Genomic DNA, 57,671 nt, shown 5'->3' with positions numbered 1-57,671 from the left:
TAGCTGCAACCGAATCAATTGGAATATTTAATAAAATAGTAAAAAACGATCCAACAATTGTTAATGGTAAAGTAGCAATTATCCCTTTTCTAATAGCTACCATGTGTCTTTGAGAACCGATTCTTCCAGCTACTGGAGAAACTTTCTCTTCTAAAAAACTAACTAATTTATTCATTTTTTATAAACCCCTTTCTCACTCAAGATTATAACGTTATAATCTTTAAAAGTAAAGAAGAATTTTCACTCTTCTTTAAACTTCGTAATCAATGATATAAGGTTGTTTATCTGAATCATAAAAGGCAACTGTATACTCAACTAACTGGTTATCTTTATCGAAAGATTGTCTAACTCGTTTTAAAACAAATTCTTTTGATAACTCTAATCTGTTTTTGACTTCCTCTGTAGCCTCTACTGCAGAAAATTGATCATCGATATAAGAAATTTGTGTCCCTATAGAAGCCATAAATGCGTAAAGAGAAAAATTTTCTGTTTGGATACTGTTTAAATCACTATTTTTAGGAACGGAAATATAATGTTTAAAGAAAATTGCAGGCTCTTCTTTAATTTCAAAAAGCCTTGTTATTTCTATAACACGATCATGTTTAAACGTCATATCTGTTACTAAGTCAGTTTCTTCAACTGATAGAATTGATTTTGTCACAACATTTCCTTGTTTTTCTAAAACCGTTGTAAATGAGCTGGCTTTAGATAAAATGTTAAAGGGTCTATTGCTAATAACTTCAGTTCCTTTTCCACTTTGTTTAACTAAATAGCCCTCATTACAAAGAATCTGAATAGCTTTTCTGACAGTAATTTTACTAACATCAAACATTTTTTCTAATTCTATTTCAGTTGGTACATAGGTATTTAAAGGGTATTTCCCTTCAATAATATCTTTTTTTATGGAATCAGAAACTTCCTGATATAAAATCTTTTTATTTTTCATAAAAGAGGTTCACCTTTTCTTTTTTATTTTGTAAACCTAACTTATGAAAATCAGATTTACCTGTTACTTGATCGAGGCATCAAAAATCGCTTGAATACTTTCTTTTAAAATCATGTCAAATTCGAAATCAGTTTCTTGATACATTAATCCTTCTTCTAACGCTCTAGAAAAACTTGCAATCATCCCATGATTTTGACTTAATTTTTTATCTGCTTCTGTTTTTTTATAACCACTTGAAGCTGCTAAAACACGAACCACATTTGGATGCTCTACCACTTCTTTATAAAAATCTGGAACATTTGGCAATGAAAATTCTAGAATAACTTTTGCATTAGGGTCTAATTTATTTAATTCTTCTAATAACTCTCTTTTTAATATTTCTTCAGATTTAGCTTTTTCCATACTATGGATATCAACTTCCATTTCAAGTATTGGGACTAAACCATGCTCTAAAATAATTTTTGCAATATCAAACTGTTGTCGAATGACATCCTTAATTCCCTCTTCATTAGGACTTAAAATAAGAGAGCGCATCTTTGTTCCAAATAAATGATGTGCTTTGGCTTCAGCTATTTTTTCTTCAAAATCTGCGATTGGTTTTAATAGTTGGACACCACTACCTAATACATCTAGACCGTCATCAATTTTTAAGAATGATAGTATCCCTTTTTCATTCCACAAATACTCTCCAATAAACTGTCCACTTATTTTTCTTTCAATTGTATCAACAAATAAAATTGTTCCAATAATATGTTCTGAAGAAAAATCTCCGCTAATAATAATTCTACTGCGCATGTCATGAATTAAATCAAGCATTTCTTCTTTTGTATGATACGTATCATCTGGAATACCATATGCTCTAAGGGCAGCTGGTGTACTACTTAGACTTTGATCCAGTGCTGCGACAAATCCAGGTTTTTCCGACATTAATTTTAACTGTTCTTCATTAATCATACAAATCTCTCCTTCATTCCATCTATCTATATTATAATATATATTCTCCGATTTTTTAAGCTTTTACTTTATCCTACGTAAACATTCTCAGAGGCATAATTAAATTTATGTTGTTTAGCATTATTACGTCTAAGTAATGCAAAAACAACTGTATAGAGTCCTACGCGCCCGATAAACATCAAACTCATAATTAAGAGTTTTCCAAAGACTGTTAAATCTGGTGTTAAGCCCATTGTTAGTCCTACTGTAGCAAAGGCTGATACGACTTCAAATAAGACATACTCTATTCCAGATTGTAGAGGAATTGTTTCAGTCATTGCTAAAATAACTGAGCTAACTAAACAAATTAACATAGCAAAAAAAGCAAACATAAATGCTTTCATCACTGTTTTTAACGGAATTTGGCGACCGAATCCTTCTGCTGCTTCTCTTCCTTTGAGTAAACTAAAAAGCTGAATCATAAGAACCCCTAGTGTGGTTGTTTTAATCCCACCAGCAGTTGAACCAGAAGTTCCCCCAATAAACATTAATACAATCGTTAAAATAATGCCTGCATAACTCATTGTGCCGTAGTCTAATGAAGCAAAACCAGCAGTTCTAGGCGTGATACTTAAAAAGAAGCTATTGGCTAGTTGATTTAGAATTGGACTTGATTGATTATTATCAGTTAAGAAAAAGATAACTGTTCCTAAAACTACAAGCGATAAGGACACTGTTAGAGCTATTTTTGTATGCAGAGATAATTTTCTGTGCTTACTGTAATGAATTAAGTCATACCACACAATAAAACCAAATCCCCCTGAAAGAATTAATAACGCAATCACAACTAAAATAAAGCCATTATCTGTATAGCTCATTAAACTATTGCCAAACAAATCAAAACCAGCATTACAAAAAGCTGAAATCGAATGGAAAACACTAAAGAAAATTCCTTTCTTTAAGCCATATGACGGAATGAATTCTGTAGCAAGTAAAAGCGCTCCTATTAATTGAATCGTTAAAGAAAATTTAACTACAAATTTGAGTAACTTAACTGAGCCACCTAAATTATCTAGATTCAACGTGTCTTTAATTAATAATCTTGATTGGATAGACACACGCTTTTTAAACATTAAAGCTAATATGAGTAAGACAGACATGAAGCCTAGTCCTCCGACTTCAATTAAAAGCATCATAATGGTGTGGCCAATTGGATTTAGAACTTCTGAAATATTGATTGGTGTTAGACCTGTTACACAAACCGCTGATGTTGCTACAAATAAAGCGTCTATGTAAGGTAGACTTTGTCCTTTTTGATGACTAAAGGGTAACCATAATAAAATGGATCCTAAAAAAATGATGCCAAGAAAAATAATGACAATTAATTGGACATTACTTATTCTAAAGTTTTTACTAGTTATTTTTTTCATTTATTATTCCTCTTGTTTTTTATATGTACTTGGTTCATTTTACCGTTGATTCACAAGGACTTCAACTATTCTTTGTGACAAATAAATAGAAGCTAACCTTTTTCAGATTAGCTTCTATTTTAAATTATGCGATTTTATAAACTTTATAATATAAATCTTTCATGTAATCAATTAAATATTGAGGATTTAAGTTTTCACCTGTTGCGTCCATAATCAATTGATTTGGTTTTCTTGAGCTACCATATTGATGAATATGTTTTGTAGACCAATTTAATATTGGTGAGTAATCATCCGATGCTAAAATTTCTTCGACATCCATCTCTTTATTCATGGCATGATAAAGTTGTGCCGCATACATATAACCTAATGCGTAAGATGGGAAGTAACCAAAGCTTCCTCCCGACCAATGAACATCTTGTAGAATACCTTCTAAATCATTTTCTGGTCTAACACCTAAATACTCTTCGTATTTGTCATTCCAAATAGTTGATAAGTCTTCTAAATTAATATCCTCATTAAAAATCATTTTTTCAATTTCATAACGGATAATGATATGTAATGGATACGTTAGTGAGTCTGACTCAATACGAACTAGACTTGGTTTTGTTTCTTTTAATCCGTTATAGAAGGTTTCATTATCAATCCCTTTAAATGTATCTCCTGTTAATGATTGTAATAATGGGTATTGTTTACTCCAGAAAGCTTTACTACCACCAACAATAATTTCATTAAATAAAGATTGAGATTCATGGATTCCCATTGATGTCCCACCAGCAAGTGGCGTGTAATCAAATTTAGCATCTACGTTTTGTTCATACATACCGTGTCCGGCTTCATGAATAACACCAAATGTTGCCATGGCAAAGTCTGTTTCATCCCAACGAGTTGTAATACGAGCATCATTTCTATTTAAGTTAAGCATAAATGGATGCACTGTATCATCTAAACGACCTTTATTAAAGTCATAACCTAGTTGTTCAATCACTTGAGTCACAAATTCTTTTTGAATTTCTTTTGACACTGGTAATTTAAGGAAATCTGTTTGAGGGGCAGTTCCTTTTTCTTCGATTTCTTTTCTGATTTCCATGATTCCATCTTTAACTTGAGCAAAAACACTATCTAAAATTTCAGTTGTCATACCTGGCTCATATTGATTTAAAAGAACATCATAAGGTGTTTTTTCTTCTTTTTTCCATAAAGGAATAAATTCTTTTGTCATTGAAATAATTTCTTCTAAAGTCTCTTTAAAAATCCCGTAATCTTTTGCTTCACGAGATTTTACCCAAATACTATGAGCATTTGATGTTAATTTCATAAATGCTTGGAAACGATCCACTGGAATATTATTATTTAAATCATAGTTTTCTTTAGCTTTAGCATAAACTTCTTTGCCAAAATCAGATAATTCTTCTGGATTTTCTTCAAAATAAGTCATAAATCCACTCATTTTTTCATTAGTAGATTTATCAAAGGCCATTCCTGATAAATAACTAGACATCTCAGCGCGGTAGCTTGCTCCTTCGTCTGGCATTCCTGTTTGAGAATCCCACTCAGCTAAGCCTACTGCTTCTTGTAACATCGCAATTTCTTTTAAATAAGCTAAAAACTCTTGCTCTTTTGACATATTTATTCCTCCACTCTTGGTTTTCTAGGTGGGCGTTTGCCCCAATATTGGAACAAGTCAGTTCTGATTGCCCCATTATATAGTTTACGTTTTTTCGTAGCTTTGCTGCCATAATGAGATTCAAAGCTTAAATCACTCGTTAAAATATATTTACTCCAAGTATCTAGAGGTTTATATACTTTCCCCATTACTTTATAAAGGGCTTGAACTTGCGCTTCATCACCTAATCTATCTCCGTAAGGCGGATTGGCTACAATCACACCATACTCTTTTTCAGTTGTAAAGTCACTTAAATTCATTTGTTTGAAAGTAATATCTTCACCTAAACCAATTTCTTCTGCGTTTCTTTTAGCAATTTCAATCATACGAGGATCAATATCAGTTCCTAAAATATCTAATTCTGTTTCATAATCAACCTGAGCTTCAGCTTCATCACGTACTTTATCTAAAACTGATTTATCCACCCATGGCCATGCTTCGAACATAAACTCACGGTTAAACCCAGGCGCCATATTACGACCAATTAATGCTGCTTCAATACAAAAAGTTCCTGAACCACATGTTGGATCATAAAATGGACGGTCTTTTCTCCAATTGGTTAAGGTAATAATAGCAGCTGCCATGTTTTCTTTTAAAGGAGCACCACCCTTTTCTAAACGATAACCACGTTTAAATAAACTTGGACCAGTTGTGTCCATTGTAATCGTCACTTTATCTTTTAAAAGAGCGACTTCAATTGGAAACTTAGCACCTGATTCAGGTAAACGACCATATCTTGAGTAGTATTCACTTAATCGGTTTACAATAGCTTTTTTAGTAATCGCTTGACAGTCTGACACACTAAATAATGTAGACTTAATTGATTTACCTGATACTGGAAACTCAGCATCCATTGGTAATAATTCCTCCCAGCAAATCGCTTTGGTTTGTTCAAATAAATCTTCGAAAGTTTTGGCTTCAAATTCAGCTACAATAATTTTTACTCTGTCAGCTGTTCGTAACCAAAGATTTGTTTTAGCAATTGTTTCAATCGTTCCATTAAAAATTGCTTTACCATTTTCAACTTGGCACTCAATCCCTAAGTCACGTAGTTCTTTTCCTACAAGGGCTTCAATCCCACTAGCAGCAGTAGCTACTAATTTAAATTCTTTCATATTTTTATCATCCTTTTATGATGTATTTAATCCGTTTTTTATAAAAAAAAGCCTTCCAAATAAAGGAAGGCATCCTGATAACTGTAGTTTTCTATAAGCCATGTTCTGTATTAGTAATTGTCAGGACAACTACTAACGATAATCATCTGTCTACAGAATACTCTGTCCCTTTTCTAAGTTCAATTCCCTGAAAAAGGTGCCCCTACCATAAGTTTGGGTTGCTCGCTCGAGGGGTTTACCCGTTCCACTAATTTTATTTCTAAAATTACTTCGTCACTGTGGCACTTTCAAGAATACTCCAGCATAGTTTACACCTTAGCTGTTTTTTCTGCCGTTACTCTTCCTAAGAAGAATACCTTAACTTATTGTTTCATTAAGCACGAACACTACAAACATCTCAGTTTGTGCGAGCATGGACTTTCCTCAACTAACTATAAAAGTTAACTGCGATTATCCGAAAACTACAGATTCTCTTCTTCAATTAATTAGAAGCGTTTTGTCGCATCTAAATCATCATTATCCTCAAATACTTTTTGAGCAGCATTGTTTAAAGTTGCTTTAGCATGCTCAGAAATTTTACTGTTTTGAGCGTCATCATCTAATTTACTTCCAAAAACTTCTTTTTCTAAGTTTGATAATCTTTTTAGAATGTCAAAATTAGTCACTGCAGTTGTTTTGGGAGCTTCTTGTTTCATTCTTGATAATGTTGCTTGGTTTTGAGTTAATTGATCAACTTTATTTACCAAACGATGATTTTCTTCTTTTAAAGCTAATAATTCTTGATTATATGCTTCATAATCTTTAATAACGTTGTCTAAAAACTCGTCAACCTCTATTGAATCATAGCCTCTTACTTTTGTTTTGAATTCTTTTTGTAAAATATCTCTAGCTGAATATGTTAGTTTAGCCAATCCATACACCTCATCTTTAATTACTGTCTAGGTCAATACGTCATTTCATAATGTTTTAATTGTATCTAACTGTTCTTAATAAATCAAATTGAAAGTCATCCTATCCTTATATACTATAATAATTTTTAGCACAGAACACAACTACTTTATTAACTTTTTTCAAAATTTATACAATTATTTAAGAGATATATGAACTTTTCGTTTATTTCCTTTTCATTGTAATTAAACTTTTGCTATAATACGGACTAGGAGTGTGATATTTCTGAGGATAAAATACCCGAATGGGACTTCCTTTAATCAGGGTCCTAATAAAAAAAAGAAACCGATTGATTTTGCTAACAGAGGCATGTCTTTTGAAGCAGAAATTAATCAAACTAACCAATATTACCTAGATAGAAATATTGCTGTGATTCATAAAAAGCCAACGCCTGTTCAAATAGTTAAAGTGGATTATCCTAAAAGAAGTGCTGCAGTAATAAAAGAAGCCTACTTTAAAGAAGCCTCCACTACTGACTACAATGGTATCTACAATGGACGCTATATTGATTTTGAAGCAAAAGAAACTAAAAACAAAACCTCATTTCCTTTAAGTAACTTTCATGAACATCAAATCATCCATATGGAGAACTGTTTGAATCAAAAAGGAATTGTTTTTGTTTTATTATTTTTTTCATCTAACAAGGAATACTTTCTTGTTCCTTCTCAGCTTGTTATTAGCTACTGGAAAAATCAAAGTCAAAATGGTAGAAAATCAATTCCACTAAAAGATATTAAAGAGCATGGCTATGAGATAATACCTGGATATGCACCTAGAATTCCGTATTTACAGATATTAGATCAACATTTTTTTAAAGGAGATTACTCACATGATAAATGAACCAACTGGACGCAGTCCCAGAAGAAAGAAACGAAGTAAAGGAAAAGTAGTTTTAATTACTTTAATTGTGTTACTTTCTTTAATTTGTATTCCTTTAGTTATTGGGGGAGCAACTTTCTTCTATTACGTAAAAGATGCACCAAAACTAGAATTTGCTAAATTAGAGGATACTTTATCTTCTACTCTCTATGATGCAAAGGGAAATCCTTTTTTAACTCTTGGTGAGAAAAAGAGAGAAACAATTGCTCCAAATGAAATACCACCTACTTTAAAAGACGCTATTATCTCTATTGAAGATAAACGTTTTGAAAAACATATGGGTGTTGACCCAATTCGTATTGCTGGAGCTGCACTTTCTAACTTAAAGGGTAACAGCAGACAAGGTGGAAGTACTTTAACTCAGCAATTGATTAAACTGTCTTACTTCTCTCACAAACAAGAAGACCAAACCATTAAAAGAAAAGCACAAGAGGCTTGGCTTTCAGTTGAATTAGAAAAGAAAAAATCTAAAGACGAGATTTTAACTTACTATATTAACCGTGTATTTATGTCGAATGGTGTGTATGGTATGAAAACAGCAGCAGAAACATTCTATGGTAAAGACTTTAATGATTTAACATTAGCACAATATGCACTACTTGCAGGGATGCCGCAATCACCAATGGACTATGATCCATATGTTCATCCTGACTATGCAAAAACTCGCCGTGATATGGTTTTAAAAGAAATGTTAAAAGATAAAAAAATATCTGAAGCTGACTACAACGCAGCAGTAGCAGAACCAATTGATAACGGACTAGTTGCTCTTAAAGAAGATTCAACAATTCAAAGAGTCACAGATAACTATTACAAAGAAGTTATTGCAGAAGTCCAAAAGAAAACAAATAAAAACATTTATACTGATGGTTTAGATGTTTATACAAATATTGACTTAGAATCTCAAACTTATTTATATAACTTAGTTAACAATGACAGCTCTTCAATTGATTTTCCAGATGACAAATTTCAAGTAGCTGGAACGTTAATTGACGTTAAAACAGGACATGTTAAAGCCCAAATTGGTGGACGAAATATTGCTGAAGATACTCAACTTTCCTTTAATAAAGCTGTAGAAAATAAACGAGATTTTGGCTCTACTACTAAACCTTTAGTGGCATATGCGCCTGTTATTGAAAATTTAAACTATGGTTCTGGCGAAATTTATATTGATGAACCTTACAATTATAAATCTAATGGTAAACCTGTTTATAACTATGATCATCAGTATCGTGGTCGATTAACAATGAGAGAGTCATTAATTGATTCTCGTAATATTCCAGCTCTTAAAGCCTTAGATGAAGTTGGAACTGATAAATCACAAGAATTTATTAAAAAACTTGGCTTTGATAATGAAGTTTATGAAGGGACTGCGATTTCAATGCAAGGTTCTCCTAACCAGTTAGCTGCAGCTTATGCAGCATTTGCTAATGGTGGTATTTATTATGAACCTTCATATGTTAGTAAAATTGTTTATTCAGACGGCACAGAAGAAACCTTTGAACCAAATGGTGATCGTGCAATGAAAGAGTCTACTGCTTATATCATTACTGATATGCTAAAAGATGTTATCAACGAAGGGACTGCTACACCAGTCCAAATCCCTACTGTTATTCAAGCAGGGAAAACTGGTACCTCTAACTATGCTGATGATGCTTGGGACAAAGTTAAAGGAGACGGTGTTCCTGACATAACTTTTGCTGGGTATACACCTAAATACTCATTTGCTGTTTGGACAGGTTATGATGATTACTTCACACCTATTCCACTTTATTCTCAGCAACTTGCTATGGATATTTATCGAAATTACATGACTTTCTTGTATCAAAACCTTGAAGCTACAGATTGGAAGCAACCTGATGATGTTGTCAGATCTGGTCGAGAAGTTTACCTGAAAGACTTTGTTGGTAGTCAAAATACAAAAACGTCTAAATCTGTTTCAAGTAGTTCAACAGAGACAAGTTCAACTACTTCTAAAAGTAGCACATCAGAGGCACCTAAGGAATCGGAGTCAACACCAGTTACTCCGCCTCCTACCTCTGAGACTGTTCCACCAAGTACTAGTTCAGATGTGACACCACCAACAGAAACAACTCCATCAGAAACAACTCCATCAACAGGAACTAATCCACCTACTTCCAGTTCTGGACCACCTGAAGGTAGTGAAAAACCTGCTGGATAACTAAAAAGAGAAGTAAGTTCTTTATTTGAACTTACTTCTCTTTTTTCTTCATATTTCTTTGGCCTTCAAGACATAAATCAAGTAACGGACATGCATCACACTTAGGTGATCTTGCTGTACAATGATATCTACCAAAAAGAATAATAGTATGATGAGCTTGAACCCATCTTTCTCTTGGTATCTTTTTCATTAATACTTCCTCTACTTCATTTACACTAGCTGATTGTTTGCTAATTCTTAACCGTTTAGCCACTCTTTCAACGTGAGTATCAACTGCTATTGCTGGAACACCAAACATATCTCCTGCAACCACATTAGCTGTTTTAATTCCTACTCCTGGTAGCTTAACCAACTCTTTAATTGTTTCTGGTATTTCACCGTCATAAAGCTCTACCAACATTTGAGAGGTTTTGATGATGTTTTTAGCTTTATTTTTGTAAAGTCCAATCGTTCTAATTTTTGACATCACATCTTCTAATGAGGCTTTTGCTAAATCTTTTGCTGTTGGATAACTCGCAAAAAGTCCTGGGGTTACTTTATTAACAGAAACGTCTGTTGCTTGTGCACTTAGAATAACGGCAATTAAATATTGAAAAGGTGTTTCATGATTTAATTCTCCTTTAGCATCTGGGTACATTAGCTCCATCCTATTAAGAGCCTCTACTGTTCTTTTTCCTGATAACATTTTTCCACCTACTTATTTTTGACTAGGATTTAACCAGTTAAACATTGGAATATGAGGCAACTCCTCTTCATCAGATTCCACTTCTTGCTTACTTTCAATTTTAGCAGTTCTTTTTCTTTGATCTTCTTGAATTTGTTGTTTAGACGTTAAGTTCTTTCTCTCCCATGCCAGTAAAATCCGGTCAATGTATTTCAAACTATAAGCTTGATTTAAAACTGCTTCTCTTAAAGCTAATTGAATTAATTCCACTGAGTAATGATCAATTGTTAACCAACTTTGAATGGTTTCAAATTCAATGGGTGATAAAGGTCTACCAAATTCAGTTTCAAAGGTTTGATATAACTGACTTATTTCATTTTCTTTAGATACTTCTTTTTCTTGTTTCTCTTGCTGTTCTAGGAAATTAGCTATTCTATCATAAATTAAAGTTAAATCATAGCGGTCTTCTTGTTGTCCTTGTTTATTGGTACTTGTCTCAATTACTAAGAAACCTTTATCTATTAATTCTTGTAAGGTTTGGAATAACTCATCCACTGGAGTGCTCATAGTATTTGAAATCACACTTAAATCAGGAAATGGGTTTCCTTTTTGATTATAACTTAATAATTGCAAATAAAATAAGAAGCCTCGATCACTCATGCCGATTTTTTTATAGTATGTCATTAGTAAATTAGACACTTCTGTCGATCCTACTTTTAAATAATCTTTAATCGATATCATCGTTATACACACTCTCTTTCTCAATTAGTATATCAAATTCTGCTACAAAAAGAAGTGTTAAGATTCTTACAAAATAGTTTCCTGTAGTTTTTTTAGAATAGTCTCTTGAGCAGTCTTATCTAAGGTGTTTAAAATAGTTTCTATCTCTCTTAGACTTTCATTAACTTCTGTTTCTTTTTGCAGCCTATTTTCAGATAAAAATCCAGTTAATCCTTCTCGCATAAAGGGATGAATTTGATTTAAAAACTCCTCTTCTAAACCGTATGCGTTAACCATATTTAATAAGTGTTCATAGACTTCTTTTTGAATCCATTTTCCCATTCCTCTATTAGCAAAAAGATTAAGTTCTTTTTCACGTTTTTCTCTATCTAACTGTAAAATCGAAAACAGTTCTTCAAAATATTTTTTAGGTAATTGAGGTTTTTCTGGATGAGTTTTTAATCTCTTTTGAATAGCACTGGACCAAATACTAGCTTGGTTAAAAAGAGTCTCTTGATTAATTATCGAAGGTAAACTGCTTTGAAACTTCTGAAAATTATCTTGATTAAACAATTCATGATTAATTTTTTCTTGTCCTTTTTTAAGTCTTTCAATTTCTTTTAAAACAGCTTGATAATCAGAAATATAGATTGGCATATCAACTTCTTTAAAATCAGAAACCCGTCTTGCTAAGTTCAAGTTTAAACTTAATTGTGAATTAGAGAATTGATTTGCATAAATAAAAAAGGCATAATTCTCCCACAACTCTTTTGGAAACTCTATTCCTAATCGCTTTAACCATAGTAATTCATCTAGAGCAAAATCCACATTGTTTAATCTTTGAGTAATTTCAGTTGCCACTTGTTGCGGTATATTTAAATGATCTTTAAAATGCTGAATACCTAAAGTCATTAGAGTTTGTTTTTCTTTTGATTTGACAATGTATTGATATTTCAAACGTCTACCACATTCACAATATAGCATATGTTCTTTTTTATGAATATCTGGGTATTTTTCATCAATTTTTAAATCCACAAATTCCCAATCAGATGCTTTCAAGTAACTATCTTTTAAAAATTCAGACCGAATTAAAAACTTTCTATGATCATCTATTAAATTTCTTTGTTGTTTATTGAGCCTTGAATAGATTTCAAGTCTTTCCTTAATCGTTAACGGTCTAAAATTTTCTATTTTATATTCTTCTTTAATTTCTGGAATATCCCATTTATTTTCTTTAGTCTTCATTTTCTACACTCTCCTTTAAAGACAAGAGAAACTCCGATTATAGATTAACTGCTCTCTATAATCGGAGTTATTTTTATTCAAAAGTTATGTTTATTTAGTTCCAAATAAACGGTCGCCAGCGTCTCCAAGACCTGGTACAATATAACCTTGTTCATTTAATTTTTCGTCTAATCCAGCAGTGTAGATATCTACATCTGGATGAGCTTCTTGAAGTGCTTTGATTCCTTCTGGTGCTGCTACTAAACAAACAAATTTGATGTTAGTTGCCCCACGTTTTTTAAGTAAATCAATAGCCATAATTGCAGAACCACCTGTAGCTAACATTGGATCTACTACAAACAATTGACGTTCAGCGATATCTGCTGGTAATTTAACAAAATACTCTACTGGTTCAAATGTTTCTTCATCACGATACAAACCAACGTGTCCTACTTTAGCAGCTGGAATTAACTCTAACATGCCGTCTACCATACCAATTCCTGCACGAAGTATTGGGACAATCGCAACTTTTTTCCCTGTTAATGTTTTTTGGATAGTTTTACCCATTGGTGTTTCAATTTCGATGTCTTCAAGAGGCATATCTCTTGAAACTTCGTATGCCATTAACATAGCAATTTCATCAACTACTTCACGAAATACTTTCGTTCCACAACTTTTCTCTCTAATGATTGTTAATTTGTGTTGAATAAGTGGATGATCAATAACCTGAAATTTTCCCATATCATGATTCTCCTTTAAATTTTGTTCCAATCTATTGTAACGGAAAAAAAGGTAATTGACTAGCCAATTACCTTAATTTTTTTATTTATATAATGGATGTTTCTCAATTAAATTAGCAACCTCACCGCGAATTGCTTCTAAAGCTTCTTCACTTTCAAAATTAACTAAAGATTCAATAATTAATTCAGCAATTTTTTGACAGTCTTCTTCTTTGAAACCACGTGATGTAACAGCTGGTGTTCCAATTCTAATACCACTTGTTTCAAAAGGACTACGACTTTCAAAGGGAATCGTATTTTTGTTAACAGTAATATGAACACTATCTAAAATAGCTTCTGCTTGTTTACCTGTTAATCCTAAATCAGTGACATCAATTAATAATAAATGATTATCAGTGTCACCACTAATTAAACGTGGACCTACTGTTTGATTAATAACACGTGCCATTGCTTTTGCATTAGCTACTACTTGTTCACTATATTCTTTAAACTCTGGTAATAAAGCTTCTCTAAAGGCAACTGCTTTTGCAGCAATAACATGCTCTAGTGGGCCACCTTGAATGCCAGGGAAAATATTACTATTAATTTTTTTAGCTAAATCAGCATCATTTGTTAAAATAACACCACCACGAGGACCTCTTAATGTTTTGTGAGTAGTTGATGTCACAATATCTGCATAGTCCATTGGATTTTGGTGCAGTCCTGTTGCTACAAGACCTGCAATATGAGCCATATCCACCATTAACTTAGCTCCAACACTATCAGCAATTTCTCTGAATTTTTTAAAGTCAATCTCGCGAGAATAAGCACTAGCACCCGCAACAATTAATTTTGGTTGATGTTTTCTAGCCAAAATTTTAACAACTTCATAATCGATTACTTCTGTAACTGGATCTACTCCGTAAGAAACAAAATTATATGTTTTACCACTAAAGTTAACTGGTGAACCATGTGTTAAATGTCCACCAGCGGTTAAGTCCATTCCCATAATTGTATCGCCTGGGTTGACTAAAGCCATATAAGCAGCAGTATTTGCTTGAGAGCCTGAGTGAGGCTGAACATTAGCAAATTTAGCATCAAATAAATCACAGACACGTTCAATTGCTAAATTCTCAACGATATCTACAAATTCACATCCACCATAGTAACGTTTTCCTGGGTAACCTTCTGCATATTTATTTGTTAATACACTTCCTTGAGCTGCCATAACAGCTTCTGAAACAAAGTTTTCTGAGGCAATTAATTCAATATTATTCTCTTGACGATTTTTTTCATTTTCTATTGCATCCCAAAGGACAGCATCTGCCTGTTTATAATCCATTGACAATCCCACTCTTTCTCCTAAATTACATACATTGTATCATAACTTTTCTTAATTTAAATATTTTTTTCCACTAGATGCTTTCTTTAATCGATTCATGTAAGCTAAACCTTCGTCTTTTTCAGGATATGTTTCTGAAAAAATGATATCCACGTTTTCATTATCTAACGCTCTTAAACCAGCAAAAAGATTTGCCATAGCCTCTTTTACTTCTCTTGTTTCAGATAAAGAATAGACTTCATCATAATGTTTCAACTTACTTAATAGTTCTTTATTAACTAGTAAACCAACTTTTTTATTCTCATTTTTATAAGCATTAATGGCCTCTTGCCAATTATTAGTTTTATAATCAATCATTATGACAGGAGTTTTCGGTGAATAGTGCTTGTATTTCATCCCTGGTGCTTTTGGTTTTTCTGACTCACTAACTAAATGACTGTCAATAACTACCTCACCAATAACAGCTTCTAATTGACTCTGAGTCACAGCTCCTGGTCTTAAGATAGTTGGCAGCGTAGAGTCTGTTGACATGTCAAGAACAGTTGATTCTAAACCAACCTCACAAGCACCACCATCTAAGATGCCAAATATTTTCCCAGCTAAATCATGATAAACATGTTCTGCTGTTGTTGGACTTGGTAAGCCGGATGTATTAGCACTTGGCCCAACTAAGACTTTCTCTGATTCTGTTATTAATTTTAAAGTTAACTCATTATTTGGCATTCTAAATGCTGCTGTTTTTAAACCACCAGTTACAGTGCTTGAAAGACCTGATTCTTCTTTTAAATTAAAAATTAAAGTTAAAGGACCTGGCCAAAAATGCTCTATTAACTTCACTGCTTTCTCAGGAATCTGTTCCACAAACTGAGCTACTTGATTTTTATTTGCCACATGAACAATTAACGGATTATCACTTGGTCTGCCTTTAGCCGCATAAACAGATTTAACTGCTGACTCATTCGTTGCATCTGCCCCAAGTCCGTAAACTGTTTCAGTAGGAAATGCTACTAATTGTCCCTCTTTTATTCCTTCAATGGCTTTTTCTATCTCTGCTTGTTGAATTATGATTGTTTCCATCAAAACACTTCCTTTATTTCACTTCAATTATTCTATCTTGGCCGTTTAAATCCGTTATCACACGAACATTTTTTGTTGGATATGCTTCTTTAAAAATTTGACTAACAGATTCACCCTGTAAGTAACCAATTTCCAAATAAATTCTACCAGTTTCTGATAAAACAGTAGTACTCTCCTTAGCAATTTTTTCATAAATAGCTAATCCGTTATTTTCCGCAAAAAGAGCTTGTTTTGGTTCATACTCTCTAACAGACTCATCCATCTCTTCCCACTCGTCATAACTAATGTACGGAGGGTTTGAAACTAATATATCAATTTTTTTATTCTTTGGAAATTTTGATAATACATCACTTTCTAAAAAATCAACCTGTCCTTCAAGTGCTTGATTATTCTTTGTAGCAATTTTTAACGCTTCTTTTGAAATATCCAGTCCAGTAACTTTCCAAGTTGGATTTTCTAGACTTAAAGATAAAGCGATAATTCCAGTACCAGTTCCAATATCTACAACTTCTAAATTTTCTTGGTAATTATCTTTTAAAATTAATTCAACTAACTCTTCTGTTTCAGGTCTTGGAATCAAGGTATGTTCGTTAACCTTAAAACGTCTACCATAAAACTCAGTTGAGCCAATTAGGTACTGTACAGGAATATGTAGAGTAACTTTTTCTAAGTCAGCTTTATAAGCATTATACTCAGCTAAAGGCATTTGCTTTTTAAAATTCATTAATAAATCAGTTTTAGTCCATCTATTTTTTTCCAGTAATAAATACTCAGCAATATAGGCTTCCTGATGATTATTTTCTAAAAAAGAAGAAGCCCATTTTAGGACTTCAAAATATGTTTTAGTATTAGTCATTTAATTTCGCCAACTGTTCAGTTTGATCATAAATAATTAGCGCATCAATAATTTCATCTACTTTACCAGATAAAATTTGATCTAATTTTTGAATCGTCAAACCAATACGGTGATCTGTGACACGGTTTTGAGGGAAGTTATAAGTTCTAATACGCTCAGAACGATCCCCAGTACCAACTGCTGATTTTCTTGTTGCATCATATTCACTTTGGCTCTCTTGTAACATTTGGTCATAAACACGAGCACGTAAAACTTTCATAGCTTTCTCTCTGTTTTTAAGCTGAGAACGCTCGTCTTGCATAGCTACAGCAATTCCAGTTGGAATATGTGTTAAACGTACAGCTGAGGCTGTCTTATTAACGTGCTGTCCACCAGCTCCACTTGCGTGATAAATATCAATACGAATATCTTTATCTTCTAAGTCTAATTCAACTTCTTCAGCTTCTGGTAAAACAACTACAGTAGCAGTTGACGTATGAACACGGCCTTGTGACTCTGTTGAAGGAACACGTTGGACACGGTGCGCTCCACTTTCGTATTTTAATTTAGAGAAGACACTTTGTCCTGAAATCATGATTGTTACCTCTTTGTAACCACCAATTCCAGTGATATTAGCATCCATTACTTCAAATTTCCAACCTTGAGCAGATGCGTAACTTTGATACATTTCAAATAAATCACCAGCAAATAAAGCTGCTTCATCTCCACCGGCTGCTCCTCTAATTTCCATAATAATATTTTTATCATCATTAGGATCTTTAGGTAGTAAAAGAATTTTAATTTTTTCTTCTAACTCTTCTTTTTCAGCTTTGTATTCAGATAATTCTTCTTTAGCTAATTCTTGTAATTCGTCATCTAATTTTTCACTTAATAATTCTTCTGAATCAGCAATTCCTTGGATAACATCTTTATAACGACGATATACCTCAACTGTTTCTCTTGTACTTGCCTCTTCTTTTGATAACTCCATAAATCGTTTCGTGTCACTTACTACTTCTGGGTCACTTAACAATTCACCTAATTCTTCGTAACGATCTTCAAGAGATTGTAATTGATCAAACATTTATCTCTTCCTTTCTATTTCACTCATTTATTATACATAGTTTATACTTAATTTTCTATTGTGGTGGATTTAAATAATGCTTTCTACAAACTGGGAAATAAGATTCATTGCCACCTATTTGTATTTGCTCTCCTGTGTATACAGGTTTATTGTCATTCATTCTTAAATTCATCGTCGCTTTTTTATGGCAGAACCAACAAATTGTTTTTAACTCTTCAATTTTGTCTGCATATAATAATAAATATTTAGAGCCTTCAAACAATTCGTTTCTGAAATCATTTTTTAATCCAAACGCCATGACTGGTATATCAAGCTCATCAACGACTTTAGCAAATTGAATAACATGTTCTTTTTCCAAAAATTGAGATTCATCAACTAAGACACAATAAGGTTTATAGGATAGTTCTTTGATTTTTTCATAAACATTTGTTTCATGAAAAATAGGTATTGCTTCTCTTTTTAAGCCAATTCGACTAGATACAACACCAACAGCTTCTCTTGTATCGAGTCCACTAGTCATTAAAACAACTGGCTTTTGTTGTTCTTCATAATTATGAGCAACTTTTAAAATCTCAATTGTTTTACCACTATTCATTGCCCCATGTTTAAAAAATAATTGTGCCACAAGTTCAACCCCCTAGTTTATCCTATGATAGTATACTTTAATTTAGCAAAAAAAGCATTATCTTACCTAAAAAATTGTAAAAAAATCACTGTAAACCTATAATTTACAAATCTGTTCTTTACTTTTTATAAAACTATCGTTATAGTAATGAAGAAAATAACTAACAATTAATAAGTAGGGGGAACCACATTGACAAATCTTTTAGTCGTTCAAGCACATCCATTATCTGCAGAAAAATCACGTTCTGTAGCAACTCAAGAGGCGTTTATTGCTTCTTATAAAAAAAATAATCCAACAGATACAGTTACTGTACTTGATATTTATAAAGAAGACGTACCAGAAATTGATGCTCATTTATTCGAAACTTGGGCTACTGCTGCTGGTCAAAATGAATTATCAGCTGAACAATTAGCAACATTAACTCGTTTTAACGAATTAACTGAACAATTTTTAGCTCATGATAAAATTGTTGTAACAAATCCACTATGGAATTTAAATATTCCATCTCGTTTAAAATCATGGATTGATACAATTGTTGTTAAAGGTAAAACATTTACTTATACAGAAACTGGACCACTTGGCTTAGTTCCTGAGAAAAAATTACTGCATATTCAATCAAACGGTGGTTCATTCTCTGGTAACGAACCTGGCTCTCAGTACCTTGAAACAATTTTCAATTTTATGGGTGTAACTGATATTGAACATATCTTTATTGAAGGTGTGGATCATTATCCAGAAAAAGCCGAAGAAATTATTGCAGAAGCTCATAAAAAAGCAGAACATTTAGCAGAAACATTTTAATGAAAAGGCTGACGCATATTTATGCATCAGCCTTTTCTTCTATTCTTTGAGTGTTGTCTTCCTCATATAACCCTGAGAAATCTTTGTACCAGATAAATAAGTGAGTCACTATTACTTTAATTGCCGCATAGACTGGAATTCCGATAATCACACCCATAATACCAAATATTTTTCCTGCAGATAATAATACAAAAATAATTGTAATCGGGTGGATATCTAACTGACTTCCAAGGACTAAAGGTGAAATAAATTTACCTTCAATCGTTTGTTCTAAAACAAAGACAATAATAACTGCTACAAGCATTTTAGGACCATCAACTAAGGCTAAAATAATTGCTGGGATAGTTGCTAAAGCTGAACCTACATATGGAACTAAATTTAGAAAACCAGCCAGTATGCCTAAAGTAATACTATAGTTTAATCCGATGACTGAAAAACCAATAATAAACATAATAGCAACTGCAATAGCTACTGTCACCTGTCCTCTTACATATGAAGATAGTTGTTTATTAATGTCTGTTAAGATGACTAAAGTTTTCTTGCGAATTTTAGTTGGTAAAAATTGTGTAGCAAATGGTGCTAATTTTTTTCCATCTTTTAATAAATAAAATAGAATGAATGGTACTGTAACAATGGTTACAACAATATTAGCAACTGCACCTACAACACTACCGATTCCTGTGAAGGCATTTTTAGAAATACTCTTAGCAATTGAATTAATTGAACTAAATAATTCATTTATTGTATTTTCTATTGGTTCGCTAAACTGCTCAAAAAGTGGTGCATTGAAAAATTCTGAGGTTTTATGCTCAATAGTTTTCCAATACATAGGCCAATCGTCAATAAAACTCTTGGTTTGAGCTTCAATTTTTGGGACTAAGATAATGATACCCCAAGCGATTAAACCAATAACCACTATATATAAAATTGTAATACCGAAATCTCGTTTGATTCCTTTTTTCTCCATAAAATTAACAACAGGATTAAATATATAATAAAGTAAACCTGAGATAATAATTGGCAGACCCACTATTCCCATAAATTGAACAACTGGTTGAAATAGATGGGATACTTTTGTAAATAACAAAACAATTAGTAATAGTAAGACAATAATAATTAAAGGCATTAATATCTGATTATTTAATAATAATCGATTGGCCCATTTTTTTGTTTCTTTATTTGGTTTATTTGATTGCACGTCTGATTCTCCTTTACTTTATAATAGCGTAGGTAATCACTGTTCCCTCAATAATTTCAGGTAAGATAAAAGGCTCTACATATAAAGCGTTAGCCATTTCATCTTCTGCTGCAACTTCTTTAAATACAACAGTTACATGCCCCATTGCTTGTAAATTTTCATTAGCTAAAGGACCAACTTGAGTTATTTTATACTCTTGTTCATCAAAAGATAATGTATCTCCTGCTTTTAATAGGTGATCATTTAACTCATCAAATTTTTGAATAACTGAAACATTTTTTAAAGCGTCAGTTGCACTTTCATCAAATAATATAATTAATGGATCCTTTGGATGAATCGCATTTTTCCCAATTGACTTAACGACTGATTTTTTCATTCCCTTACACCTCTTAATTAGTTTATGTTTATTAGTATATCATATTCTTCGTTATTTCTTGTAAAGAAAAATCTACTTCAAACTTCCCTATAAAAATCCAAAATTAAAAATCTTCTCTAAAATCAAATCAATTTTATTTATACTTATTTTTTATATGTTATAATCTATTGGAAATCAGATATAAGAAGGGAAGTTTATTGAATGGAAAAAATTATTTTAGGTTCTTACACTAAAAAAGACAGTAAAGGTATCTATTCTGTTGAATTTGATACTGAGAAAAAAGAATTAGTTAATCTTGAGTCTTTAATTGTTGAAGATAATCCTACTTTTTTAGCAATTTCTGACAAAGAAGTTGTTTATGCTGTATCAAAAGATGGTGATTTAGGTGGCGTTGCTAGTTACCAAAGAAATCAAGATGGCTCATTTACCTTCTTAAACCGCGTTACAGAAGAAGGAGCTCCTCCTTGTTATGTTGCTGTTGATGAAACAAGACAACTTGTTTACGGAGCTAACTACCACAAAGGTGTGATTACTTCTTACACAATCAATCCAGATGGTTCTCTTACTTTAGCCGATAGAAAAGAACATACTGGTAACGGCCCACATGAAAATCAAAATAGTGCACACGCTCACTACTCAGACTTAGCTCCTGATGGTCGCTTAATCGCTTGTGACTTAGGAAATGACACTGTTTATACATATGATGTTGATGATAAAGGTGCTTTAACAGAGGTAGCTACTTTTAAAGCAAAACCTGGTACTGGTCCAAGACATATTGTCTTTCACCCAAACCAAAAACAAGCTTATCTATTTGGTGAATTATCAAATGAAGTTGTTGTATTAAGTTATGACGCTACAACTGGTGTCTTTACTGAGGAGCAAGTTATCTCTACTTTACCTGAGAACTTCACTGAATTTAGTGGAGGAGCTGCGATTCGTATTTCTAAAGATGGTAAATTTCTTTACGCATCAAATCGTGGACATAACTCATTAGCAGTTTATAAAGTAGCAAATGACGGAAAATCAATTGAATTGATTCAACTTATTTCTGTTGAAGGTGATTTCCCTAGAGATTTCGATTTAACACCTGACCAAAAATTTGTTATCGTTGCTAACCAAAATACTGATAATTTAACTTTATTTGAACGTAACGAAGAAACTGGAGAATTAACTCTTTTACAAAAAGATTTTTATGCTCCTGAAATTGTTTGTGTTCAATTCAACTAAAATACTGTTTATTCTAATAAAAAGGACTGTAGCCAAAAAGCCACAGTCCTTTTGTATTAGGTTTTACTCTTAATTAATTTTATTTTGACAAATGTCACTTGTCCCCAAGTAATGCAATAAATTCTTCTTAAAAATTGGATATAAACGATTGTAATATTGGTCAGTTGCTCCAGAAGAATGGGGTGTTATAAGCACATTATCTAATTTCCATAATGGGCTCGTTTTAGGTAGTGGTTCCACTTCAAAGACGTCTAATCCGGCAAAACCAATTGTTTCATTTTCACAATAAGTAATTAAATCTTCTGTATTAACAGTTCCCCCGCGTCCTGCATTAATAAATAGAACACCTTTTTTCATTTGACTAAACACAGATTTATCAAAGAAATAATGAGTTTCTGATGTATCTGGTAGAAGACTTACGACAATATCCATCTCTGAAATATGATTTAGTAAGTCATCTTGTTTAATAATCTGATCAAAGTGAGGAACTTCTCGACCACTTCGATTAACTCCTGTAATGTTTGTTTGGAAAACTTTTAAGATTTCAGCCAATCGTTCACCAATGTGACCAGTCCCAACTATCATTACTTTTTTCTGATTTAAATCACTCATTTGAGTTGGTGAAATCCATTCACTTTTTTCTTGAGCTAAAATGGATTCTTTTATTTTTCTTGTATGTGCAAAAATCATTCCTAAAATAGATTCACTCATTTGGTTACCATGGACTCCACTAGCATTACTTAATAGAATATTTTTTTCTTTTATTTTGTTGGTATCAATATGATCAACACCTGCTGAATTGGCTTGAACCCATTTTAAAGAAGATGTATCAGAGGCTAATAATTTATTGCCCATCTCTTGGTTCCAACCATATAGAATTTCTACATCATCTATATTTCCTTTAAATTCATCCAATTTAATAATTTCGAAATTTGAGGCAATCGTTTCAAGTTCTTTTACCTGACTATCCTCTATTGGAACAGTTACTAATAATGTTGATTTTTTCATTCATCATTCCTCCTATTCTCTATAATTTTATTGTACACAACTTTTCAGATAAAAGTGAGCTTTCTCACTTAAAATTTACATTCCTATGTTATAATTCAGTTAGTTAAAAACAGGAGATGATTTTGATTATGTTAGATTTAAATCAAGTAAAACAAGACGTCATAACAATTGCTGAGGATGTTTTAGAAAAAACAAACTTACAAGAAGGAGATATTTTTGTTATTGGCTCAAGTTCAAGTGAAGTTATTGGTGGTGTCATTGGTAAAAACTCTAGTCAAGAAGTTGGTACCTTAATTGCAGAAACTCTAATTACTTTATTTGAAAATAAAAATATTTATTTAGCTTTTCAAGGCTGTGAGCATATAAACCGTGCTCTAACAGTTGAAAGAGAAGTTGCTAAAAAATTTGGATTAACGATTGTTTCTGTCGTGCCAAAAGTTCATGCAGGGGGTTCTACTGCAACAGCTGCTTATAAAGCGATGAAAGATCCTGTTGAAGTTGAACATATTGTGGCTGATGCTGGTATTGATATTGGAGATACAGCGATTGGTATGCATATTAAACATGTTCAAATTCCAATTCGTCCCTCATTAAACAAATTAGGAGCAGCTCATGTAACTGCTTTAGGTAATAGACCTAAACTAATTGGTGGTACTCGCGCAGAATATAATTAAGAGGTCGTGACAGAAGTGTTTAGTTTGTATAAAGGAGCTGTGACATAAATATGTCACAGCTCCTTTATTTATAAAATTTTTCAATTGCTTCTGCTATCTCTTGTAAGTCTCTTTGAATCAAATTATTTTTCTTTAAAAAATAAAGTGGTCTTACATAATCTTCTCCTAAATCAACATAAGGTAAAGAATCAGGTACTGCCTGTTTTGAAATCATGCTTTTCCCAATTCCCTTTTCTAACATTTTAATAATGATTTCATTATTTTTAATAATCACTCGATTTGGTTTTAAATTTTCACTTAATAGATAGCGTTCCATATAATGATAGACACCAGAATTTGCTTCTCTACTTAACCAAAGATTACTTTGCAAATTACCTGCTAAAACTAGTTGGTCTTTTTTAATTTCTAAACGACTAATCCCATCAGTCATTAAAGGCATTTCAATAAAGCCAAAATCCACATTATGTTGGTGAATTTCCTGTAACACTTCTTCAGAGTTTTTCATATCCACTTCAAAAATAACTTTTGGAAACTCGTTAATCAAATAACGCATTAACTCTGGCATATAATAAACAGAAACTGTATGAGAAGCACTAATCCGGCAAAGAATTTGTTGATTATCACTTTCTTTTACTAATCTCACCGTCTCAGCCCAATCATCTCTTAAATTCAAGACTTTCCCATAAAGTATATCTGCTGATTTTGTCGGATGCATTTCCTGTTTCCCTTTTCTTTTAAATAAAACACATTGTAATTCTTCTTCTAATTGCTTAATCTGATTTGAAACTGCTGGTTGAGAAATAAATAAAACTTCTGCAGCTTTTGAAAAATTTCTTGTTTCATAAGCTACTCTAAAAGTTGCTAATAATTTGAACATATCCATCACCTACTATTTATTTTTCTTATAATTACTATTTTAACTATATATTTCTCAAATGTAAAAAAGAAAGTTATACTTTTATTATCAAGAAAAAAGAAAGTGTGATGTATATGAGTCAAACAATTAAAAAAATTCTTCCAGGATTATTATTATCCTTTTTAGTAGCAGCTATTAGTAAGGTTATTGCCATCTGGTTACCAACTATTGGAGCTGCCACAATAGCTATTCTTTTAGGAATTTTACTAGGTAATACTTTTTTAAAGCAACCTATTTTAAGTGCTGGTACAAAACTTGCTGAAAGTAAATTACTAGAAATCTCAATCGTTCTTCTAGGAACTACTGTCACTTTTCAAACCATTGCCCATATGGGATTAAATGGTATTGGCTTTATTGTGGTACAAATGGTTGGAACAATTGCTGGTGCTTATTATATTGGGCGCAAAATGGGATTCTCTAAAAAGATTGGATTACTTATGGCTGGTGGAAATGCGGTCTGTGGTTCTTCTGCGATAGGCGCTATTGCTCCAGAAATTGATGCCAATGAAGATGAAAAGGGGCAAGTTATTACTTTAGTTAATTTACTAGGAACAGTTCTAATGTTACTACTTCCCTTTATTGCAACTGGTCTTTACCAAGATGTACTGACTCAAAGTGCTTTAATTGGTGGAACTCTCCAATCTGTTGGACAAGTAGTAGCAAGTGCTAGCATGATTAGTCCTGATGTCGTAGAGTTTTCTACTCTTTTCAAAATCATGCGTATCATTTTATTAGTGGTTGTTGTATTTAGTTTCTCTAAATTCACTGAAAAAGACCGTTTAAATACAAACAAAGAAATTAATACTAAACCTGCTAAAAAAAGTCCTTTACCATGGTACATTATTGGTTTCTTATTCTTTTGTACCTTAAATAGTTTTATGCCACTAGCCCCTAAAATCAGTGAAACAGCTCATTTTATTAGTGGTTGGTTTGAAATTACAGCCTTAGCCGCTATTGGTTTAAGACTTGATTTTGCTAAATTTTTTAAAGAAGGATTACGTTACCTTATTTATGCTTTAGCAGTGGGTACCTTACAAATCATTTTAGCTCTAGCCCTTATCTATGTCTTTCATATATAAAAAAGGTTGACCTTAACGGGTCAACCTTTTTCTATACTATTTCTGCACCTAATGTGTTTTTAAAATGTCTAAGTGCCCAACGATGCCCTTCCTCATCAAAACTCTGAACACAGTTTTCATGAATCACAATCTCATAACCTAGATTATAAGCATCAACGGCTGTATGTAAGACACAAATATCTGTACACACTCCAGTTAAATGAATCTTTTGAATATTTCTTTCTCGCAGGCGAATATCTAAATCTGTTCCACTAAAAGCTGAATAATGTCTTTTGTCTAACCAGTAGACAGTTTCTTTATCCTCATTCTTCTCATACAATGGCTTTAAAGAACCATATAAATCTCTACCACTAGTCCCTAAAACATTATGCGGTGGAAATAATTTATTTTCAGGATGAAAAGAATCTGTTGGGTCATGCCCATCAATTGCAAAAACAACAAATTGATCTCTTTCAATAAAATCAGCTGTTAAAGAAACTAATGCTTCTTCAATATCTTGACCAACTTGCCCAGTTGTTAACTTTCCATCAGTTGCAACAAAATCATAAGTGTAATCAATTGATAATAAAGCTTCCATGATTAGATATCTCCTTCTTTTATCTCAGCTAATAGGGCTAGTACCATTTTGGCTGATTTTTCTCCTGCATCAATAATAAATTCATCAAAATTCACACTAGCATTCTCATCGCCAACATCACTCATGGCACGAATAACCACAAAAGGAACATCATATTGATGGGCTACATGAGCAATAGCAGCTCCTTCCATTTCATTTGCTAAACACATTGGAAAATGAGTTTTAATGTCGTGAATTTGTTTTTGGCTATGAACAAACGTATCTCCTGATACAATCAAGCCAACACGTCCATTTAGCATATTGTTACTTGATGCTTCCATCGCTGCTTGTACTAACACATCATTTGCCTCGTAGTAAAGTGGCATTTGTGCCATCTGGCCATATTCATAACCAAAAGCTGTCACATCAACATCTGAATAAGCTAATTTATCAGAAATAACAACATCTCCAATAGCTAGTCCTTCACCAATACCACCTGCTGAACCTGTGTTAATGACAATATCAACTTTATAGTGACTGATTAATAATGTTGTCGTTAAAGCAGCTAAAGTTTTACCAATACCTGATCTTGTTAAGACAACTTCATGCTCCCCTACTACACCTGTATAAAAAGTTGCTCCTGCTTCTTCCCAGGTTGACATGTTTTCAAGTTTTTCACTTAAAATTTTAACCTCTTGTTCCATTGCACCAATAATACCAATCTTCAACACCAAACACCCCTTAAAGTTTTAATACTGCATAAATCGTAATCGCAAGTAGAATTGCTACTATAATAATCGCTTTGTTTAACCACGTGTTACGTTTTTTGTTCTTATTAAACTCTCGTACACGTCCTCTTGTTAAAATTTGTGGTTCTTCCTTTTGTATAGGAGGCTCTTCTTTAACTTCTTTTTCTTTTCTAAACATAGTTCCCCTCCTTACCTAGTTTGCATTTCCCAATATAGAATAGCATATATTGTTTTAGCATCACAAATTTCTTGTGTCTTTATTTTTTCTTTAGCTTCCTTTAAAGTTAATTCCATTAACTCTAAAAATTCATCGTCATCTTGAGGCAGAGGATTATCAACTTTTACAAGTCCTCTTGCTTCGTAAATAGTTAACTCTTCATTACAAAATCCAGGAGAAGCAATAAAACGTGTTACTTCTTTTAATTCTGCTGCTTGATAAGCTGTTTCTTCCTCTAGCTCTCTTTTAGCAACATCTAGTGGATTTGTTTCATTTTTTTCAATTTTTCCAGCAGGTATTTCTAAAATACTTTTTTCTAAAGCTTTACGAAATTGTTTAACTAAAACAATTTTTCCTTCCTTAGTAATTGGAATAATCCCTACTGCTCCATTGTGAAAGACAAGCTCTCTTTTACTGGTTTCTCCATTTGGAAGTAATACATCATCTACTACTACATCAATAATAGCACCTTCATAAATAACTTCTCTTTTAGTTGTTACTTCTGCGAATTTATCTGTCATTTTTTTCTCCTTGAATCTCTCTTTTATTAAGTTTATGATACCTTTAAAGGGTTGTATATTCAATAAAACAACTTCTATTTTTAGCTTTTTCTTAAAACTTTAGAAATCCATCCATAGACTGATATCTATTTTCACCGACTGTGATAAAATGATTTTAAGATAAAGATTATTGGTAAAAACCAAATAGGAGTGAACCCGTATGAAAAAAACTAATAACTCAAAATTGTATAGGCTTTTAGGTGTGATCGTGATTTTAATCCCACTAATTTTTATTTTCAATCAATCAAGTTTTATTAATACTTTATTATCAGCTGCTCTTTTCTTCGCGATTTTCTTTGCTGTTTTAAGGTTAATAAAATTAATTTTTGGTAAAAATAAAAATCAAGATATTGATAAAATGCCTGAATTAACAAAAGAAAAAGAAGCTCATTATTCAGAATTTGGAATGAATGATAAAGAAATTGTGTTCTTTAGAGAAACAATGGCAGATGCTAAAAAACAAATCACAACTCTTGATAACAATATGCAAGAAGTAGCAAAATTAAAAGCTATTAACTTGAGATATGATACGTTAAAAGCAAATCGTGCTATGTTTAAAGAAATTGTTAAAGAACCAAATAAGTTACACAGAGCTGACCGTTTTCTCTACAATCATTTACCTAATGTTGTAGAACTTACTTCTAAATATATCGAAATCAATAATCATGAACTAAAAACAAAAGACACTTTTGATGCTCTTAATCAATGTGCAGCAGCAATTGAAGAAGTTTCTCAATTAATCGTTAAAGATTACGCTGATTTTGTTAAAGATGATTTAGATGACTTAGACGTAGAAATTTCTATCGCTCAACAAAATGTAGACCGCGAAAAAGAAATGGAAGAATACAAACACGAAAAGGAGAATATTTAGATGACTGATGAATTAAAAGATGTAACACCTGTTAATAGCACATTAGATGATTTACTGAGTAACCCCTTTGAGGCTCCAGATACATCAAAATTAAGTGTACAAGAAGATAAAAAATTACAAACAAATACCTCTGTAGCAACCAAAGTTATTGATAAATTACCAGAGGACAGACAAAAACAAGCTCGTGAGTTAGCAGCTCAAATTGATACAAGTGATAGCCAAGCCGTTTTAAGTTACGGAGTGGCAGCACAACAAAAGTTAGGCGAATTTTCTCATACTATGTTAAATCACGTCCAAGCTCAAGATATCGGACCTATGGGAGATTCACTTACTGAATTAATGTATCGTTTAAATGAAGCGAGTCCTAGTGAATTAGAAGCCCGTGATAGTAATATCTTTAGAAAAATGTTTGGTAAAGTAAAACAATCTGTTTATGAAGTAACTGCTAAATACCAAAAAATTGGTGCTCAAATTGATAAGATTGCCGTTAAACTAGATAAAGAAAAAAATGGTTTATTACAAGATAACTTAATGCTTGAACAACTTTATAACAAAAACAAAGATTACTTTGATGCTTTAAATATTTATATTGCTGCTGGAGAAGTTAAAATTGAAGAACTTGAAATGGTAACTATTCCAGAAGCTATGAAAGTGGCTGAAGCAAGTGGTGACCAAATGGATGCCCAAATTGTTAATGACTTAAATCAGTTTGTGGATCGTCTAGAAAAAAGAACTTATGATTTAAAATTAGCAAGACAAATTACTATCCAACAAGCACCTCAAATTCGCCTAATTCAAAATACAAACCAAGCTCTTGCTGAAAAAATTCAAGCTTCGATTAATACAGCTATTCCATTATGGAAAAACCAAGTAGCAATTGCTTTAACTCTTTTACGTCAAAAAGATGCTGTTACAGCTCAACGTCAAGTATCTCAAACAACAAATGATTTACTAGCTAAAAACTCAGAGATGTTAAAAATTTCGGCTATTGAAACAGCTGAAGAAAATGAACGTGGAATTGTTGATATTGAAACATTACAAAAAACTCAAAACGATTTAATTGAAACTATTCAAGAAACTCTTCGTATCCAAAAAGAAGGTAAGGAAAAACGTCGTAATGCTGAAATTGAATTAAGTGTTATGGAAGAAGACTTAAAAAATAAATTACTAGAGATGTCTAATCAAAACTAAGAATCAAAAAGCCTGAGAATTAAGTTTAAGTACTTATTCCTCAGGCTTTTTAGTTGGCTGCTCTTTTTCCCATAAAGGTAATTTAATTAATTCGTATTGTTTTGACTCAAGATTAGTCACCGTAATGCCTAATAACCTAATACCTCTTTCTAATAAGTCAAAAGTGTCCCAAATTTGTTTAACATAAAAATAAATCGTTTCATCGTCATCAATATAATCTCTAATCGTTACTCGTTTAGTAAAAGTTTCATACTCTTTATCTCTCACTTTTAAAACCACTGTCTGACCGTGAAGTTGAGCTCTTTTTAACGATTTTTCTACGTCTTTTGCTAATTCTCTTAACTCAATTACTACTTGGTCTTCAACGAGTAACGGCTTAGAAAATGTATTTTCACGGCCAACAGATTTCCGGTCACGATTTGGCTCAACTGGACTATCATGAATCCCTCTCACCTTTCGGTATAAAGAATAACCCATCTTACCAAACTCACGAATTAAATCCATCTCTGATTTTTCATATAAATCTTTTCCTTTATAAATACCCATTTCATGCATTTTAGGAACAGTTTTTTTCCCTACTCCGTGAAAATCTTCAATTGGAATATCCCTTAAAAAAGATTCAGCATTTTCTGGTAAAACGACTGTTAAGCCCTTTGGTTTTTCATAATCTGATGCTAACTTAGCTAAAAATTTATTGTAACTAACTCCTGCTGAGCAAGTTAAATGTAATTTTTGCCAAATTTCTAATTGAATCATTCTAGCGATTTTAATAGCACTTTTAATATTTTTTTTATTAACTGTTACATCAAGATAAGCCTCATCTAAAGATAAAGGCTCAATAATGTCGGTATATTCCCTAAAAATTTGATGGATTTCTCTTGAAATTTCAGCATAATGACTTCTATTCCCTTGAACAAAATTAGCTGTTGGACACAGTTCATAAGCCTTTTGAGCACTCATAGCTGAGTGGATACCAAATTTCCTAGCCTCGTAATTGGCTGTTGTAACAACGCCTCTACCTCCTGTGTCTTTTGGGTGCTTAGCAATCACTAAGGGATGTCCTTTTAATTCAGGATGATCACGTTCTTCAACTGAAGCATAAAAAGCATCCATATCAATATGAATTATTTTTCTTGACGTATCTTTTTTTAATGGAAATCGTAATTCATTTGACATATTATCCCCCCTAATAGAAACGTACGTTCTTATTATAGAATAAAAGACAGAAAAAAACCACTAAAGCCGTCGCTTTAGCGGAAATGAAGGTTGTTATTTCACTCTCTCGGTAAGAGTTAAGTATGAAAAACCAATTCGGGATAATTGGTATGAATGTATATTACTCTATAATTCTTAAATCATTTTGATTAATTGGTATCAATCTAATAAAAAAAGAATGAGAAATATCTCATTCTTTAAAAACTTGTCCATTCTTCTTCTTCATCAACTTCTTCAGCTAATAAAAATTTACCTTTTGACAAGTCATCGTAAAAGGCTGCTTTGGTTGTTTGAACATATGGATTCACCCATAGTAAACCAATTCCAAAAGGGATAGAACCTAGAATGTACCAACCAATAAAGCTAACATCTAGCCAGAATAATCTTGCTTTATGTCCCTTCATTAATTCTTTACTTTCTGAAATAAAACTTGTTGCGCCCATTGTTCTCACATCTTTGTGAGTCGCTAAATCTTTATAAATAAAATAAGATTGAGAATAAGAGTAGCGCTTAACAATCCCTGGTATAACAAGTAAGAGCGTCCATAAGAAAGTAAATACATACGTTAGTATATTAATTAAAAATATAGGTATAAAGTCGACACCATTAAAAATTCTGAAAGCATCTTTAAATTCCATAGATTGATCTTCTCGTTTTCTAACGACATCCAAGAATGTAAAGGAGATTCCTACCATTAATAATGAAATAACTAAATTCATGATTGGTGTTACAAATGAAGGTGGACCTACTTGTAACGAAGTATTAAAGTTACTATTTTTATACTCTGAATTCCACTCAGTTAACCCTTCATCAAAGAAATCCTCATCAAAGAGTTGTTCAATATTAGTTCTCTCAATACCTTTTTGACTATCAAAAGACTCAAAACTTGAACTTGCTGTAAACATTGAAACAAAAAAGATTATTCCTGCGATTATTAATCCCATTAAGAACACACTTAATATCTGTAGAAGGGATGGTACTAAGTTTAAGATAACCGCATCTTTCCATCTTCCTCTTAAACTATCCTTAGCTTCTTGCTTTAGCTGTCCTGATGTTTTATACATTTTTTCCCCTCCTTTTTAATATACAAATTTTACCATTTTTTTTAAGGCTTAACTACCGTTTTTTTACATTTATAACATTTCTATTTGCTTATTACCTCTTAATAAGACTAATTTCACAGATGTAACTGGTCTTTCTTTGATTTGTTCTAAAGCTTGTTTGTATAAATTTAGCTGTCCTACATACTTACTTTTAATTGCTTCAAGTTCTTCATTTGTTGCATTTTTGGGCACATAATCTGTTTTAAAATCATATAAAACAAGTTCTTCATCTGTTTCAATAAAGCCGTCAATAATCCCGTGAATTAATAAGCGATCTTCTCTTTTACCTAAATAATCTTCGTAAATATCAGCAGCACTTAGTAGCAATGAGAATGGTTGCTCTCTTTTGACGACACTTTCTTTTGAAACAAGTAAATCTCCTAACTCTGTATCAAAGAAAGTTAATAAGTTAGTGATATCTATTTTTTCAGCTAATTTTTCTTCAAGAACACCATCTTCAACTAATTGATTAATTAATTTTTCAAAATCATTTTTACTTGGTTTTTTCTCTAAATCAATTAATTGCATAACTAAATGGGTTGCAGTTCCAATTTCAGCTTGGGTAATCTCTTTTACTTCGGCTAGAAATTTCGGTTTAGCTAACTCTTCACCAACTATTCGATTTGCTTTAGTCGTTAGTTTTTTAGAAAAATCAATCACTTGTAGATGTTTTTCATCAGGATCTTCAAACAGTCGTTTAATTTCAGACACAGATTGATAGCTAGCCGTTTTTGTTGCTGATTCATTAGGATAGCTAAAGTTTAAGATATCAACTACTGATTTTAATAGTTGTGGATTAGCATCCGTATCTATTTTTTCAACTCTTGTTTCAAGAGGAGTCATTTCTTCTTGAATTTTCCCGATGTCTTCTTTTGTAAAAAATTTAAGATTAAAATTAACAGGAATTGTTTCTAATCCCTTTAGTGGTTGGACTTGAAGCTCAGGATATTCTTTAATAATTAGTGGATGTCTTACAATACTTAAACCAACCCAACCAAGTAAACTTCTTTGTCCAAGTCTTGCTGATGTAGATAATACTCGGTGATCAGAATTAATTTGTTCCTGCCAACTTTTAAAAGCTACCTCTTTACTTTTATATGAACCAACTAAAAAGAGTTTTTCTTCTGCCCTAGTTAAGGCAACATATAGTTTTCTCATCTCTTCAGCTAACATTTTTTTTCGTTTTTGTTCTTTGATTAAAACATAAGGAAGAGTTTCATATTTGATGCGTTTATCAAGATCTAAGTACTTAATTCCTGCTCCTAATTTCTCGTCAAAAATAAAAGATTGATTGTTTAAATCTGTCATATTAAATTGCTTATTCATATCTAATACAAAAACAACAGGAAATTCTAATCCCTTACTAGCATGAATCGTCATCACCCTAACAGCATCTTCCACATCTGTTGTGTTATTTGGTTCTGCTAGATCTTTATTTTTCGCTTGCATTTTTTCAATAAAACGAACAAACTGGAAAAGTCCTTTAAAGCTCATTTCCTCATAAGATGTGGCTCTTTCATACAAAGCATGTAAATTCGCTTGTCTTTGTTTTCCAGAAGGCATTCCTGCTACGTATTCTAAAAGACCAGTATCTTGATAAATTTTCCAAATCAATTCAACTAACTTTTCTTGTCTAGCCATCTCACGCCATACAATAAACTGGTCATGGAACTCACTTATTTTTTCAAATAAAGAATCCACTTGAGTTTCTTGTTTCAAGTATACTTTCAACGCATCATAAAAATACCCATTGCTATCATATTGCCTAATATTAACTAAATCATTTTCTTTAATACCCACAACAGGTGACCTTAAAACTGCTACAAAAGGAATATCTTGATAAGGATTATCTATCACTTGAAGTAAGGCAATCATTATTTTGACTTCTGTTGCTTGAAAATAATTTTGTGTGTCGTTAATTAATAAAGGGATATCTAGTTGCTTAAAGATATCTAGTATCACTAAATTATTTTTCTTAGTAGGACTTAGTAAAACGATATCTTGATATTTAATTGGTCGACTCATTTTATTTCTTTTATCATAAATCGGAAATTTACTTTTAATTAATTCTTGAATTTTTTGACCAACAAGAAGTAATTCTCCTTCTGTTTTATCTTCAATTTCAAAAGTTAAATCAATTTCTTCTTCCTCAGACTCTGATTCACTTTCATAAATCAAAATTTCAGTGTCATGAGCGCTACTTTCTGGATAGTCTTTAAAACCTGTTATTAACTCGGCACTCTGATCATACTCAATTTGACCTAGTTCTTTATCCATTAATTGAGTAAATATAAGGTTTGTAAAGTCTAATACACTTCCTCTAGATCTGAAGTTTTCAGCTAAAATAATCCGTCTACCATCGTCTTCTTCTGCATATTGTTCATATTTTTCAATAAAGAGAGTTGGATCAGCTAAACGGAAGGCATAAATAGACTGCTTAACATCCCCTACCATAAATAAATTACCTTCATTTAATTCAGGTCGTCGAAGCCAATATAATATCCCTTCTTGTAGTCTATTTACATCTTGGTACTCATCCACTAACACCTCTTTAAACTTACTACGATAAAAAAGGGAAGCTTCTGACGCCTTAAACTTGCCACCATCAAGCTCTCTTAAAATAGCTAAAGTCATATGCTCTAGGTCATTAAAGTCAACTAAGTTTTTCTCTTCTTTTTGTTTGTTAAAGGCAGATAAATAAGTCTGACACACAAAAACCATTTCTCTAACCAAAGGCTCTGATAACTGAATCAGCTCTAACATCTTCTCAGGAGACAAGGTGAAGTAATTCTTTTTCAACGTTCCAAATTGCTTTTTGATTAAATCTCTTTCTTTTTTCAGCTCTTCATAGACTTCCATTACTTCTTCTGGACTTGTTTTTTTACTTGGTCCTTTAATTGTTGCAAATTTTCCTTGCAGAAAACTTGTGTAACAGGCATCCAAATCATCTTCTTCAACTAATCTAAGTATATTAGTTAACAAAACTTTATCACTTTCAAAAACACTTAATGTTTTTTCAAAATCCGGCTCACCAATTGTTTGGTTAATTAGCTCATTACTTCTTTCAATCAGATGAGTTAAATCTTTTACAAGACTCGGTTTCATAAAATCTTGATACAGCTCACTATTAATAATACTACCTTCAACTTCATAATGTTTCGTTAATTTATCAAGCCATTCTTTAGGTTCCGTATTAGATAAAGCAAAACTTGCTAAAGAAAAAATTAACTTTGTTAAACCTTCATCATTTCGGTCATTAGAAAAATTTTCAGTTAACTCATAAAACTCTTTTTGTTTGTCACCATATAATTTTTCCCTAACATCTTCCCAAACATCTTCCTTTAAAAGTGTAATCTCTGTTTCATCTGTTAATAAACGAAAAACAGGATCAATATGAATTAAGTAATAATATTTGCGAATCACGGTTAAACAAAAGGCATGCAAGGTACTAATAGGTGCTGTAGGTAACAAGTTTAACTGCTTGATTAAGTGCTGTCTTTTTTCTAAATCAGACTCCTCATTAATAGCTGATTGAACAGCTACCTGGATTCTTTGTTTCATCTCTTTAGCTGCTGCTTCTGTATAAGTAACAATTAACAACTCATCAACATTTGTCCCTGCTTTAATATGTTGAATAACTCTCTCAACTAAAACTGTTGTTTTCCCAGAACCTGCTGAGGCTGAGATTAATATATTATCTCCCTTATCATAGACAGCTTGCCATTGTTTATCAGTAAAGTGGCTATTTGCTGGTCTTAAAGGTATTTCAACTTTACTCATCGTGATCCACCTCCTTGTCTTTCTCCATAATTTCTTCTTTAGATAGCTCTTCAATTCGGTGGTAGTTATTTTCTTTTAACATCACATCAAACTGACAAACACTTCTAAAAGGACAATACTCACAAGCTATACGTTTTTGTTTTCTGTAAGCTGGATTTAAAAGAGTAGAGCCTTCAAAAATAGCTTCTCCAGCTTCTCTAAATCGATTTTGATTGTTCTCAATTAAGAAATCTAATTCATCATTTGTAACAAATTGAGATGATTTCATCGTTTCTTTTTTTAGTTGTTGATAAGGGTAAACTAAAGATTTAACACCAGGTTCCATTGTTTTATCTAGTAACTCTAATACAGCTTCTTCATTAGTAAGTAAACCATTATACTGATAAGACTTTAGTAACTCTTCCTCAATGTTTTCTTCATTAATTTTCTCACTTGCTGGAATCATTGGGTTTTGTACATGCATGTAAAAGGCTCCTGCTGCTTTAGCTTCCTCTCCAACAAGAGATACCGCATTATTTAAAGCGACATTCAAATAAGTAATCATCTGTAGAGCTAATCCATAATAAGCATCTACAAAATCAAAATTATGTTTACTTGATTTATAATCAATCACTGATAAATACAAATCATCTTCAACTTTCATTTTATCAATACGGTCGATTTTCCCTCTAACTTTTAATTTCTTCCGATTGCTTAAATCAAAATCTAGACTTGCTAGGCCTTGGTCTTGAAGAATTTGACCAAATAAAACTTCTGTTTGAACAACAGTCATATTACTTCTTTCGCTTTGTTTTTTAAGCGACCAACCAATTCTTTCTATGGTTTTAGATAGTTGATACTTAATGTAATTCATGCGATTTGTCGTATTTAAAATCCCAAATTTATCCTGTCCTAAAACTTCTTTTAAGACATTCTCAGTAACCACTTGGATTTCTTCTTGAGTCATTTGACTTAAAATGTATTGTCCCTTAATAATCTCTTTGAAAAATTGATCTAAAGCCTCGTGATAAAAATCTCCTGTAGCTGCTGGTGATAGCTCAAATTGATCTCTTTCTCTTAAGCCTAAACCATACATTAAAAAGTACTTGTACTGACATTTATGGAAGTTCTCAATTTTAGAAACCGAGGCATAGACTGTTTCACCGTAGAGAGTTTCAACAGAAACTGAACTTAAGTTCTCCGGAATATTTTCATGAGCCAAACTAGCTAGCAATCTAGCTGTTTTTAGCGGGTATTTTTTTAGCAATCTTTTTTCTAGTTGATGAAAAATCCACGGTGTTGCTTGTTTTTCATCAGTTAATTGGCGTTTAAAGTCTATCCATTCCCTAAGTAATACGTCATCTGTTGAGAAAAGAGTTGTATTTGGTGTTTCTTGCCATTTAAATCCTTGTTCTTTTGGTATTTCTTTAAGTTGTAATTCTTGTTTTAAAATCGTGACATAGGGAGAAATTTTTAATTCCTTGCTATTATCACTACTTTTGGGATAGGTAATAATCAACTTATCAGTTGCTGATAGCAATGACAAATAGAAAACAAATGGTTCTCTTGCTAAATCTTTTGTTTGATCTTTTTTTAAGTACTTTTCAAATGGGAGTACTTCTTTTAAGAAGCCTCTTTCTTCATCGCTAAGTAACGTTTTATTTTCTATTTTTTTAGGTAATTGTTGATCTGTTGCCCCAATAATAAGAGTTACTTTACTTTTTTTCGCTCTAACAAAATCCATTGAAGTAATTTCTAATTGGTCAAGAGTCGTTGGGACTTTACTATAAGTTAAGCCTTCAAGTCCTGTTTTGAAAATTTGAATAAAATCATCTAAATCAAAGTCTAATTCACCCATTAACTCTGTGTATTCATCTAGCAAAGTGACAAAAGCTTGCCACGTTTGCTCATGATTTTTGGCTTTAACTAAGTCTCCTCTTTCCAAAGCTAAGTCTCTCATAAATTGAATTTGTTTTTCCACACCCACTTGAATCATAAATTCATAAAATAAAATACTTGCTTCTTTTCCAAGTTTAACTTCATCTAATTTTTCAAAAAATGGTGCCACATAATCACGAATTAAATGTCTCACATCATTTGATATATGTTGAATCTCTACATCCTTATCAATCTTTTCGCCTTCGACCTCATCCTCATACTCATACTGGTAGTAGACATAACGCCAATCTCTTTTCTTCACCCAATCAGAACCACTATAACCATAAGCAAGAACCACATTTTCTGTATAGTCTACAGCTTCTCTTAGCTCTTTACGATGATTTTCCCACTCTGGTAGGGAATCAATTTCTAAAGAATTAGGTGAAAATATTTCTGAGCGTAAAAAACGAAGCACATCTTTATACTGATAAAAATGTTGTTTCATTTGAAATAAAGCATTAATAAATTCGATTAAAGGATGGTGTTTCATCTCTTCCTCTTGATTAAAATAAAAAGGAATATCATTTTCAACTAATATAGGAGAAATAATTTGCTGATAAGAAGCTAAATCTCTTGTTAATACAGTAATATCTTGATAACGATAACCTTCTATAGAAACTAAGCGTCTTATTTCTTTAGCAACAGAAAGCATCTCATTATAGGGATCCACTGCATTCCACACTTCTAGTGGAACATTACTTTTATCCATTAAAACTTTGTCACTTGTTTTCATTAACTTTTGACTTTGTTGCCAAACCATATCTAAATCGGTCATGGACGTTGTTTCATCCGTTAATTTTTTATCAAATAAAATAGGTAATTTATTTTCTTTTGCTATTTGGTAAAGCTCATAATATAAGTGGCCTGTATTAAAAAATAAATCCCGAGCTTCTGGAACTTGATTGGTATAAGCTTTATCAACAACTAAAGATATTTTAAATTCCCCAGAAGCTTTCATTAAGCTTTCAATTAATTGTTTTTCAATTGCTGTAAAGTTAGAAAATCCTGAAACAATAAACATCACATTTTTTAAATTTTTATTTTGTAAGTAATTACCTAAAGATAGTAATAAATCATGACCAGAAGCATCTAACTCAGAAATCCGTTCACTGTAATACGTATAGATAGCTTTTATATCATTTAATTTAATAAAATTCTCCGTGACTTTTCCTTGAATCTTCAGCTCATTTAAAGTTTCCTCTAAATCTTCTGGTGTAATAAACCCTTCTTGAAGCTCATCAAATAAATCAATTAACTGTTCCACAAAGCCAGGCTTATTGGTTTCATATTGAAACAATTCTAAATTAGTCGCATTTTCAAGTAAAACTTGTTTTAAAATCATAAATTTAGAAACTGTTGATAGTTGTTGCTCCTGATATTCAGCTGTATTTTGTAAATAATACCAAGCTAAACGAGAAAAACTAAAAACTTGCAGACGCATACTAACCATATTTTCCCATTTACTATAGCGAGGTAACTCAGCTAATTCTTTTAACACATGAATCTCTGTTTCAAATTTAACGTGGTTAGGGACTAAATAAAAAACTTCATGGTCGCTTGATTGTTGCAACCATTCGTCTGCCATTTTTACTAATTCTTTTGAATGATCCTGACTAGCAGAACCAATAACAAATTGTACACTCACAAGCATGATCCCCTTCTTATTTTTTTCTTCTTATCTTGTAGTTTATCATAAAACGACTAATATAAATAACATGACACAATTTAAAAAGAGGCTATCTTCAATTAGATAAACCTCTCTTATTAACTATTTAAATGTTCCCCATTTTTCTGGTGGCCAAAACACAAATTTCACATTTCCCATAACATCATCTTCATCAATAAATCCGACCATCCGACTATCTTTTGAATTTTGTCTATTGTCTCCCATAACAAATAAATGTCCTTCAGGGACTGTTTCTTCACCTAAAACATCACTCATTTTAAAATCTTGAGTTAAAGGTAATCCGTAACGAATTGTTCCTTCTGTTTTTTCTTTATAGTCTTTTAAATAAGGCTCTTCAACGGCCTTATCATTGACATAAAGCATGTCATCTTTGTATTCAATCTTATCTCCCGGTAAACCAATGACACGTTTGATATAGTTTTTCTTTGGATTATCTGGTGCTGGAAATGTAATGACATCAAATCGTTCAATTTTTGATAATTTAGAAGCAATGACTCTTTCTCTATCAACCATAGTCGGCATCATTGATTCCCCTGAAACACTAGTTGGTGTAAACACATAAACTCTTAATAAAGTTAATACAAGTATTAAACCACCAAACCATAGAACATTATTTATAATTTCTTTTCGATTCATTATAATCACTACTTTCTCTCATTCATTCACTTAGTAATAGTTTAACATATCACTCCTTTATTGAATAGTTACCTTAAAAGATGACAAACAGATTAACTTTCTATTTAATGTGAATTTTTTATTTATTCTCATAATTAGATATGGTATATTTCCTTATAGAAAACAAAAATGGAGGTTATTTTTATCAATCAGAAAAAATCTTATGGCCTTTCAACTGCCACTGCGATGATAGTTGGTATCTGTATTGGCTCAGGTATCTTCTTTAAAGTAGATGACATTCTAATGTTTACTGGCGGAAATGTTTATCTAGGTGCACTAGTATTTGTTATTGGAGCATTTAGTATTATCTTTGGAAGTATTACCTTAACAAACCTTGCTGCCAGATCTAATAAAAATGGTGGTATCGTTGCTTATTTTGAAGAATTCTACTCTGAAAAAATTGCCAGTGCTGTTGGCTGGTTCCAAACTTTCCTTTATTACCCAACAATTGCAGTTGTAGTCGCATGGGCCTCTGGTATTTATACGTGTTTACTTTTAAATTTACCAGATAATTTAGACTTACAAATGTTTATCGGGCTTCTTTATTTATTACTTTTTTATTCAATCAATATTATTTCTTCAACTTTAGGTGGTAGGTTTCAAGTTCTTTCATCTATTGCTAAGTTAATCCCACTTATTGGTGTTGGGATTATTGCTCTATTTTTCACAGGAAGCCATCCTAATATTCCTCAAAATGTAGAGCCTGTTCCCTTAACAAATGTTGGTTTAGGTTGGTTAGCAGCCCTTGCTCCTACTGCCTTTTCTTATGATGGTTGGGCTATTTCATTAAGTATTTCAGGCGAAGTCAAAAATTCTAAAAAAACAATGCCTATTGCTTTAATTATTGCTCCAATTATCGTTTTATTTGTTTACTTAGCTTATTTTTTAGGAATGACACATATTTTAGGACCTGAATACATTTTAGCAACAGGCAATGGTGCTGTAACTGAAATTGGTCAAATGTTACTTGGAAAAAGTGGCGAAATTATTATTTTACTCTTTATTTTAATTTCTATGCTTGGTGTCGTGAATGGTGTTGTTTTAGGACATATCAGAATGCCTTACGCACTAGCAACAAAAAAAATGATTCCTTATTCAGAACAAGTTGCTAAGAATAATCGCGGCTTTTTGACAAATTATTCAGCATTAATTAGTTTAGGATGTTCTTTATTTTGGTTCCTTATTCATTACTTAACACAAAAATTCACTTTAATGAGTACAGGTGACATTAGTGAAATTGCCATTGTTTTTGGTTATCTACTTTATATGCTTTTATATATTAAAGTATTAATGCTTTATAAACAAAAAGTTGTCACTAACACATTCACCGGTTTAATTGCCCCGATCTTAGCGATGATTGGTGGTCTGATTATTGTCATTGGTGGCTTTTCTTCCAATCCAAAATCAATGATGATTTTCTTTCTCATTTGTTTTATCTTTTCTTTTGCTGGTTATTCATACTACAAAAAGAAAACAATTCAATGATTATACTTTAAGGAGTTAGATTTCTTTTTTAGAATCTAGCTTCTTATTTTTATCTCATGATATACTAGAGTCAAATTTACTAAAGGAGTGACAACATGAAAGAAAAAAATACATTTCATATTAATGGTTATCTTGGTCTTTTTATTTTACTGATTATGGTTCTTGGCGGCGGTTGGCTATTTTACTTAACTATTATTAACGAAACACTAGCTACTGGGATTATCGCTGCCTTACTTTGGATTATTTCTGGCTTTTTTATTAGCTCATTAACAATTGTCGGCCCTAATCAAGCTAAAGCTATTTTATTTTTTGGAAAATATTTAGGAACCATTAAAGACAATGGCTTATTTATTACAACTCCCTTGACACAAAAAATAACGATCTCATTAAAAGTTAAAAACTTTAACACTGCACTTCTAAAAGTTAACGACTCTGATGGAAATCCCATCGAAATTTCAGCAGTTGTTGTATTTAAGGTAGTTGATTCAGCTAAAGCTTTGTTCTCTGTTGATGATTACCGTAATTTTGTAGCTATCCAAAGTGAAACTGCCCTTAGGCATATAGCTTCACAGTATCCCTATGATACCTTTGAAGAAGAAGATATTACGCTACGCGGGAATACAACTGAAGTATCTGAAAAATTAAAAATTGAGTTAGAAGAGAGATTAGCCATTGCTGGGGTTGAAGTAATTGAAACTAGATTAAATCATTTAGCGTATGCTACAGAAATTGCTAGTGCTATGCTTCAAAGACAACAAGCTCGTGCTATTTTATCAGCCCGTCAAACAATTGTTGAAGGTGCTGTATCTATGACTCAAATGGCTTTGGAGCAAATCGAAGACGGACAAGATATCCAATTCACTGACGATCGTCGTGTCCAATTAATCAATAACTTACTTGTTTCTATTATTACAGATAAAGGAACGCAACCTGTTATCAACACTGGAGATGTTAAAGAATAATGCCTAATAGAAAAAAAAATCAATTAAATCATGATATTGCTGTTGAACTAAGACGAATTAGAAAACAGCAAAAATTAACAATCGAAGAACTTGCTTCTTTATCAGATGTTAGTGGCATCACTATTAGTAATATTGAAAATGGCCGCTCAAACCCTACTCTTAATAGTCTTTGGAAACTAGCTGATACTTTGCAAGTCCCTCTAACTAAATTACTTGGTTTTTCCCATTCAGAAAAGGAAGTTTCATCTGTTTTAGAAGATTCTTCTTACTTCATGAATGATTTAGAAAAAGGATGGGTTGTTCAACCTGTCTTCCAAGAAGAAAATATTGAAGTTTTTCGTGTTTGTTTAAAAGCTAATTCTAGTATCAAAAGAAGTCATCAAATGAAGCACTCAACTGAAATTATCACAGTTATGAATGGTTTATTAGAATTAAATGTTGGTGATAAAAGTTATTCTTTAGGAACTTATGACAGTATTAATTTCGATTCTGGGTGTGAACATGAGTACATTAATAATTCAAATGAAGATGTTTTTCTAAACATAGTTGTTAAATACAATAACATATAATATAATATGCAAAGACATATTATATTATATGTTTTATTTTTTTAGAAAGGATTAGTTAGAATGAAACAAAAAATGAACTATTTATTACTTTTAGGCATTATTATGATTGCTACTAACTTAAGAGCACCTATTACTTCTGTTGGTCCTCTAGTTGGCACAATTACAAATAGCCTAAATTTAACAGGAGCACAAGCAGGGCTAATTACAACTTTACCATTAATTGCCTTTGCTATTATTTCTCCTATAGCACCAAAATTAGCTCGGAAATTCGGAACTGAAACAACTATTTTAGGTGCACTTATTTTAATTATTTTAGGGTTAAGTATTCGCTATTTACCTTCTATCTCTACCTTATTTTTAGGAACAGCTATTTTAGGATGTGGGATTGCTATTGGGAATGTACTGATTCCAAGTATTGTTAAACAAGAGTTCCAAAATCAAAGCGGATTAGTTACTGGTATCTATTCAGTTAGTATGAACTTAACAGGAGCAATTGCTTCTGGTGTTAGTATTCCATTAATCGAAAAATTAGGATGGACGTGGAATCAAGCCTTCAGCCTTTGGATTATCTTAGCTGCCCTAGCTCTATTAGCTTGGTTACCTCAATTAAAAAATAAAAAAGCAACTCCAGAGGTTAACGTTGTAGATACTAATAATTCAATTTGGCATTCTTCACTAGCTTAGTCAGTTTCTTTATTTATGGGTATTCAATCATTTATTTTCTATGTACTTGTTGCTTGGCTTCCAGAAATGCTAATTAGTCAAGGTATACCTAGCTCAAAATCAGGCGGAATGTTATCTTTACTTCAATTAACTCTATTACCAACAATTTTTATTATTCCGATTATTGCAGAAAAACGACCAAATCAAAAATCCTTAGTCGTCATTTCTTTTACACTGTTTACACTAGGGATTAGTGGTTTAATGTTCTCAAGTCTTGCAGTCATCAGTTTATCAATAATTGCTATTGGAATTGCTGGTGGAATTGCCTTTAGTTTATCAATGATGTTCTTTAACCTTAGAACATCAACACCAAAAGAAGCAGCAGATTTATCGGGTATGGCTCAATCAATTGGTTATATCTTAGCAGCTGTTGGACCATTTTTATTTGGCTTACTTCATGACCTAACTAATAATTGGCAATCATCTTTATTCCTACTTATTGGAATGACCATTATTCTATTATTCGTTGGTTTAAATGCAGGCTCTAGTAAAAAAGTATAATAAAAAAACCAGACATTTGTTTGTCTGGTTTTAAAAATATTTAGAGGGAATATTTTTTATGGATGAATATGAAAATTAGCATGTAAATCAGTTAAAACTTATTAGGGTACAATTAATATACCTCATCATTGTAAATTCCATTATTCAATTTGTGTAAAAACAAAGTAAATTATTCCTCTTCATATGATAGATAGAATTCTTTAAATTCTAACATTCCTTTTTCTAAAATTCTTTGAGAAGTTGCTACATTAATTCTTACAAACGAACCATAATTTGATATAAATCTTGATCCTGTTTCAATTAATACTCCTGTTTTTTGAGCCAACTTTCTAACAAATAGATCAACATCTTTTATATTTTCTAGTTCTATCCAGATTAAATAGCCTGATTCTGGGGAAACAACATGAATTCCCGGTAAATCTAGAATACTAATTAATAAATCTATATTATTTTCTAGATAATCTTCTAAATTTTCTAACCACTCTATTCCTTTTCTATAAACTACCTCAGTATATTTTGCCCCTACCCTATTCACACTTATATGAAGCTTTTCATGCTCATAATTTATTTTTTTTAGAAGTTCATTATTATGTGTAATAATGTAAGAACTATTTAAACCTGATAAGTTAAAAGCTTTATTTGGTGAATTACTAATAACTATATTCTTATATCTATCAAAAAAATGAATTAAAGAAATAAAGTTACTTTCTCTTTTACATAAATCACTATGTATTTCATCAGACATTATTAAAACATCATATTTTTTACAAAGCGAAACAAGTTGCTCCAACTCTTCAAAACTCCATAGTTGACCAGAAGGATTATGAGGATTACAAAAAAGAATAACATTTATATTATTTTGAATTATATATTTTTCAAATAATTCAAAAGAAATTTCGTATTTCCCTTCATTCCATAACAATGGGATTTCAACTAGTTTCCCGTAGTAATCGGATAATTTTTTAAAGGATCCATAGACAGGTGTTAAAGTCGCAAATACTAGATTTTCTACTGTTTTAGCAATAAAGTGCATACTTGAGACAGTCCCCACACTAGGTAGTAACCATTCTTTTTGTAATGTAATATCTTTGGTTTGTTTATACCATCGAACTATTGAATCATAATAGGATTCCTGTAAATCAAAGTAACCAAAGTCTCCATGACTTAATTCTCTAGTCACTTCTTCATGTATTTCTTTAGGTAATGAAAAATCCATATCTGCTATAAAAAATGGATAAATATTTTTTGGAACTTCTCCAAAACGTGAATTAATATACTCTCTATTCCATTTTTTGGAGCCATTCCCTTCCCTTGATAGTATTTTATCAAAATTCATCGGCTTCTTTTGAACCTTCTTCCTTCTTTTTAACTAATTTTTTCATTAATATATCCATTGCTACATGCACATTCAGTCTAGTATCAATACTAATATCTTGATCCACACTTTGACTTGTATCAATTATATAATCAGCTAAATGACCTAACGGAGAATCCCTATTTTCAGTCACTAGTATCATTGATACTTTTTTTGTTTTAGCTGTTACAATTGCTTCTAATAATTCTGGTGGCTTTCCACTTCTAGAAAGTACTAATACAACATCCTCTTCAGGATTTAAATTAGCAGCTGAAATTCTCATAAATCGTGAATCATCATACTGTTCTGAGTTCATGCCATATAATAATAATTTTACTTGAAACATCTTACCTATATAACTACTCATTCCCATTCCATAAATAATAATTCTTTTGGATTTTATCAATTTTTCTAAAATTTCATTAGTTATAGATTTATTAACAATATGATAGTTTTCTATCATACTATTCAAAAAATAAGCTTCTTCTTTATCATATTCCTCATCCTTAATTGTTGTTACAAAAAAGTCATGCTTAAATAATGTAAAACTTTTATAACCTATCTTTTGAGACAATCTATGGACACTAGTTCTTGATACATTGTATTTTTCAGATAATTTGCTAACTGTAAAATCAACTGAATCCATTTTTTGTTGATCTAGCAGAAGTGACTGTAATAAATCTTTTTCCATTTCTGTTAATTCATCTGCATGTATCGAAATATTTTTTTGCAAGCTCATTTGGTAAGGCTCCTTTAGATTAATCTATTGTTCTTCTTTATAGTACTGATTATCTAAAGCTTTGACAAACGGGTAATAAATTATAACTGATGAAATGATACAAATAACTTGAACAACAGCACCTTGCCAACCTGCTACTAAAAATCCTGAAAAAATAGGTGGTGTTGGCCAAGGAGCAACAACACCATTAAATAATGGCATAAAACCAATTACCATTGAAACATAGGCAATTAAAACTGAAATAATTGGAGCTAAAGTAATCGGAATAATCATTAATGGATTAAAAATTACTGGTAATCCAAAAATAATTGGTTCGTTTATATTAAATAAAGCTGGAATAGCACTTAATTTGGTCATTGTTTTTAAACGACTTGAACGACCAACTATAATCATTGCAATTACTAAGCCTAGTGTTAAACCTGCACCACCAATCGTTGCAAACTGGTCAATCATTTGAATAGTTCCAACATTTCCTGTTTCCATAGTAAGTTGCCCATTTTGAAATAATTCTAAGTTTTTAACAGAATTTGCATTAAGTAATGGGTTGATAATTGAGTTAACTACTGTTGGATGAATACCGAACCACCACAATAAACCATTCAACCCAGCAACAACTGTTATAGCTCCTACAGAAGATGTTAAACCTTCTAATGGTATTTGGATAATCTTATAAATTAAATGAGGAAATGATTCGGCAAATTGCATTGAAATACCAGAAATAATTAGCATAGTTGTTACTACTAGAAACCCTGGAATTAGCGCACTAAAAGATTTTGAAACCATATCAGGTACTGAATCGGGCATTTTAATAATTAAGTTCTTTTTAAAGCATAACCTAATAATTTCAACACTAATAATACTAACAAAAATAGCTGTAATAACTCCTTGTGTACCTAGCCACTCAAATGCCATAATTCGACCAACAACTTCACCTGACTCAGTAGTTATTGTTTTAGGAACTACAACTACGTAAGATACTAAAGATAGAATTAATGATGACAATCTATCAAGTTCATATTGTTCTGCTAATTTATAAGCCATTGTACCTGCTAAAAAGAATCCCATCATATTAAACGTTGAACGATAGGCTGATTCAATATACACTGTCCAATTCTCACCAAATAAATTGGCCATGAATTCTGGATATCCTGGTAATGGAAAATCAGTCACAAGTAAAAAGAATGATCCAATAATTGTGAGTGGCATAATAGCCATGAATCCAGCTCGTAAAGCTACAAAATACTTTGTGTTTGTCACTTTTGATATGACTGGTACTATTTTTTCTTCAATCCATGTTGTAAAATTTTTCATCGTTTTAAACTCCTTTTTTATTAAACGCTTACAAAAAAAGTATAGTTCTTTTTTTATCTTTCTACTATTCTTAAATTTGGAATATATTCCAAAAAAAAAAGAACTAACTATTTCTAGTCAGTTCTTTTTTATTATTATAATGATTTAAATGCTTCTACTACTTTTTCAACGGTGAATCCGTAATTTTCAATAACTGTATTTCCTGGTGCACTTGCTCCAAATCTATCGATACCAATCGCATGACCTTCGAATCCAATGTAGCGTTCCCAACCAAATGTTGATCCCATCTCAATTGAAACTCGTTTCGTTACTGCTTTTGGTAAAACTGACTCTTTGTATGAAGCATCTTGTGCATCAAATAAAGCTGTTGATGGCATAGAAACCACTGATACATCAATACCTTCTTTAGCTAATTCTTTTTGAGCTTCCATTGCTAAGTTCACTTCAGAACCTGTCGCAATTAGAATACCAGCTGGTGTGTTTTCTTTTGAAGCTGATAAAACATACGCTCCACGAGCAACACCTTCATAAGCTTTTTCTTTTGTTCCTTCTAAAACTGGTAAGTTTTGGCGAGATAAAGCTAAAACAGTTGGTGTTTCTTTGGAAATTGCTGCTAGTTTCCAAGCAGCTGATACTTCATTTCCATCAGCTGGACGAATTAAGTTCACATTAGGCATACCACGTAAACTTGATAATTGTTCGATTGGTTCATGAGTTGGACCATCTTCCCCAACCGCTACTGAATCATGTGTTAACACATAAGTCACAGGTGCTTTTTGGATCGCTGATAATCTCACTGCTGGACGTAAGTAATCTACAAAGACAAAGAATGTTGCTCCGTAAACACGAGTTCCACCATGTAAAGAAATTCCATTCATAGCTGCAGCCATGGCAAATTCACGAACACCAAACCAAATGTTGCGACCTTCATAAGATCCTGGTTCAAAGTCTTTCTCACCAGCAATCATTGTGTTGTTTGATGAAGAAAGGTCAGCTGAACCTCCCCATAAATTAGGCATTACTTTAGCTAATTCTTGGATAGCTTCTTTACTTGTAATACGACTAGCAGAAGAATCTCCTACTTCATATACAGGTAACGCCTTTTCTAAATCAACTGTTACTTCATCTTTAAATGAAGCTTCAAATTGAGCCGCTAATTCTGGATATGCTTCTTTATATGAAGCAAATAATTCATTCCATTCAGCTTCAGCTTGTTTACCTTTAACAATCATATCTTCGTTAAAGCGTGCTTTTACTTCTTTTGGTACGGTGAATTCAGGATAATCCCAACCGTAAGCTTTTTTAGCTACAGCAACACCTTCAGGGCCTAATGGAGCACCGTGAACTTTGTTTGTTCCTTGTAATTCAGCACCAAAACCAATAATTGTTTTAATTTCAATAATAGTTGGTTTTCCTGTTTCTTTTTTAGCTTCTTCAATAGCATTAGAAATGGCTTCTAAGTCATTGCCATCTTTAACTAAAATATGTTGCCAACCAGTTGCTTCAAAGCGACCTTTAACGTCTTCACTAAATGATTTGTCTAAAGGACCGTCTAATGAAATATCATTTGAATCATATAAAACGATTAATTTATCTAATTTTAAGTGACCAGCTAAGCTGACTGCTTCTTGAGAAATACCTTCCATTAAGTCACCATCTCCACATAAGGCATATGTGTAATGATCGACAATGTTAAAGTTATCTTTGTTGTAAGTTGCAGCTAAGTGAGCTTCTGCCATAGCAAAACCAACACTCATAGCAATCCCTTGCCCTAAAGGACCAGTTGTTGCTTCAATCCCATCAGTATGTAACACTTCAGGATGTCCTGGTGTTAAACTATCCCATTGACGGAAATTTTTAATTTCATCCATTGGTAAGTTATAACCAGATAAATGAAGTAAACTATATAACATAGCTGAACCATGTCCTGCAGATAAAATGAAACGGTCACGGTCTGCCCAGTTTCTTGATGTTGATGGGTTAACTTTTAAGTGTTTAGTCCATAATGTGTAAGCCATAGGTGCAGCCCCCATTGGTAAACCAGGGTGACCTGAATTAGCTTTTTGAATCATGTCTAAACTTAATGTACGGATTGCGTTAACGCCTAATTGATCGATATTGTCGAACTTCATAAAAAAACATCCTCCTATTTAGGTTTATTTTACCTTTATTGTATTGTACAGCTATTAGTCCACTTTTGCAAGTGGTTCCAAGGTTTTAATAAATTTTTATCTACCGTGAAGACCTTTATTTTTTTGAATTTCTTTCAATTTATCAGGAGTTACATCATTGCCATCATTGTCGACTACTTTCATTCCTTCTATATGATTACGCATACCACCTCTAAAACGTTCGATATACTCTTCTCTTAATTCTTTTTGTTCTTGTTTCTCAGCATCTGTTAAACCAATTTCTGTTTTTGATTTTTTTGCCAACTCGTTAATACGAGCCATTTTTTCTTTACTTAACATAAGTTCTACCTCCCTTTATTTCATTTATAATTTTAGCTTAATTAAGATAAAAGCACAATTATATTACCACTCTAAAAAAGCGAACACCCGTTTGATTTATTTACTCAGATATGTTACACTCAAAAAAAAAGAAATGGAGAAAGCTTATGACGAAAAAACAATCTTCAAGACAAATTGATGTCTTAAAGTATATTTATGAACAAGTCGAAGAAAGAGGTTATCCACCTACTGTTAGAGAAATCGGAGAAGCTGTAAATCTATCATCGACTTCAACTGTTCATGGTCATTTATCTCGTCTAGAAAAAAAAGGATTAATTTTAAGAGACCCGACTAAACCACGTGCTATTGAATTAACACCTGAAGGCCTAGATGTCATAGGTGTTCGCCCTACTACAATACCAATGCTTGGTGTCGTAACAGCTGGAGAACCAATATTAGCTGTAGAAGAAGCATCTGACTTCTTTCCACTACCACCAGATTTAAAATATGAAGAAAGCAGTTTATTTATGTTAACAATTCGCGGAGAGAGTATGATTAATGCTGGTATCTTCGACGGTGATCATGTCATTGTAAGAAAACAATCAACTGCTACAAATGGTGATGTTGTTATTGCTATGACAGATGAAAACGAAGCAACATGTAAACGATTCTTCAAAGAAACAACTCACTTTAGATTACAACCTGAAAATGATAGTCTAGATCCTATTATTTTAGATAATGTATCTATTCTTGGTAAAGTAGTTGGCCTATATCGAAATCATATTTAAAAAATAAAGCAAATTTGCTTTATTTTTTTCTTTACAAAGAGAACGTTTGTTTGTATAATGAAAATATAAAGAGACGAACAAACGTTCTTAACATTTTAAGGAGTGAAGGAAATGGAAGCAATTAGAAGATATGCATTATTATTAATCGTTTTGGTGTTAGGTATTATTTTAGGTACATTAGGTTGGCAGGCTGCTTTGATTGTATTAACTCCCCTTACTATGATTTGGTTAATGTTATGGGATGAAAAAAGCTATAAACGTAAACAATATGAAAAATTCTTAAAAGAAAATCCTCAATATGCTTATAGAAACAGTCGTTAGAATTTAACGACTGTTCTTTTTTTAAAATTTTTGTGCATAAAAATTGCATTGTTATTTTCTAATCTGGTACTATATATATGTAATAAAAATTAAATATTAGAAGGAGAGGATGTTTTTGACCTTTGAATTATTAAAAATGGTCATCTTTATTTTACTCGGTACAAAGATAGCCGGTCATCTTTGTAACAGATTTAATCTTCCAGTTGTTTTTGGAGAATTAACTGTCGGGCTACTCATTGGACCAGCATTATTGAATCTTGTACGTGAAACAGAAGGTATTCATCTATTTGCAGAAATAGGAATTATTCTACTTATGTTTTTAGTCGGACTCGAAAGCGATTTGGGATTACTTAAAAAGTATCTAAAACCAGCTATTATGGTTGCTACTTTTGGTGTATTTGTCCCATTTATCTTCATTACAATTCTCGGCCAACTTATTGGCATGGGAACTCCAGAATCACTCTTTTTAGGCATTATCTTTAGTGCCACCTCACTAAGTATTACCGTTCAAGTACTCAAGGAGTACAATTATCTAGACAATGAAGCAGGCGCAATCACTTTAGGTGCTGCTATTTTAGATGATACGTTTGTTGTTCTCTTAATCAGCATTTTTACAGCTGTTGTTAATTTTGATTCAACTGTTGGATTTACTTTACCAATGCTATGGGATGTAATTGGTAAAAAAGTTTTATTCTTTGTTATTACCTATTTAATCGCAAAGTATCTCATTAAACCTGTTATGGATATGACTTCTAAGATAAATGCTATTAAAGCCAAAACTGCTATGGCACTTGTTTTATGTTTTGCCTTTACTATTTTTGCAGAAGAAATGGGACTAAGCGATATCATCGGTGCTTTCTTTATTGGAGTTATGTTATCTACACATGAATCAAGTCATGAAATTGAATCCGATTTAGATACAATTGGAAATAGCTTATTTATTCCTATCTTCTTTGTTTCCATTGGATTAGGTATTCATGTAGAAGCTTTATTTACACAATTTTGGTTAATCCTGATTCTTTCAGTTGGTGCAATTGCAACAAAATTAGTTGGTGGTTATCTAGGTTCACGAATTATGAAGGTTAATAGAAAATCTGCATTTGTTGTAGGTTCTGGTTTAGTATCTCGTGGTGAAATGGCTTTAATTGTAGCAAAAATCGGACAAGAATTAGGTTATATATCAGATACCTTCTTCACTGTTGTGATTGCTTCAATTATTGTTACAACTCTTATTTCTCCACTACTTCTTAAGTTTAGTATTAGCTTAGAAGAAAATGATGATGCTGAATCTGTAACAACATAACTTAAAACATCTCTACTAAAATTCCCCTCTCGCTAAAGATAGAGAAACTTTAGTAAAGATATTTTACATAACACCTAAGTCATTTTTAACTCTGACTTAGGTTTTTTTGTGTCACTTAGTTGGTTTTATAAATATCTATCGGTATAATGAAAGTATTATTTTTAGAAAGAAGGATTTACATGACAACTTTATCAACAATCAAATTAGTAGAAAAATTAACCAACATCCCCTCTCCTACTGGAAATACAGCAACAATAATTAACTATATCGATACTTTTTTAAGCCAGTCAGGTTATAAATCTAAGCTAAACAGAAAGGGTAGCCTGATTGTTACGGTACCAGGTAAAGATACTGAGAACCACCGCTTTATTACAGCTCATATTGATACATTAGGAGCTATGGTTAAAGCAATAAAACCAGATGGTCGATTAAAATTAGATTTAGTTGGTGGTTTTAGATACAACTCAATCGAAGGTGAATACTGTAAAATTCATACACAATCTGGAAAAGAAATAACTGGTACTATTTTAATGCATCAAACAAGTGTCCATGTTTATAAAGATGCTGGCTCTGCTGAAAGAAATCAAGATAATATGGAAGTTCGCTTAGATGAAAAAACATTTTCAAAAGAAGATACTAAAAAATTAGGTATTCAAGTTGGTGATTTTATTAGTTTTGACCCTCGTACTGAAATAACTGATTCAGGATTTATTAAATCTCGTCATTTAGATGATAAAGTGAGTGCTGCTATTTTAATCCAATTTTTAATTAAATTAAGTCAATCAAAGGAAGAATTACCTTATACGACTCACTTCTTCTTCTCAAATAACGAAGAAATCGGTTATGGTGGTAACTCAAATATTGATGAACGAGTGGTTGAATACTTAGCAGTTGATATGGGAGCTATGGGAGATGATCAACAAACAGATGAATATACTGTTTCTATTTGTGTAAAAGACAGTAGCGGGCCTTATCACCTTGGTTTAAGAAATCATTTTGTTAATATAGCAAAAGAAAATAATATTCCTTACCAATTAGATATTTATCCATTTTATGGTAGTGATGCTTCTGCTGCAATGAAAGCCGGAGCTGATGTTAAACATGGTTTAATTGGTGCTGGTATTGAAGCTAGTCATGCTTTTGAACGCACTCATATTGATTCAATTAACGCTACTGAACAATTAGTTAATAAATACTTATTTAGTTCCTTATCATAAAATTAAAAAGGACAATAGTTATAAAAAATAAAATATAAAGTTATTACTTGACCTTTTATCGGATAAGAAGTATGGTTAATACATAAGCTTATATTATAGTGTGGTTTTTTGAATCATGATGAGCAGGCAATTAACAGAGTGTCTAAGTATGAAATTCTGTTGTTTTAATTTTGAATATCTTTTTCTATTCGATTAAAATCGCCTAATCAATTTGTAAGTTTATGGTTCGTCACTTAAAAATGCTGACATTCATTTTTTAAGCGCATGATAATCGACAGGCTCAATTCTCGGTTAACACTGCAGAACTAAATAACGAACCGAATGAAGATTTTATTCTAAAGGAGGAAGATTATTTATGTCAGTAGTATTAAAAGCAGAAAAAAGAGCGGTTAGACCACGTTCTATCCGTACAAAGTTAAGAGCAGAAGGAAGAGTACCAAGTGCTGTTCATGGTAACAAAATGGAAAACATTTCGTTTTCAGTTGATGCCCATGAATTAGACAAAGCTATCCGTGAAAATGGATTAAACGCTGTGTACACTTTAGATTTAGATGGTAAAAAAATCAGTACACTATTACAAGACTATCAACTAGATACTTTTTCTAGAGAGTGGATTCACGCTCAATTCTTAGCAGTTGACATGAATGAAGAAGTTGAAGTTGAAGCTGAATTAGTTTTAGTTGGAACTTCAAAAGGCGTTAAAGCTGGTGGTGTTCTTGAGCAAAATATTTACACTGTTATGGTATCAGCAACACCTGATAAATTACCTGAACGTGTAGAAGTTGATATCACTGAAATGGCTATTGGAGATTCAATGGTGATTGGTGATTTACCTAAACAAGATGGCTTCACTATCGTTACAGATGCTGAAGAGCAAATTTGTGCAGTAGCTGAATTAGTTGCTGTTGAAGAGGACGATGAAGCAGCTTCACCTGCTGAACCAGAAGTTATTACTGAAAAAGCAGCTGAATAAAAATTTAAACTTGAGGTTGACCTTTTGTAGGTTAACCTCTTTTCTTATTCTTAAAAAGAAAACGCTCTCTTTCCTTTAGGTTATATCATAAGAAAGATTAAAGTATTTATAAAATTAATAGGATTACTATAGTCTTATTAAAATGTATGATAAAATGACAAAGGTTTAATTAATTAATTAGGAGTGTTAATCTTGATCGGAATAGATAAAATGAATTTTTTCACGCCAAATACTTATATCGATTTAGTTACTTTGGCTGAACATCGTGGCATTGATCCAAATAAATTTACAGTAGGAATCGGACAATCAAAAATGGCGGTACCTACCATTACTCAAGATACTGTTTCTATGGGGGCAAACGCCTCTTTACCAATTTTAGATGCAGATGACTTAAACAAAATCGATTTAATTGTTGTAGGTACTGAAACAGGAATTGATGAATCAAAATCATCAGCTTCTTTTATTCATCAACTACTTAATATTCAACCCTTTGCTAAATCAGTTGAAGTTAAACATGCTTGTTACGGAGCAACTGCTGGTTTAATGATGGCAAAAGACTACATCAAAGCTCATCCAGGTAGAAAAGCCCTTGTGATTGGTTCTGATATTTCTAGATATGGTTTAAATACGTCTGGTGAAGTTACTCAAGGAGCTGGAGCAGTTGCTATGTTAATTAGTGAGAATCCAAGAATTCTTGAAATTGAAGATACATCTGTTTCTATGACTGAAAGCATTTTTGACTTCTGGCGTCCAAATTACCGTGATACAGCTATTGTAGATGGGAAATTTTCAAATGAAGCTTATGTTAAATTCTTTACAACTATTTGGGAAGAATTTTCAACTAGAAGTTCTTATAAGATAGCAGATTTCAAAGCCTTTTGTTTCCATTTACCTTATAGCAAAATGGGAAAAAAAGCTTTATTACCTGTTCTTGAAAATGAGTCACAAGAAGTTTCTGATTTATTATTAACAAATTACGAATTATCAACTGATTATACACGAAATATTGGAAATATTTATACAGGTTCATTGTATTTAAGTTTAATGTCATTATTAGATAGTGATGACAATACACTTAAAGCAAATGACTTAATTGGTTTCTTTAGCTATGGTTCTGGAGCTGTTGGTGAAATCTTCTCAGGTAGATTAGTTGAAGGTTATGAAAAACACTTACTTAAAGATGAGCATCAAGCAATGATAAATAATCGTTATGATTTATCTATTGAAGAATATGAAGCTATTTTTACAAAAGAATTGCCTAAAACAGACGGTATTCATCCACTAAGTGAAGCAAAATATGATAAAAGTCATTTCTATTTATCAAGCATTAGTGAGCATCAAAGACATTACAATGAACGTCAATAAGGAGAATCTGATTTGAGTCAAGAAAATAAAAAATTCTATCAACAAACACGAGTGGAGCGATTAGATACACTAGTAAATCAAGGGATTATCTCTGATTCAGATAAAGAACTTTATCAAAAAACGCCTCTTCTAACGGAAGACGTAGCAAATTCTTTGATTGAAAATCAAATTAGCCAGTTTCCTCTACCTGAAGGAGTTGCTCTAAATTTTATCATTGATGGAGAGAAGAAAGTTATTCCGATGGTTGTTGAAGAACCTTCAGTTATTGCTGCTTGTAGTAACTCTGCTAAAATTCTTAGTCGTAACGGGTTTTCTACTTCTATTTCTAAGCGTGAGTTAATAGGACAAATCATCTTAAAAGATATTCCAGATATTGAAGCAGCTAAATTAAAAATTGAAAAAAATAAAGACCAAATCTTCACTTTAGCTAAGGAAGCCCACCCTTCTATTCATAGTCGTGGTGGTGGTCTAAAAGATTTTTATGTCAAAATTATAAAAGATACAACTATTACTGACAAAGAGTTTTTAACTGTTTATCTCTTAATTGAAACAAAAGATGCTATGGGAGCGAATATTATTAATACTATTTTAGAAGGGCTAACTCCTTTTATTTTGGAATTAACAAATGGTGCTTCTTTAATGTCTATTTTAAGTAATTACAATACTGAAGCACTTGTGACTGCTACGTGTGAGGTTCCTTTAACAGACCTTGAAACGAAGAATTTTTCTGGTCAGGAATTAGGTCAAAAAATTGCTGAAGCTTCTCTTTATGCAAAACTTGACCCGCACCGAGCAGCAACACACAATAAAGGAATTATGAATGGTATTGACTCTGTTGTGATTGCCACTGGAAATGATCCTCGCGCAGTTGAGGCTGGAGCTCATGCTTTTGCTAGTAAAAATGGTCGTTATCAAGGAATGACTAATTGGGAAGTTGTAGAAGACAATTTAGTTGGAGAATTAACTTTACCAATGGTTCTTGGAACAGTTGGCGGAGCTATCTCTGTCTTGCCTCTTGCTAAAAGCAATTTAGAACTTTTAGGTGTTACCACATCTGAGGAACTTTCTAGAATTGTTTTATGCGTCGGACTTGCCCAAAACTTCGCTGCACTTAGAGCTTTAGTAAGTGATGGCATTCAAAAAGGACACATGAGTCTTCATGCTAGCTCTCTTGCCATACAAGTTGGTGCTCAAAATGAAGAAATTGAAATCATTGCTAATCAATTACGACTAGCACCTAAAATGAATTCTGCTATCGCAAAAGAATTATTAATGACTTTACGAGATAAATAATTAGATTTATAACCTAAGACCTAAATAAAAAGGCTCTTTGTCAAATCGGACTGATGAGTCGGATATATAAGATGATAAACTTGAGATTACTCTCAGATTTATCATCTTTTTTAGTTATTTAATTTTAATAAGGC

The 57,671-nt window shown here is 32.1% G+C and carries 54 protein-coding genes and 1 other RNA gene (1 of these 55 running past the window's edge); 20 read left to right on the top strand and 35 right to left on the bottom strand.

Translation table 11 applies throughout. The features are described from left to right. The 8 genes from DFR54_RS11245 to gpsB all read right to left on the bottom strand — a co-directional run. Positions 1-175, bottom strand: the start of a protein-coding gene (locus DFR54_RS11245) for a PTS sugar transporter subunit IIC (RefSeq protein ID WP_114290305.1). It extends 1,112 nt beyond the left edge of the window; only the first 175 of its 1,287 coding nucleotides appear in the window; its start codon is at positions 173-175; its stop codon lies off the left edge, out of view. A gap of 75 nt (positions 176-250) precedes the next feature. Further along, positions 251-946 carry a GntR family transcriptional regulator gene (locus DFR54_RS11240; protein ID WP_086342528.1) on the bottom strand — a complete coding sequence of 232 codons (696 nt, stop codon included), beginning with the start codon at positions 944-946 and terminating at the stop codon, positions 251-253. A gap of 63 nt (positions 947-1,009) precedes the next feature. Then, positions 1,010-1,900, bottom strand: a complete 891-nt coding sequence (locus tag DFR54_RS11235; protein WP_114290304.1) for a beta/alpha barrel domain-containing protein — start codon at positions 1,898-1,900, stop codon at positions 1,010-1,012. A 68-nt stretch (positions 1,901-1,968) separates the two neighbouring features. Beyond that, entirely contained in the window at positions 1,969-3,309 is a 1,341-nt protein-coding gene (locus tag DFR54_RS11230; RefSeq protein ID WP_114290303.1) for a TrkH family potassium uptake protein, read from the bottom strand. Positions 3,310-3,433: 124 nt separating this feature from the next. Continuing rightward, positions 3,434-4,933 carry a carboxypeptidase M32 gene (locus DFR54_RS11225; RefSeq protein ID WP_114290302.1) on the bottom strand — a complete coding sequence of 500 codons (1,500 nt, stop codon included), beginning with the start codon at positions 4,931-4,933 and terminating at the stop codon, positions 3,434-3,436. 2 nt (positions 4,934-4,935) lie between these two features. Continuing rightward, complete coding sequence (locus DFR54_RS11220; RefSeq protein ID WP_114290301.1) at positions 4,936-6,087, bottom strand: THUMP domain-containing class I SAM-dependent RNA methyltransferase; 1,152 nt, start codon at positions 6,085-6,087, stop codon at positions 4,936-4,938. Between the two features lie 89 nt (positions 6,088-6,176). Beyond that, an RNA gene (rnpB, locus tag DFR54_RS11215) (RNase P RNA component class B) lies at positions 6,177-6,549 on the bottom strand. A gap of 23 nt (positions 6,550-6,572) precedes the next feature. After that, on the bottom strand, positions 6,573-6,998 hold the full coding sequence (gene gpsB, locus DFR54_RS11210; RefSeq protein WP_086342523.1) for a cell division regulator GpsB: 426 nt from the start codon (positions 6,996-6,998) through the stop codon (positions 6,573-6,575). 262 nt (positions 6,999-7,260) lie between these two features. Between gpsB and recU the strand changes: the two genes are divergently transcribed. Together recU and DFR54_RS11200 are read left to right on the top strand one after the other, a co-directional pair. Then, entirely contained in the window at positions 7,261-7,875 is a 615-nt protein-coding gene (recU, locus tag DFR54_RS11205; RefSeq protein WP_126809094.1) for a Holliday junction resolvase RecU, read from the top strand. Beyond that, the gene (locus DFR54_RS11200; protein ID WP_114290299.1) at positions 7,865-10,093 is read left to right on the top strand and encodes a PBP1A family penicillin-binding protein; all 2,229 of its coding nucleotides are present in this window, start codon (positions 7,865-7,867) and stop codon (positions 10,091-10,093) included. The genes recU and DFR54_RS11200 overlap by 11 nt, the downstream gene beginning before the upstream one ends. A gap of 31 nt (positions 10,094-10,124) precedes the next feature. Here DFR54_RS11200 and nth read toward each other — a convergent pair whose 3' ends face one another. From nth to DFR54_RS11155, 9 genes are all read right to left on the bottom strand, one after another. After that, entirely contained in the window at positions 10,125-10,778 is a 654-nt protein-coding gene (nth, locus tag DFR54_RS11195) for an endonuclease III (RefSeq protein WP_114290298.1), read from the bottom strand. 12 nt (positions 10,779-10,790) lie between these two features. Next, a complete protein-coding gene (locus DFR54_RS11190) occupies positions 10,791-11,498 on the bottom strand; it encodes a DnaD domain-containing protein (RefSeq protein WP_114290297.1) in 708 nt (235 codons plus the stop codon). Between the two features lie 66 nt (positions 11,499-11,564). Then, positions 11,565-12,722, bottom strand: coding sequence for a hypothetical protein (locus tag DFR54_RS11185; RefSeq protein ID WP_114290296.1), 1,158 nt, complete (start codon positions 12,720-12,722; stop codon positions 11,565-11,567). 90 nt (positions 12,723-12,812) lie between these two features. Then, complete coding sequence (gene upp / locus DFR54_RS11180; RefSeq protein WP_086342517.1) at positions 12,813-13,442, bottom strand: uracil phosphoribosyltransferase; 630 nt, start codon at positions 13,440-13,442, stop codon at positions 12,813-12,815. Between the two features lie 81 nt (positions 13,443-13,523). Next, complete coding sequence (glyA, locus tag DFR54_RS11175) at positions 13,524-14,762, bottom strand: serine hydroxymethyltransferase (RefSeq protein WP_114290295.1); 1,239 nt, start codon at positions 14,760-14,762, stop codon at positions 13,524-13,526. Positions 14,763-14,813: 51 nt separating this feature from the next. Further along, complete coding sequence (locus tag DFR54_RS11170; protein ID WP_114290294.1) at positions 14,814-15,839, bottom strand: L-threonylcarbamoyladenylate synthase; 1,026 nt, start codon at positions 15,837-15,839, stop codon at positions 14,814-14,816. Between the two features lie 13 nt (positions 15,840-15,852). Continuing rightward, a complete protein-coding gene (gene prmC / locus DFR54_RS11165; protein ID WP_114290293.1) occupies positions 15,853-16,695 on the bottom strand; it encodes a peptide chain release factor N(5)-glutamine methyltransferase in 843 nt (280 codons plus the stop codon). Further along, complete coding sequence (gene prfA / locus DFR54_RS11160; protein WP_086342513.1) at positions 16,688-17,758, bottom strand: peptide chain release factor 1; 1,071 nt, start codon at positions 17,756-17,758, stop codon at positions 16,688-16,690. The genes prmC and prfA overlap by 8 nt, the downstream gene beginning before the upstream one ends. A gap of 55 nt (positions 17,759-17,813) precedes the next feature. After that, the gene (locus DFR54_RS11155) at positions 17,814-18,383 is read right to left on the bottom strand and encodes a thymidine kinase (protein ID WP_086342512.1); all 570 of its coding nucleotides are present in this window, start codon (positions 18,381-18,383) and stop codon (positions 17,814-17,816) included. Between the two features lie 189 nt (positions 18,384-18,572). Here DFR54_RS11155 and DFR54_RS11150 point away from each other — a divergent pair, with 189 nt between their 5' ends. Beyond that, a complete protein-coding gene (locus DFR54_RS11150; RefSeq protein WP_114290292.1) occupies positions 18,573-19,184 on the top strand; it encodes an FMN-dependent NADH-azoreductase in 612 nt (203 codons plus the stop codon). A 19-nt stretch (positions 19,185-19,203) separates the two neighbouring features. Here DFR54_RS11150 and DFR54_RS11145 read toward each other — a convergent pair whose 3' ends face one another. Both DFR54_RS11145 and DFR54_RS11140 read right to left on the bottom strand, forming a co-directional pair. Beyond that, entirely contained in the window at positions 19,204-20,310 is a 1,107-nt protein-coding gene (locus DFR54_RS11145; protein WP_086342792.1) for an AI-2E family transporter, read from the bottom strand. Between the two features lie 85 nt (positions 20,311-20,395). Continuing rightward, positions 20,396-20,758, bottom strand: a complete 363-nt coding sequence (locus DFR54_RS11140) for a PTS glucitol/sorbitol transporter subunit IIA (protein ID WP_114290291.1) — start codon at positions 20,756-20,758, stop codon at positions 20,396-20,398. A 201-nt stretch (positions 20,759-20,959) separates the two neighbouring features. Between DFR54_RS11140 and DFR54_RS11135 the strand changes: the two genes are divergently transcribed. Then, entirely contained in the window at positions 20,960-21,985 is a 1,026-nt protein-coding gene (locus DFR54_RS11135) for a lactonase family protein (protein WP_114290290.1), read from the top strand. Between the two features lie 69 nt (positions 21,986-22,054). On the opposite strand, the gene DFR54_RS11130 is transcribed toward DFR54_RS11135, so the two are convergent. Beyond that, complete coding sequence (locus DFR54_RS11130) at positions 22,055-22,993, bottom strand: NAD(P)-dependent oxidoreductase (protein WP_114290289.1); 939 nt, start codon at positions 22,991-22,993, stop codon at positions 22,055-22,057. Between the two features lie 128 nt (positions 22,994-23,121). On the opposite strand from DFR54_RS11130, the gene DFR54_RS11125 reads away from it, so the two are divergent. Further along, positions 23,122-23,667, top strand: a complete 546-nt coding sequence (locus DFR54_RS11125; protein WP_086342507.1) for a TIGR01440 family protein — start codon at positions 23,122-23,124, stop codon at positions 23,665-23,667. 64 nt (positions 23,668-23,731) lie between these two features. Here DFR54_RS11125 and DFR54_RS11120 read toward each other — a convergent pair whose 3' ends face one another. Beyond that, on the bottom strand, positions 23,732-24,544 hold the full coding sequence (locus DFR54_RS11120) for a LysR family transcriptional regulator (protein ID WP_114290288.1): 813 nt from the start codon (positions 24,542-24,544) through the stop codon (positions 23,732-23,734). 113 nt (positions 24,545-24,657) lie between these two features. On the opposite strand from DFR54_RS11120, the gene DFR54_RS11115 reads away from it, so the two are divergent. Further along, positions 24,658-25,662: a YeiH family protein gene (locus DFR54_RS11115; protein WP_399287553.1), complete on the top strand. Its 1,005-nt coding sequence runs from the start codon at positions 24,658-24,660 to the stop codon at positions 25,660-25,662. Between the two features lie 31 nt (positions 25,663-25,693). Here DFR54_RS11115 and DFR54_RS11110 read toward each other — a convergent pair whose 3' ends face one another. From DFR54_RS11110 to DFR54_RS11095, 4 genes are read right to left on the bottom strand one after another with little or no spacing between them, the layout of a single operon-like run. Continuing rightward, positions 25,694-26,239 carry a cysteine hydrolase family protein gene (locus DFR54_RS11110; protein WP_114290286.1) on the bottom strand — a complete coding sequence of 182 codons (546 nt, stop codon included), beginning with the start codon at positions 26,237-26,239 and terminating at the stop codon, positions 25,694-25,696. A 2-nt stretch (positions 26,240-26,241) separates the two neighbouring features. Beyond that, positions 26,242-26,946, bottom strand: coding sequence for a 5'-methylthioadenosine/adenosylhomocysteine nucleosidase (locus tag DFR54_RS11105; RefSeq protein ID WP_114290285.1), 705 nt, complete (start codon positions 26,944-26,946; stop codon positions 26,242-26,244). 13 nt (positions 26,947-26,959) lie between these two features. Then, entirely contained in the window at positions 26,960-27,145 is a 186-nt protein-coding gene (locus DFR54_RS11100; RefSeq protein ID WP_086342502.1) for a hypothetical protein, read from the bottom strand. Between the two features lie 11 nt (positions 27,146-27,156). Next, positions 27,157-27,705 carry an NUDIX hydrolase gene (locus DFR54_RS11095; protein WP_114290284.1) on the bottom strand — a complete coding sequence of 183 codons (549 nt, stop codon included), beginning with the start codon at positions 27,703-27,705 and terminating at the stop codon, positions 27,157-27,159. A gap of 199 nt (positions 27,706-27,904) precedes the next feature. Between DFR54_RS11095 and DFR54_RS11090 the strand changes: the two genes are divergently transcribed. Next, positions 27,905-28,615 carry a 5-bromo-4-chloroindolyl phosphate hydrolysis family protein gene (locus tag DFR54_RS11090; RefSeq protein WP_114290283.1) on the top strand — a complete coding sequence of 237 codons (711 nt, stop codon included), beginning with the start codon at positions 27,905-27,907 and terminating at the stop codon, positions 28,613-28,615. After that, the gene (locus tag DFR54_RS11085) at positions 28,616-29,806 is read left to right on the top strand and encodes a toxic anion resistance protein (RefSeq protein ID WP_086342499.1); all 1,191 of its coding nucleotides are present in this window, start codon (positions 28,616-28,618) and stop codon (positions 29,804-29,806) included. It abuts the gene before it with no gap. A gap of 33 nt (positions 29,807-29,839) precedes the next feature. Here the strand turns inward: DFR54_RS11085 and dinB are convergent, their stop codons facing one another. The 5 genes from dinB to lepB form a co-directional block, all read right to left on the bottom strand. Next, positions 29,840-30,982, bottom strand: a complete 1,143-nt coding sequence (gene dinB / locus DFR54_RS11080; RefSeq protein WP_114290282.1) for a DNA polymerase IV — start codon at positions 30,980-30,982, stop codon at positions 29,840-29,842. Between the two features lie 236 nt (positions 30,983-31,218). Next, on the bottom strand, positions 31,219-32,085 hold the full coding sequence (locus DFR54_RS11075) for a DUF975 family protein (protein ID WP_114290281.1): 867 nt from the start codon (positions 32,083-32,085) through the stop codon (positions 31,219-31,221). 69 nt (positions 32,086-32,154) lie between these two features. Beyond that, a complete protein-coding gene (addA, locus tag DFR54_RS11070; RefSeq protein ID WP_114290280.1) occupies positions 32,155-35,904 on the bottom strand; it encodes a helicase-exonuclease AddAB subunit AddA in 3,750 nt (1,249 codons plus the stop codon). After that, positions 35,897-39,466, bottom strand: coding sequence for a PD-(D/E)XK nuclease family protein (locus DFR54_RS11065; RefSeq protein ID WP_170126959.1), 3,570 nt, complete (start codon positions 39,464-39,466; stop codon positions 35,897-35,899). Before DFR54_RS11065 ends, addA begins: the two co-directional genes overlap by 8 nt. A gap of 123 nt (positions 39,467-39,589) precedes the next feature. Then, on the bottom strand, positions 39,590-40,144 hold the full coding sequence (gene lepB / locus DFR54_RS11060; protein ID WP_114290278.1) for a signal peptidase I: 555 nt from the start codon (positions 40,142-40,144) through the stop codon (positions 39,590-39,592). A gap of 168 nt (positions 40,145-40,312) precedes the next feature. Between lepB and DFR54_RS11055 the strand changes: the two genes are divergently transcribed. From DFR54_RS11055 to DFR54_RS13305, 5 genes are all read left to right on the top strand, one after another. Then, the gene (locus DFR54_RS11055; RefSeq protein WP_114290277.1) at positions 40,313-41,668 is read left to right on the top strand and encodes an APC family permease; all 1,356 of its coding nucleotides are present in this window, start codon (positions 40,313-40,315) and stop codon (positions 41,666-41,668) included. Positions 41,669-41,763: 95 nt separating this feature from the next. Next, a complete protein-coding gene (locus tag DFR54_RS11050; protein WP_086342492.1) occupies positions 41,764-42,630 on the top strand; it encodes an SPFH domain-containing protein in 867 nt (288 codons plus the stop codon). Continuing rightward, the gene (locus tag DFR54_RS11045) at positions 42,630-43,199 is read left to right on the top strand and encodes a helix-turn-helix domain-containing protein (protein WP_086342491.1); all 570 of its coding nucleotides are present in this window, start codon (positions 42,630-42,632) and stop codon (positions 43,197-43,199) included. Before DFR54_RS11050 ends, DFR54_RS11045 begins: the two co-directional genes overlap by 1 nt. A gap of 60 nt (positions 43,200-43,259) precedes the next feature. Continuing rightward, positions 43,260-43,883, top strand: coding sequence for an MFS transporter (locus DFR54_RS13310; protein ID WP_211315055.1), 624 nt, complete (start codon positions 43,260-43,262; stop codon positions 43,881-43,883). A 15-nt stretch (positions 43,884-43,898) separates the two neighbouring features. Then, complete coding sequence (locus DFR54_RS13305) at positions 43,899-44,423, top strand: MFS transporter (RefSeq protein WP_211315054.1); 525 nt, start codon at positions 43,899-43,901, stop codon at positions 44,421-44,423. A 169-nt stretch (positions 44,424-44,592) separates the two neighbouring features. Here DFR54_RS13305 and DFR54_RS11035 read toward each other — a convergent pair whose 3' ends face one another. From DFR54_RS11035 to DFR54_RS11015, 5 genes are all read right to left on the bottom strand, one after another. Beyond that, positions 44,593-45,759 (bottom strand): MalY/PatB family protein, encoded by a 1,167-nt coding sequence (locus tag DFR54_RS11035; protein WP_114290276.1) that lies wholly within the window; start codon positions 45,757-45,759, stop codon positions 44,593-44,595. Further along, positions 45,749-46,516, bottom strand: coding sequence for a MurR/RpiR family transcriptional regulator (locus DFR54_RS11030; RefSeq protein WP_086342488.1), 768 nt, complete (start codon positions 46,514-46,516; stop codon positions 45,749-45,751). Before DFR54_RS11030 ends, DFR54_RS11035 begins: the two co-directional genes overlap by 11 nt. Before the next feature lie 24 nt (positions 46,517-46,540). After that, on the bottom strand, positions 46,541-47,827 hold the full coding sequence (locus DFR54_RS11025) for a PTS sugar transporter subunit IIC (protein WP_114290275.1): 1,287 nt from the start codon (positions 47,825-47,827) through the stop codon (positions 46,541-46,543). A 134-nt stretch (positions 47,828-47,961) separates the two neighbouring features. Then, entirely contained in the window at positions 47,962-49,959 is a 1,998-nt protein-coding gene (tkt, locus tag DFR54_RS11020; RefSeq protein ID WP_114290274.1) for a transketolase, read from the bottom strand. 96 nt (positions 49,960-50,055) lie between these two features. Further along, positions 50,056-50,298: a DUF896 family protein gene (locus tag DFR54_RS11015; RefSeq protein WP_086342485.1), complete on the bottom strand. Its 243-nt coding sequence runs from the start codon at positions 50,296-50,298 to the stop codon at positions 50,056-50,058. A 146-nt stretch (positions 50,299-50,444) separates the two neighbouring features. On the opposite strand from DFR54_RS11015, the gene lexA reads away from it, so the two are divergent. From lexA to DFR54_RS10980, 7 genes are all read left to right on the top strand, one after another. Next, the gene (lexA, locus tag DFR54_RS11010; RefSeq protein WP_114290273.1) at positions 50,445-51,065 is read left to right on the top strand and encodes a transcriptional repressor LexA; all 621 of its coding nucleotides are present in this window, start codon (positions 50,445-50,447) and stop codon (positions 51,063-51,065) included. Positions 51,066-51,176: 111 nt separating this feature from the next. Further along, positions 51,177-51,386 carry a hypothetical protein gene (locus DFR54_RS11005; protein ID WP_086342483.1) on the top strand — a complete coding sequence of 70 codons (210 nt, stop codon included), beginning with the start codon at positions 51,177-51,179 and terminating at the stop codon, positions 51,384-51,386. Positions 51,387-51,501: 115 nt separating this feature from the next. After that, complete coding sequence (locus tag DFR54_RS11000) at positions 51,502-52,689, top strand: cation:proton antiporter (protein WP_167798965.1); 1,188 nt, start codon at positions 51,502-51,504, stop codon at positions 52,687-52,689. 179 nt (positions 52,690-52,868) lie between these two features. After that, positions 52,869-53,906, top strand: a complete 1,038-nt coding sequence (locus tag DFR54_RS10995) for a M42 family metallopeptidase (RefSeq protein ID WP_114290271.1) — start codon at positions 52,869-52,871, stop codon at positions 53,904-53,906. Positions 53,907-54,261: 355 nt separating this feature from the next. Beyond that, positions 54,262-54,879, top strand: coding sequence for a 50S ribosomal protein L25/general stress protein Ctc (locus DFR54_RS10990; protein WP_114290270.1), 618 nt, complete (start codon positions 54,262-54,264; stop codon positions 54,877-54,879). Positions 54,880-55,068: 189 nt separating this feature from the next. Continuing rightward, the gene (locus DFR54_RS10985) at positions 55,069-56,244 is read left to right on the top strand and encodes a hydroxymethylglutaryl-CoA synthase (protein WP_114290321.1); all 1,176 of its coding nucleotides are present in this window, start codon (positions 55,069-55,071) and stop codon (positions 56,242-56,244) included. Between the two features lie 12 nt (positions 56,245-56,256). Further along, a complete protein-coding gene (locus DFR54_RS10980) occupies positions 56,257-57,537 on the top strand; it encodes a hydroxymethylglutaryl-CoA reductase, degradative (RefSeq protein ID WP_114290269.1) in 1,281 nt (426 codons plus the stop codon). The last annotated feature ends 134 nt before the right edge of the window (positions 57,538-57,671 follow it).

The sequence above is a fragment of the Vagococcus fluvialis genome (assembly GCF_003337315.1).
In the GTDB taxonomy this organism is placed as follows: Bacteria; Bacillota; Bacilli; order Lactobacillales; family Vagococcaceae; genus Vagococcus; species Vagococcus fluvialis.
Note: the sequence above shows the minus strand (reverse complement) of the source record. Positions and strands in the feature narration are given on the sequence as shown.

Excerpts from the sequence above, each read along its gene's own strand:
- DFR54_RS11240 (WP_086342528.1), bottom strand. The coding sequence starts at position 946 with ATGAAAAATAAAAAGATTTTATATCAGGAAGTTTCTGATTCCATAAAA.
- DFR54_RS11235 (WP_114290304.1), bottom strand. The coding sequence starts at position 1,900 with ATGATTAATGAAGAACAGTTAAAATTAATGTCGGAAAAACCTGGATTT.
- DFR54_RS11230 (WP_114290303.1), bottom strand. The coding sequence starts at position 3,309 with ATGAAAAAAATAACTAGTAAAAACTTTAGAATAAGTAATGTCCAATTA.
- DFR54_RS11225 (WP_114290302.1), bottom strand. The coding sequence starts at position 4,933 with ATGTCAAAAGAGCAAGAGTTTTTAGCTTATTTAAAAGAAATTGCGATG.
- DFR54_RS11220 (WP_114290301.1), bottom strand. The coding sequence starts at position 6,087 with ATGAAAGAATTTAAATTAGTAGCTACTGCTGCTAGTGGGATTGAAGCC.
- DFR54_RS11200 (WP_114290299.1), top strand. The coding sequence starts at position 7,865 with ATGATAAATGAACCAACTGGACGCAGTCCCAGAAGAAAGAAACGAAGT.
- nth (WP_114290298.1), bottom strand. The coding sequence starts at position 10,778 with ATGTTATCAGGAAAAAGAACAGTAGAGGCTCTTAATAGGATGGAGCTA.
- DFR54_RS11190 (WP_114290297.1), bottom strand. The coding sequence starts at position 11,498 with ATGATATCGATTAAAGATTATTTAAAAGTAGGATCGACAGAAGTGTCT.
- DFR54_RS11185 (WP_114290296.1), bottom strand. The coding sequence starts at position 12,722 with ATGAAGACTAAAGAAAATAAATGGGATATTCCAGAAATTAAAGAAGAA.
- upp (WP_086342517.1), bottom strand. The coding sequence starts at position 13,442 with ATGGGAAAATTTCAGGTTATTGATCATCCACTTATTCAACACAAATTA.
- glyA (WP_114290295.1), bottom strand. The coding sequence starts at position 14,762 with ATGGATTATAAACAGGCAGATGCTGTCCTTTGGGATGCAATAGAAAAT.
- DFR54_RS11170 (WP_114290294.1), bottom strand. The coding sequence starts at position 15,839 with ATGGAAACAATCATAATTCAACAAGCAGAGATAGAAAAAGCCATTGAA.
- prmC (WP_114290293.1), bottom strand. The coding sequence starts at position 16,695 with ATGACTAATACTAAAACATATTTTGAAGTCCTAAAATGGGCTTCTTCT.
- prfA (WP_086342513.1), bottom strand. The coding sequence starts at position 17,758 with ATGTTTGATCAATTACAATCTCTTGAAGATCGTTACGAAGAATTAGGT.
- DFR54_RS11145 (WP_086342792.1), bottom strand. The coding sequence starts at position 20,310 with ATGCCTTTAATTATTATTGTCTTACTATTACTAATTGTTTTGTTATTT.
- DFR54_RS11140 (WP_114290291.1), bottom strand. The coding sequence starts at position 20,758 with ATGAAAAAATCAGTCGTTAAGTCAATTGGGAAAAATGCGATTCATCCA.
- DFR54_RS11135 (WP_114290290.1), top strand. The coding sequence starts at position 20,960 with ATGGAAAAAATTATTTTAGGTTCTTACACTAAAAAAGACAGTAAAGGT.
- DFR54_RS11130 (WP_114290289.1), bottom strand. The coding sequence starts at position 22,993 with ATGAAAAAATCAACATTATTAGTAACTGTTCCAATAGAGGATAGTCAG.
- DFR54_RS11125 (WP_086342507.1), top strand. The coding sequence starts at position 23,122 with ATGTTAGATTTAAATCAAGTAAAACAAGACGTCATAACAATTGCTGAG.
- DFR54_RS11120 (WP_114290288.1), bottom strand. The coding sequence starts at position 24,544 with ATGTTCAAATTATTAGCAACTTTTAGAGTAGCTTATGAAACAAGAAAT.
- DFR54_RS11115 (WP_399287553.1), top strand. The coding sequence starts at position 24,658 with ATGAGTCAAACAATTAAAAAAATTCTTCCAGGATTATTATTATCCTTT.
- DFR54_RS11110 (WP_114290286.1), bottom strand. The coding sequence starts at position 26,239 with ATGGAAGCTTTATTATCAATTGATTACACTTATGATTTTGTTGCAACT.
- DFR54_RS11100 (WP_086342502.1), bottom strand. The coding sequence starts at position 27,145 with ATGTTTAGAAAAGAAAAAGAAGTTAAAGAAGAGCCTCCTATACAAAAG.
- DFR54_RS11095 (WP_114290284.1), bottom strand. The coding sequence starts at position 27,705 with ATGACAGATAAATTCGCAGAAGTAACAACTAAAAGAGAAGTTATTTAT.
- DFR54_RS11090 (WP_114290283.1), top strand. The coding sequence starts at position 27,905 with ATGAAAAAAACTAATAACTCAAAATTGTATAGGCTTTTAGGTGTGATC.
- DFR54_RS11085 (WP_086342499.1), top strand. The coding sequence starts at position 28,616 with ATGACTGATGAATTAAAAGATGTAACACCTGTTAATAGCACATTAGAT.
- dinB (WP_114290282.1), bottom strand. The coding sequence starts at position 30,982 with ATGTCAAATGAATTACGATTTCCATTAAAAAAAGATACGTCAAGAAAA.
- DFR54_RS11075 (WP_114290281.1), bottom strand. The coding sequence starts at position 32,085 with ATGTATAAAACATCAGGACAGCTAAAGCAAGAAGCTAAGGATAGTTTA.
- addA (WP_114290280.1), bottom strand. The coding sequence starts at position 35,904 with ATGAGTAAAGTTGAAATACCTTTAAGACCAGCAAATAGCCACTTTACT.
- lepB (WP_114290278.1), bottom strand. The coding sequence starts at position 40,144 with ATGAATCGAAAAGAAATTATAAATAATGTTCTATGGTTTGGTGGTTTA.
- DFR54_RS11055 (WP_114290277.1), top strand. The coding sequence starts at position 40,313 with ATGGAGGTTATTTTTATCAATCAGAAAAAATCTTATGGCCTTTCAACT.
- DFR54_RS11050 (WP_086342492.1), top strand. The coding sequence starts at position 41,764 with ATGAAAGAAAAAAATACATTTCATATTAATGGTTATCTTGGTCTTTTT.
- DFR54_RS11045 (WP_086342491.1), top strand. The coding sequence starts at position 42,630 with ATGCCTAATAGAAAAAAAAATCAATTAAATCATGATATTGCTGTTGAA.
- DFR54_RS13310 (WP_211315055.1), top strand. The coding sequence starts at position 43,260 with ATGAAACAAAAAATGAACTATTTATTACTTTTAGGCATTATTATGATT.
- DFR54_RS13305 (WP_211315054.1), top strand. The coding sequence starts at position 43,899 with ATGGGTATTCAATCATTTATTTTCTATGTACTTGTTGCTTGGCTTCCA.
- DFR54_RS11035 (WP_114290276.1), bottom strand. The coding sequence starts at position 45,759 with ATGAATTTTGATAAAATACTATCAAGGGAAGGGAATGGCTCCAAAAAA.
- DFR54_RS11030 (WP_086342488.1), bottom strand. The coding sequence starts at position 46,516 with ATGAGCTTGCAAAAAAATATTTCGATACATGCAGATGAATTAACAGAA.
- DFR54_RS11025 (WP_114290275.1), bottom strand. The coding sequence starts at position 47,827 with ATGAAAAATTTTACAACATGGATTGAAGAAAAAATAGTACCAGTCATA.
- tkt (WP_114290274.1), bottom strand. The coding sequence starts at position 49,959 with ATGAAGTTCGACAATATCGATCAATTAGGCGTTAACGCAATCCGTACA.
- DFR54_RS11015 (WP_086342485.1), bottom strand. The coding sequence starts at position 50,298 with ATGTTAAGTAAAGAAAAAATGGCTCGTATTAACGAGTTGGCAAAAAAA.
- lexA (WP_114290273.1), top strand. The coding sequence starts at position 50,445 with ATGACGAAAAAACAATCTTCAAGACAAATTGATGTCTTAAAGTATATT.
- DFR54_RS11005 (WP_086342483.1), top strand. The coding sequence starts at position 51,177 with ATGGAAGCAATTAGAAGATATGCATTATTATTAATCGTTTTGGTGTTA.
- DFR54_RS10995 (WP_114290271.1), top strand. The coding sequence starts at position 52,869 with ATGACAACTTTATCAACAATCAAATTAGTAGAAAAATTAACCAACATC.
- DFR54_RS10990 (WP_114290270.1), top strand. The coding sequence starts at position 54,262 with ATGTCAGTAGTATTAAAAGCAGAAAAAAGAGCGGTTAGACCACGTTCT.